The 57,671-nt window shown below is 68.2% G+C and carries 44 protein-coding genes and 2 tRNA genes (2 of these 46 running past the window's edge); 11 read left to right on the top strand and 35 right to left on the bottom strand.

Annotated features, from left to right (window positions below; all coding sequences use genetic code 11):
• Nucleotides 1-1,967, bottom strand: the 5' portion of a protein-coding gene (locus FG99_RS07810) for a YgiQ family radical SAM protein (RefSeq protein WP_043268610.1). 289 nt of this gene lie to the left of the window's left edge; the window shows 1,967 of its 2,256 coding nt (coding positions 1-1,967); the start codon lies at nt 1,965-1,967; its stop codon lies beyond the left edge, outside the window.
• A 223-nt stretch (nt 1,968-2,190) separates the two neighbouring features.
• Here FG99_RS07810 and FG99_RS07805 point away from each other — a divergent pair, with 223 nt between their 5' ends.
• Nucleotides 2,191-4,071, top strand: a complete 1,881-nt coding sequence (locus tag FG99_RS07805; protein ID WP_043268608.1) for a diguanylate cyclase — start codon at nt 2,191-2,193, stop codon at nt 4,069-4,071.
• Here the strand turns inward: FG99_RS07805 and alr are convergent.
• From alr to rnr, 8 genes are all read right to left on the bottom strand, one after another.
• The gene (gene alr, locus FG99_RS07800; RefSeq protein WP_043268606.1) at nt 4,068-5,144 is read right to left on the bottom strand and encodes an alanine racemase; all 1,077 of its coding nucleotides are present in this window, start codon (nt 5,142-5,144) and stop codon (nt 4,068-4,070) included. The genes FG99_RS07805 and alr overlap by 4 nt on opposite strands.
• A 126-nt stretch (nt 5,145-5,270) precedes the next feature.
• Complete coding sequence (gene dnaB, locus FG99_RS07795) at nt 5,271-6,665, bottom strand: replicative DNA helicase (RefSeq protein ID WP_009613453.1); 1,395 nt, start codon at nt 6,663-6,665, stop codon at nt 5,271-5,273.
• Between the two features lie 130 nt (nt 6,666-6,795).
• A complete protein-coding gene (gene rplI / locus FG99_RS07790) occupies nt 6,796-7,242 on the bottom strand; it encodes a 50S ribosomal protein L9 (protein WP_009613455.1) in 447 nt (148 codons plus the stop codon).
• Nucleotides 7,243-7,263: 21 nt separating this feature from the next.
• Nucleotides 7,264-8,133 carry a hypothetical protein gene (locus tag FG99_RS07785; RefSeq protein WP_043268604.1) on the bottom strand — a complete coding sequence of 290 codons (870 nt, stop codon included), beginning with the start codon at nt 8,131-8,133 and terminating at the stop codon, nt 7,264-7,266.
• Nucleotides 8,134-8,168: 35 nt separating this feature from the next.
• Nucleotides 8,169-8,399 (bottom strand): 30S ribosomal protein S18, encoded by a 231-nt coding sequence (gene rpsR / locus FG99_RS07780; protein WP_009613459.1) that lies wholly within the window; start codon nt 8,397-8,399, stop codon nt 8,169-8,171.
• 28 nt (nt 8,400-8,427) lie between these two features.
• A complete protein-coding gene (gene rpsF / locus FG99_RS07775) occupies nt 8,428-8,844 on the bottom strand; it encodes a 30S ribosomal protein S6 (protein WP_009613460.1) in 417 nt (138 codons plus the stop codon).
• Between the two features lie 402 nt (nt 8,845-9,246).
• Nucleotides 9,247-9,996, bottom strand: coding sequence for a 23S rRNA (guanosine(2251)-2'-O)-methyltransferase RlmB (rlmB, locus tag FG99_RS07770; RefSeq protein ID WP_043268602.1), 750 nt, complete (start codon nt 9,994-9,996; stop codon nt 9,247-9,249).
• Entirely contained in the window at nt 9,993-12,713 is a 2,721-nt protein-coding gene (gene rnr / locus FG99_RS07765) for a ribonuclease R (protein WP_043268601.1), read from the bottom strand. The genes rlmB and rnr overlap by 4 nt, the downstream gene beginning before the upstream one ends.
• Before the next feature lie 207 nt (nt 12,714-12,920).
• Here rnr and FG99_RS07760 point away from each other — a divergent pair.
• A tRNA-Leu gene (locus FG99_RS07760) sits at nt 12,921-13,007 on the top strand.
• 138 nt (nt 13,008-13,145) lie between these two features.
• Nucleotides 13,146-13,232, top strand: a tRNA-Leu gene (locus FG99_RS07755).
• A 90-nt stretch (nt 13,233-13,322) separates the two neighbouring features.
• On the opposite strand, the gene FG99_RS07750 is transcribed toward FG99_RS07755, so the two are convergent.
• From FG99_RS07750 to FG99_RS07685, 14 genes are all read right to left on the bottom strand, one after another.
• Nucleotides 13,323-15,257: a methyl-accepting chemotaxis protein gene (locus tag FG99_RS07750; protein ID WP_043268599.1), complete on the bottom strand. Its 1,935-nt coding sequence runs from the start codon at nt 15,255-15,257 to the stop codon at nt 13,323-13,325.
• Between the two features lie 463 nt (nt 15,258-15,720).
• Nucleotides 15,721-16,806, bottom strand: a complete 1,086-nt coding sequence (locus FG99_RS07745) for an IS110 family RNA-guided transposase (protein WP_081884568.1) — start codon at nt 16,804-16,806, stop codon at nt 15,721-15,723.
• 383 nt (nt 16,807-17,189) lie between these two features.
• Complete coding sequence (locus tag FG99_RS07740) at nt 17,190-18,485, bottom strand: adenylosuccinate synthase (RefSeq protein WP_009613464.1); 1,296 nt, start codon at nt 18,483-18,485, stop codon at nt 17,190-17,192.
• A 74-nt stretch (nt 18,486-18,559) separates the two neighbouring features.
• Nucleotides 18,560-19,738: an ATP phosphoribosyltransferase regulatory subunit gene (locus FG99_RS07735; protein WP_043268598.1), complete on the bottom strand. Its 1,179-nt coding sequence runs from the start codon at nt 19,736-19,738 to the stop codon at nt 18,560-18,562.
• A gap of 35 nt (nt 19,739-19,773) precedes the next feature.
• The gene (locus FG99_RS07730) at nt 19,774-19,959 is read right to left on the bottom strand and encodes a DUF2065 domain-containing protein (protein ID WP_009613466.1); all 186 of its coding nucleotides are present in this window, start codon (nt 19,957-19,959) and stop codon (nt 19,774-19,776) included.
• A gap of 107 nt (nt 19,960-20,066) precedes the next feature.
• The gene (gene hflC, locus FG99_RS07725) at nt 20,067-20,936 is read right to left on the bottom strand and encodes a protease modulator HflC (protein ID WP_009613467.1); all 870 of its coding nucleotides are present in this window, start codon (nt 20,934-20,936) and stop codon (nt 20,067-20,069) included.
• A complete protein-coding gene (gene hflK, locus FG99_RS07720) occupies nt 20,936-22,105 on the bottom strand; it encodes an FtsH protease activity modulator HflK (RefSeq protein WP_009613468.1) in 1,170 nt (389 codons plus the stop codon). The genes hflC and hflK overlap by 1 nt, the downstream gene beginning before the upstream one ends.
• Nucleotides 22,106-22,199: 94 nt before the next feature.
• Nucleotides 22,200-23,501, bottom strand: coding sequence for a ribosome rescue GTPase HflX (gene hflX / locus FG99_RS07715; RefSeq protein ID WP_043268596.1), 1,302 nt, complete (start codon nt 23,499-23,501; stop codon nt 22,200-22,202).
• 12 nt (nt 23,502-23,513) lie between these two features.
• Nucleotides 23,514-23,762, bottom strand: a complete 249-nt coding sequence (hfq, locus tag FG99_RS07710; RefSeq protein ID WP_003095657.1) for an RNA chaperone Hfq — start codon at nt 23,760-23,762, stop codon at nt 23,514-23,516.
• A 100-nt stretch (nt 23,763-23,862) separates the two neighbouring features.
• Complete coding sequence (miaA, locus tag FG99_RS07705) at nt 23,863-24,828, bottom strand: tRNA (adenosine(37)-N6)-dimethylallyltransferase MiaA (protein WP_009613482.1); 966 nt, start codon at nt 24,826-24,828, stop codon at nt 23,863-23,865.
• A gap of 92 nt (nt 24,829-24,920) precedes the next feature.
• Nucleotides 24,921-26,822 (bottom strand): DNA mismatch repair endonuclease MutL, encoded by a 1,902-nt coding sequence (gene mutL / locus FG99_RS07700; protein ID WP_043268594.1) that lies wholly within the window; start codon nt 26,820-26,822, stop codon nt 24,921-24,923.
• A complete protein-coding gene (amiB, locus tag FG99_RS07695) occupies nt 26,819-28,255 on the bottom strand; it encodes an N-acetylmuramoyl-L-alanine amidase AmiB (RefSeq protein ID WP_043268592.1) in 1,437 nt (478 codons plus the stop codon). Before amiB ends, mutL begins: the two co-directional genes overlap by 4 nt.
• Before the next feature lie 8 nt (nt 28,256-28,263).
• Nucleotides 28,264-28,731 (bottom strand): tRNA (adenosine(37)-N6)-threonylcarbamoyltransferase complex ATPase subunit type 1 TsaE, encoded by a 468-nt coding sequence (gene tsaE / locus FG99_RS07690; RefSeq protein ID WP_043268590.1) that lies wholly within the window; start codon nt 28,729-28,731, stop codon nt 28,264-28,266.
• The gene (locus FG99_RS07685) at nt 28,719-30,221 is read right to left on the bottom strand and encodes a bifunctional ADP-dependent NAD(P)H-hydrate dehydratase/NAD(P)H-hydrate epimerase (protein ID WP_043268588.1); all 1,503 of its coding nucleotides are present in this window, start codon (nt 30,219-30,221) and stop codon (nt 28,719-28,721) included. The genes tsaE and FG99_RS07685 overlap by 13 nt, the downstream gene beginning before the upstream one ends.
• Nucleotides 30,222-30,303: 82 nt before the next feature.
• On the opposite strand from FG99_RS07685, the gene queG reads away from it, so the two are divergent.
• Nucleotides 30,304-31,371, top strand: a complete 1,068-nt coding sequence (gene queG / locus FG99_RS07680; RefSeq protein ID WP_043268586.1) for a tRNA epoxyqueuosine(34) reductase QueG — start codon at nt 30,304-30,306, stop codon at nt 31,369-31,371.
• A gap of 292 nt (nt 31,372-31,663) precedes the next feature.
• Here queG and orn read toward each other — a convergent pair whose 3' ends face one another.
• Nucleotides 31,664-32,206 carry an oligoribonuclease gene (gene orn / locus FG99_RS07675; RefSeq protein WP_043268584.1) on the bottom strand — a complete coding sequence of 181 codons (543 nt, stop codon included), beginning with the start codon at nt 32,204-32,206 and terminating at the stop codon, nt 31,664-31,666.
• An 89-nt stretch (nt 32,207-32,295) separates the two neighbouring features.
• Here orn and rsgA point away from each other — a divergent pair, with 89 nt between their 5' ends.
• Complete coding sequence (gene rsgA, locus FG99_RS07670; protein ID WP_043268582.1) at nt 32,296-33,327, top strand: small ribosomal subunit biogenesis GTPase RsgA; 1,032 nt, start codon at nt 32,296-32,298, stop codon at nt 33,325-33,327.
• A gap of 753 nt (nt 33,328-34,080) precedes the next feature.
• Here rsgA and motB read toward each other — a convergent pair.
• Both motB and motA read right to left on the bottom strand, forming a co-directional pair.
• Complete coding sequence (gene motB / locus FG99_RS07660; protein WP_043268578.1) at nt 34,081-35,142, bottom strand: flagellar motor protein MotB; 1,062 nt, start codon at nt 35,140-35,142, stop codon at nt 34,081-34,083.
• Nucleotides 35,143-35,412: 270 nt separating this feature from the next.
• Nucleotides 35,413-36,264 carry a flagellar motor stator protein MotA gene (gene motA, locus FG99_RS07655; protein ID WP_043268576.1) on the bottom strand — a complete coding sequence of 284 codons (852 nt, stop codon included), beginning with the start codon at nt 36,262-36,264 and terminating at the stop codon, nt 35,413-35,415.
• A 122-nt stretch (nt 36,265-36,386) separates the two neighbouring features.
• Here motA and FG99_RS07650 point away from each other — a divergent pair, with 122 nt between their 5' ends.
• The 5 genes from FG99_RS07650 to FG99_RS07630 all read left to right on the top strand — a co-directional run bounded on the left by FG99_RS07650 (nt 36,387) and on the right by FG99_RS07630 (nt 43,881).
• Entirely contained in the window at nt 36,387-37,937 is a 1,551-nt protein-coding gene (locus FG99_RS07650) for an HDOD domain-containing protein (protein WP_043268574.1), read from the top strand.
• Between the two features lie 127 nt (nt 37,938-38,064).
• On the top strand, nt 38,065-38,880 hold the full coding sequence (rhdA, locus tag FG99_RS07645) for a thiosulfate sulfurtransferase (RefSeq protein WP_043268572.1): 816 nt from the start codon (nt 38,065-38,067) through the stop codon (nt 38,878-38,880).
• A gap of 3 nt (nt 38,881-38,883) precedes the next feature.
• Nucleotides 38,884-39,753 (top strand): archaetidylserine decarboxylase, encoded by an 870-nt coding sequence (gene asd, locus FG99_RS07640; RefSeq protein WP_043268570.1) that lies wholly within the window; start codon nt 38,884-38,886, stop codon nt 39,751-39,753.
• A gap of 184 nt (nt 39,754-39,937) precedes the next feature.
• A complete protein-coding gene (locus FG99_RS07635; RefSeq protein ID WP_043268568.1) occupies nt 39,938-41,746 on the top strand; it encodes a hypothetical protein in 1,809 nt (602 codons plus the stop codon).
• Nucleotides 41,747-41,808: 62 nt separating this feature from the next.
• On the top strand, nt 41,809-43,881 hold the full coding sequence (locus FG99_RS07630; RefSeq protein ID WP_043268566.1) for an EAL domain-containing response regulator: 2,073 nt from the start codon (nt 41,809-41,811) through the stop codon (nt 43,879-43,881).
• 1,039 nt (nt 43,882-44,920) lie between these two features.
• Here FG99_RS07630 and serB read toward each other — a convergent pair.
• Nucleotides 44,921-46,141: a phosphoserine phosphatase SerB gene (gene serB, locus FG99_RS07625; RefSeq protein WP_009613510.1), complete on the bottom strand. Its 1,221-nt coding sequence runs from the start codon at nt 46,139-46,141 to the stop codon at nt 44,921-44,923.
• A 188-nt stretch (nt 46,142-46,329) separates the two neighbouring features.
• Here serB and FG99_RS07620 point away from each other — a divergent pair, with 188 nt between their 5' ends.
• On the top strand, nt 46,330-47,904 hold the full coding sequence (locus FG99_RS07620) for an AhpA/YtjB family protein (protein WP_043268564.1): 1,575 nt from the start codon (nt 46,330-46,332) through the stop codon (nt 47,902-47,904).
• A gap of 61 nt (nt 47,905-47,965) precedes the next feature.
• Here the strand turns inward: FG99_RS07620 and FG99_RS07615 are convergent, their stop codons facing one another.
• The 8 genes from FG99_RS07615 to cpdA all read right to left on the bottom strand — a co-directional run.
• Nucleotides 47,966-49,600, bottom strand: coding sequence for a glycosyltransferase family 39 protein (locus FG99_RS07615; RefSeq protein WP_081884589.1), 1,635 nt, complete (start codon nt 49,598-49,600; stop codon nt 47,966-47,968).
• Between the two features lie 142 nt (nt 49,601-49,742).
• The gene (locus FG99_RS07610) at nt 49,743-50,456 is read right to left on the bottom strand and encodes a PqiC family protein (protein WP_009613516.1); all 714 of its coding nucleotides are present in this window, start codon (nt 50,454-50,456) and stop codon (nt 49,743-49,745) included.
• A 155-nt stretch (nt 50,457-50,611) separates the two neighbouring features.
• The gene (gene parC, locus FG99_RS07605; RefSeq protein WP_009613518.1) at nt 50,612-52,876 is read right to left on the bottom strand and encodes a DNA topoisomerase IV subunit A; all 2,265 of its coding nucleotides are present in this window, start codon (nt 52,874-52,876) and stop codon (nt 50,612-50,614) included.
• Between the two features lie 7 nt (nt 52,877-52,883).
• Complete coding sequence (locus FG99_RS07600; protein ID WP_009613520.1) at nt 52,884-53,408, bottom strand: retropepsin-like aspartic protease family protein; 525 nt, start codon at nt 53,406-53,408, stop codon at nt 52,884-52,886.
• Nucleotides 53,405-54,415 (bottom strand): esterase-like activity of phytase family protein, encoded by a 1,011-nt coding sequence (locus tag FG99_RS07595; RefSeq protein ID WP_043268562.1) that lies wholly within the window; start codon nt 54,413-54,415, stop codon nt 53,405-53,407. Before FG99_RS07595 ends, FG99_RS07600 begins: the two co-directional genes overlap by 4 nt.
• Nucleotides 54,415-56,313 (bottom strand): DNA topoisomerase IV subunit B, encoded by a 1,899-nt coding sequence (gene parE, locus FG99_RS07590; protein ID WP_043268560.1) that lies wholly within the window; start codon nt 56,311-56,313, stop codon nt 54,415-54,417. The genes FG99_RS07595 and parE overlap by 1 nt, the downstream gene beginning before the upstream one ends.
• Nucleotides 56,314-56,324: 11 nt before the next feature.
• Nucleotides 56,325-56,930 (bottom strand): YqiA/YcfP family alpha/beta fold hydrolase, encoded by a 606-nt coding sequence (locus FG99_RS07585; protein ID WP_009613526.1) that lies wholly within the window; start codon nt 56,928-56,930, stop codon nt 56,325-56,327.
• 48 nt (nt 56,931-56,978) lie between these two features.
• Nucleotides 56,979-57,671: the 3' portion of a 3',5'-cyclic-AMP phosphodiesterase gene (gene cpdA, locus FG99_RS07580; RefSeq protein ID WP_043268558.1), read on the bottom strand. It continues 120 nt past the right edge of the window; the window shows 693 of its 813 coding nt (coding positions 121-813); its start codon lies beyond the right edge, outside the window — the gene reads right to left on this strand; it ends in the stop codon at nt 56,979-56,981.

Raw genomic sequence — 57,671 nt, 5'->3', positions numbered from 1 at the left:
TCGCGCAGCATCGGCCAGTTGTTCGGATCGTGCCAGCGCAGGAAGGCCTTGTGCAGGCGGCGATGGCGCTCGCCCTTGACGATGGTCACCGCGTCGCTCTTGTAGGTGACCTTGCGCAGCGGGTTCTTGCCCGAGTGGTACATGGCCGTGGCGGTGGCCATCGGCGAAGGATAGAAGGCCTGCACCTGGTCGGCGCGGAAGCCGTTGCGCTTGAGCCACAGGGCGAGGTTCATCATGTCCTCGTCGGTAGTGCCCGGGTGCGCGGCGATGAAGTACGGGATCAGGTACTGCTCCTTGCCCGCCTCCTTGGAGAACTTCTCGAACATCTGCTTGAAGCGGTCGTAGCTGCCGATGCCCGGCTTCATCATCTTCGACAGCGGGCCCTGCTCGGTGTGCTCCGGGGCGATCTTCAGGTAGCCGCCGACGTGGTGCGTCACCAGCTCGCGCACGTACTCCGGCGACTCCACCGCCAGGTCGTAGCGCAGGCCCGAGGCGATGAGGATCTTCTTCACCCCCGGCAGGTCGCGGGCGCGGCGGTACAGCTGGATCAGCGAGGAATGGTCGGTGTTGAGGTTCTCGCAGATACCGGGGAACACGCACGACGGCTTGCGGCAGTGCTTCTCGATCTCCGGGTCCTTGCAGGCGATGCGGTACATGTTGGCGGTCGGCCCGCCGAGGTCGGAGATCACCCCGGTGAAGCCCGGCACCTTGTCGCGGATCTCCTCGATCTCGCGGATGATCGAGTCTTCCGAGCGGTTCTGGATGATCCGCCCTTCGTGCTCGGTGATCGAGCAGAAGGTGCAGCCGCCGAAGCAGCCACGCATGATGTTCACCGAGAAACGGATCATCTCGTAGGCCGGGATCTTCTCGCCGCCGTAGGCCGGGTGCGGCACGCGGGCGTAGGGCAGGCCGAAGACGTAGTCCATCTCCTCGGTGCTCAGCGGGATGGGCGGCGGGTTGAACCACACGTCGGTCTCGCCGTGGCGCTGGACCATGGCCCGGGCGTTGCCGGGGTTGGTCTCCAGGTGCAGCACGCGATTGGCGTGGGCGTAGAGCACCGGGTCGTTCTTCACCTTCTCGAAGGACGGCAGGCGGATGACGGTGCGCTCGCGGGTCAGCTTCGGGTTGGGCAGCAGTTGCACCACCTTGGCTTCGTTGGGGTCTTCCTGCGGGCCCTTGTCCTGCTCGATGGCGCAGGCGGCGGTGTCCTGGGTGTTGACGTAGGGGTTGATGATCTTGTCGATCCTGCCCGGGCGGTCGATGCGCGTAGAGTCCAGCTCGAACCAGCCCTCGGGGGTGTCGCGGCGGACGAAGGCGGTGCCGCGCACGTCGGTGATCGACTCGATCGGTTCGCCGGCGGACAGGCGCTGGGCCACCTCGACCACGGCGCGCTCGGCGTTGCCGAACAGCAGGAGGTCGGCCTTGGCGTCCATCAGGATCGAGTGGCGGACCTTGTCCTGCCAGTAGTCGTAGTGGGCGATGCGGCGCAGCGAGGCCTCGATGCCGCCGAGCACGATCGGCACGCCCTTGTAGGCCTCGCGGCAGCGCTGGCTGTAGACCATGCTGGCGCGGTCCGGACGCTTGCCGGCGTTGCCGCCGGGGGTGTAGGCGTCGTCGGAGCGGATCTTCCGGTCGGCGGTGTAGCGGTTGATCATCGAATCCATGTTGCCGGCGGCCACGCCGAAGAACAGGTTCGGCTTGCCCAGCTTCATGAAGTCGTCCTTCGACTGCCAGTCCGGCTGGGCGATGATGCCCACGCGGAAGCCCTGGGCTTCCAGCAGGCGGCCGATGATGGCCATGCCGAAGGACGGATGGTCGACGTAGGCATCGCCGGTGACGATGATGATGTCGCAGGAATCCCAGCCCAGTCGGTCCATCTCTTCCCGGCTCATCGGCAGGAACGGCGCCGGGCCGAAACACTCGGCCCAGAACTTGGGATAGTCGAACAACGGCTTGGCGGCTTGCATCACGGGCACCGGGGGTATCTCTAGGAATAGGGGCGCGAAATCGCGGGCGCGGAATATAGCACAAAAAGTGAACAATTCCGACCGGGACGCTGGGGTTTTTCCCGGCGCCGGGCGACCGCCGGACGGGGACGATTGGCGGAGCCGGCGCAGTGGCAACTGGCTATACTCGCTCCACCGTCTCAACAGGCTTGGCCGCAGCGGCCGGGAACAGGGAGTGTCAACCGTGCGTCATCTGTGGTGTCTGTTGTTTCTCCTGCTCGGTTGCGCCAGCGCCGCGGCCCAGCCCCTGGTGCTCGACGAACGGGCCAGCGGGCGCTGGCTGAACGACGGCCTGATGCTGCTGGAAGACCCGGGCGCACGCCTGGACCTGCAACAGGCACGCGAGCGGGACGCCGCCTTCGTGCCCGCCAAGGGCCGCACCAGCGTCGGCCAGAGTCCCAACCCCTGGTGGCTGCGCCTGGACCTGGAACGCCGGACTACCCCGCCCGGCGGCTGGTGGCTGGAGGTGGACGCGGTGAACCTGCTCGACCTGCGCCTGTACCTGCCCGACGGCCAGGGCGGCTACCGCGAGCTGCGTTCGGGCGAGGCGGTGCCCTTCGCCGAAGGCCGCGACCGCAGCTACCGCCGCCCGGTGTTCCACCTGCCCGCCGGCGAAGGCCCGCTGCGCCTGTACCTGCGCAGCCTGGACCCGGCCGGCAACTCCTTCCCGCTGCGCATCTGGTCGCAGGACGACCTGCAGGACCACCGCGCCGAGACCAACCTGTTCCTCGGCGGCGTCTACGGGCTGATCGCCGCGCTGCTGCTGTACAACCTGTTCATCCTGGTCAGCCTGCGCGACCGCGCCTACTTCTGGTACGTGCTCACCACCGGCTTCGCCCTGCTGTTCAGCATGGGCATGACCGGCCATGCCTTCGAGCTGCTCTGGCCCGGCGACGCGGTGCCCTGGTGGCTGAACCGCATCACCCTGCCCTCGCTGTGGGGCCTGTGCGTCACCCGCTTCACCCAGACGCTGCTGCAGACCCGCCGCAACGTGCCCTGGGCGCACCACATGCTGACGCTGAACTGCCTGCTGTACGTCGCCTCGGTGCTGCTCAACGTCTTCGTCGGCCGCTCCGAGGCCGGCTGGGTGCTGGCCACCACCACCTTCGTCGGCATCCCGGCGGCGCTCGGCGCAGCCATCACCCGCTCGCTGCAGGGCTCGCTGCCGGCGCGCCTGTACCTGGTGGGCTTCGGCCTGGTGCTGTCCAGCGTGAGCATTTCGGTGATGCGCGCCCTGGGCGTGGTGCAGCCCTCGCCGACCACCGCCTACCTGTTCCCGGTGTCGGTGGCCCTGGAGTCCATCCTGTTCTCCTTCGCCCTGACCTCGCGCATCCAGGAACTCAAGCGCGAGAAGGCCCAGGCCCTGGAGCAGGCCAACCGCGAGAAGAGCGCGCGCATGACCCTGTTGCAGAGCGCGCAGAACGACCTGGCGCAGGCCGTGGCGGCGCGCACCGCCGAGCTGACGCAGAGCAACCGCCTGCTGCTAGAACGCGAGGCCCAGCTGCGCCATGCCGCGCACAACGACCCGCTCACCGGGCTGCCCAACCGCCGCTACCTGGTGGAGCACGCCGAGCAGGCGTTGCAGCAGGCCCAGCAGAATGGCGAGAGCCTGGCGCTGATGCTGATCGACCTCGACCACTTCAAGCCGATCAACGACACCCACGGCCACGACGCCGGCGACTTCATGCTCCAGCACGTCGGCCACCGCCTGCGCCAGTGCGTGCGTTCCAGCGACTGCGTGGCGCGCCTGGGCGGCGACGAGTTCGCCGCGCTGGTGTCCGGCCCCGACGCCGAAGGCCACGCCCGGGAGATAGCGGTGCGCCTGCTCAGCGAGCTGTCGCGGCCGGTGCAGTTCGACCGCCTGGAACTGAGCATCACCCCGAGCATCGGCGTGGCCATCTACCCGCGCCACGCACTGCAGTTCGCCAAGCTGTACAAGGCCGCCGACCAGGCGCTGTACCAGGTCAAGGGCAGCGGCCGGGCCAGCTACGCGCTGGCCGGGGAGGACGCTGGCAATGGCGACTTCTGGCTGGAGACGCTGAAGACTTCGGACCGGCTGGTCTAGGCGCTGTACTTGCGCGGCACCCGCGCGGTGACCTTGGTCAGCAGCTCGTAGCCGATGGTGCCGGCGTGGGCGGCCACTTCGTCCACCGGCAGCTGCGTGCCCCAGAGTTCCACCGGGGCGCCGACGGTGGCTTCGGGCAGGTCGGTGAGGTCCACCGCCAGCATGTCCATGGACACCCGGCCGGCCAGCGGCGCGCGCTGGCCGGCGACCAACACTGGCGTGCCGCTGGGCGCGTGGCGTGGGTAGCCGTCGGCGTAGCCACAACTGACGGTGCCGATGCGCGACGGCCGTTCGGCCACCCAGGTGGCGCCGTAGCCGACGTTCTCGCCCACCGCCACTTCGCGAATGGACATCACCTGCGCATGCAGGCTCATGGCCGGGCGCAGGCCCATCTCGGCCGCGCCCAGGTCGGCGAAGGGCGAGGCGCCGTAGAGCATGATGCCGGGGCGGATCCAGTCCATGTGCGCCGCCGGGATGCTCAGTACGGCGGCGGAGTTGGCCAGCGAGCGCTGGTCGAAGTCCAGGTCGAGCAGGCCGAGGAAGCATTCCAGCTGGTCCTCGGTGAGCGTGTGGCCGCGCTCGTCGGCGCAGGCGAAGTGGCTCATCAGGTTCAGCTCGGCGACCTGCGGGGCGCCGCGCAGGCTCGGGAAGACCGCGCGCAGGGCCTCGGCGGAGAAGCCCAGGCGGTGCATGCCCGAATCCAGCTTGAGCCAGACATTGAGCGGCTGCGGCAGGTTGCTGGCCAGCAGCGTCGCCAGTTGCTCCGGGCCTTGCACGGCGATGTCCAGGCGTAGTTGCGAGGCCACCAGGAACTCGCTCGGCTCGAAGCAGCCCTCCAGCAGCAGGATGCGCGCAGTGCCGTGCAGCGCGCGGACCTCGGCGGCCTCCTCCAGGCAAGCCACGGCGAAGCCATCGGCCTCGTCACGCAGCGCGGTCACTACCTCGCGCACGCCATGCCCGTAGGCATTGGCCTTGACCACGGCGAACGCCTCACGGCCCGGCGCGCAGCGCTTGGCCAGGGCGTAGTTGTGCTGGATGGCGGAGAGGTCGATATGGGCGATAAGGGGGCGCATGGGGGTCCAGGCTGAAGGCTGAAGGCTGAAGGCTGAAGGCTGAAGGCTGAAGGCTGAAGGCAAACAGCATAACCCCCGGCCACTGCGCATCAAGCTCTTACGTACAGCCTCCAGCCTTACTCGTCTTTATTCGTCTTCGAAGTTGTACATGCCCGGAGCGAGGTTCTCGAAGCGGGTGAAGCGGCCGAGGAAGGCCAGGCGCACGGTGCCGATGGGGCCGTTACGCTGCTTGCCGATGATGATTTCGGCCACGCCCTTGAACTCGGTTTCCGGGTGGTACACCTCGTCGCGGTAGACGAACATGATCACGTCGGCGTCCTGCTCGATCGCCCCGGATTCGCGAAGGTCGGAGTTCACCGGGCGCTTGTTCGGGCGCTGTTCCAGGGAGCGGTTGAGCTGCGACAGCGCCACCACCGGGCAGTTGAATTCCTTGGCCAGGGCCTTGAGCGAGCGGGAGATCTCGGAGATCTCGTTGGTGCGGTTGTCGCCGGAGGAACCGGGGATCTGCATCAGCTGCAGGTAGTCCACCATGATCAGGGCGATCTCGCCGTGCTCGCGGGCCAGGCGCCGGGTGCGCGCGCGCATTTCCGAGGGCGAGATGCCGGCGGTGTCGTCGATGAACAGCTTGCGCTCGTTGAGCAGGTTGACCGCCGAGGTCAGGCGCGGCCAGTCGTCGTCCTCCAGCTTGCCCGAACGCACCTTGGTCTGGTCGATGCGGCCCAGGGACGAAAGCATACGCATCACGATCGAGTCCGAGGGCATCTCCAGGGAGTACACCAGCACCACCTTGTCGGTGCGCAGCACGGCGTTCTCCACCAGGTTCATGGCGAAGGTGGTCTTGCCCATGGACGGACGGCCGGCGACGATGATCAGGTCGGCCGGCTGCAGGCCACTGGTCTTCTCGTCGAGGTCGGTGAAGCCGGTGGAGATGCCGGTGAAGGCGTCGTTGGTGTTGAACAGGTGGTCGATCCGGTCGATCGTCTTCACCAGGATGTCGCCGATGCCCACCGGGCCGCCGGTCTTCGGCCGCGCCTCGGCGATCTCGAAGATGCGCCGCTCGGCCTCGTCGAGCACCTCGTTGGCGCTGCGGCCCTCGGGGTTGAAGGCGCTGTCGGCGATGTCGCTGCTGATGCCGATCAGCTGGCGCAGGGTGGCGCGCTCGCGGATGATCTGCGCGTAGGCCTTGATGTTCGCCACCGAGGGGGTGTTCTTCGCCAGCTCGGCCAGGTAGGCCAGGCCGCCGACCTGCGACAGCTGGCCTTCGCGCTCCAGCAGCTCGGAGAGGGTCACCACGTCGATCGGCTGGTTGCCTTCGGCGAGCTTGTACACCGCGCGGAAGATCAGGCGGTGGTCATGGCGGTAGAAGTCGCCGTCGGACACCGCGTCCGACACGCGCTCCCAGGCGTTGTTGTCGAGCATCAGACCACCCAGCACCGCCTGTTCGGCTTCGATCGAATGCGGCGGCACCTTGAGGGTGGCCGTTTGCAGGTCGTATTGCTCGGGGACGGTGATGTCGTTCATGGGCTCGGCGCAGGAAACTCGGATGGATGCAGAAAAACAAAGGGCACGGACCGCTAGGCGGTACCGTGCCCGATGTTAGCGAACTGCCGCGTCCACGCAAGGTGTCCACGGCGTCGCAGCGACGGATCGCTTACTCGGCGACGACGACCACGTGCAGGGTCGCTTCGACGTCGGTGTGCAGCTGCACTTCGATGTCGTATTCGCCGACGGTGCGCAGGGCACCGTTGGGCAGGCGCACTTCGGCCTTTTCCAGCGGGTAGCCGGCAGCGGAGACCGCTTCGGCGATGTCGCGGGTGCCGATCGAACCGAACAGCTTGCCTTCGTCGCCGGCGTGGGCGCCGATGGTGACGATCAGTTCGGCCAGCTGGGCGGCGCGAGCTTCGGCATCAGCCTTCTTCGCGGCGGCAGCCTTTTCCAGCTCGGCGCGGCGCTCTTCGAAAGCAGCGACGTTGGCCGGGGTGGCAGCGGTGGCCTTGCCCTGCGGCAGCAGGTAGTTACGGGCGTAGCCGCCCTTGACGTTCAGTTTGTCGCCCAGGTTGCCCAGTTTGGCGATCTTTTCCAGCAGGATGACTTCCATTTGAGTCTTACCTCTTAACTTTTAACCTTCACCGTTCGTGGAGCCCTGGCGACGTACCAGGCGACCACGAAAATCAAACAGACTATCGACGACAGCAACCAGACAGATCACATTCCCCAGCATCAGCGCCAGGCCGTACAACAGCACCAGCCAGAACCCCGGCAGGCGTTTCAGCGCGACCAGCCCATGGCCGAGCGCGAGCCCGGCGAACAGCAGCGGCACGGCGCACAACGGCGCCACCACGGCGAACTGCGGGCCCAGCAGCGGCACCACCAGCACGCCCAGCAGCAGCGCGATGGCCACCGCCGGCGCCAGGCGCAGCGCGCGGAACTCGCGGCCGAACCCTTGCGGGTTGTACAGCGCCGCTTGCCAGTAGCGCGCCAGCATCAGGCACAGCAGGCTGATGACCTGCAGCGAGGCGGCCAGCAGGCCGGTAACGGCCGGCACCAGCCCCGCTTGCAGCTCGGCCTGCTGGTCCGCCGAAAGCTTCGCTTCCGACAGCACCTGCGGCAGCACCTTGCCAAACGCCTCCGCCAGACCTTGAACCAGCCCGGCGGATACCGTGCTCAACAGCAGCACGTAGAACACGCCCAACACCACGCTGGCCAGCATGACCCGATTCCAGGACATGCTGGTGCGCAACACCTGCGCCAGGACCGCCGAACCCAGCATCACCAGGGTGACCGTGGGGTCGCCCAGGTACCACCAGGCCAGGGCCGGGAGCAGCGCCCAGGCCAGGATGCCAATGGCATCTCCGGTTCCCCGGCGCAGCAGCACCAGGCTGCCGGCGGCGGCACCGAGCCAGAAGAACGGCTGCAGTACCGCGGCTGCGACGACCACCAGGGTCGCCTGCATGCGGCCTCGCATGACGAATTCAGCCAATGCGCGCATGCGATCTATCCATCAAGGCTACGTCGACTGCCCGATCAACGGCCGTGGCTGTCGGTGTAGGGAAGCAGGGCCAGGTAGCGAGCGCGCTTGATGGCGGTCGACAGCTGACGCTGGTACTTGGCCTTGGTGCCGGTGATGCGGCTCGGAACGATCTTGCCGGTTTCGGAAACGTAGGCCTTCAGGGTGTTGAGATCTTTGTAATCGATCTCCTTGACGCCTTCAGCGGTGAAACGGCAGAACTTACGACGACGGAAGAAACGTGCCATGTTATCGGCTCCTCAATACTGTCCGGGATTACTCGTCGGCGCTGTCGCGGCTGTCTTCGCCGTCAGCGGACTCGTTTTCGTTGGAGTCAGGACGCTCACGGCGCTCGCGGCGCTCGTTGCGGCTCTCTTCGGCCTTCAGCATTTCGGACTGGCCGGTAACGGCTTCGTCGCGACGGATCACCAGGTTACGGATGACGGCGTCGTTGTAGCGGAAGTTGTCTTCCAGTTCGGCCAGGGCCTTGGCGCTGCACTCGACGTTCAGCAGAACGTAGTGAGCCTTGTGCACGTTGTTGATGGCGTAAGCCAGCTGACGACGGCCCCAGTCTTCCAGGCGGTGAACCTTGCCGCCGTCTTCTTCGATGACCTTGGTGTAACGCTCGACCATGCCACCGACTTGTTCGCTCTGGTCCGGGTGAACCAGGAACACGATTTCGTAATGACGCATAAATGCTCCTTACGGGTTGCAGCCTGCCGACGATGCGGTCAGGCAAGGAGTGAATGTCTTTTTGACTTGCCGGCGGGTGGACGCGTGAGCGCCTGCCCGGACGGCAAGGGGCGACATTCTAGAGAAGGGGGGAAGGCGGCGCAAGGCAATTGATGAATATTTGAGCAATTGCAGGCGAGGGGCGGCAGAGGCTCTTCGCAGGATGGGTCGGGCTTGCGAAACCCATGCGGCCATGGCGATGGGTATCGCTTCGCTCAACCCATCCTACGACGGCATTTCTCCTATGGCTCCAGCTGTCCTGCAGGCCGCGCTGGGGACTCTTCGCAGGAGCGAGCCTGCTCGCGAACCGGGCGGGCACGGTGCCGGGTTTGGTTCGCGAGCAAGCTCGCTCCTACGTGGTTCTTAGGCCTGTTTCGCCCGGCGCTGGCGGACGATCTCGAACAGGCACACGCCGGTGGCCACCGACACGTTCAGGCTGCTGACGCTGCCGCCCATGGGCAGCTTGGCCAGGTAGTCGCAGTGTTCGCGGGTCAGGCGGCGCATACCCTTGCCTTCGGCGCCCATGACCAGCACGGTGGGCCCGGTGAGGTCCAGCTCGTAGAGGGTCTGGGTCGCCTCGCCAGCCGTGCCGACCACCCACAGGCCGCGCTGCTGGAGCTTTTCCAGGGTGCGCGCGAGGTTGGTCACGGCCACCAGCGGGATCACTTCGGCGGCGCCGCAGGCGACCTTGCGCACGGTGGCGTTGAGGGTCGCCGACTTGTCCTTCGGCACTATCACCGCCAGCGCGCCGGCGGCATCGGCGGTGCGCAGGCAGGCGCCGAGGTTGTGCGGGTCGGTGACGCCGTCCAGGGCCAGCAGCAAGGCCGGCCCGGGGGTGCGCTCGAGCAGTTCCTCGAGCATGTTCTCGCCCCACACCTGGCTCGGGCTGACCTCGGCGACCACGCCCTGGTGCACGCCCTCGGCCCACTCGTCGAGTTCCTTGCGCTCACGGGTGCCCACCGGCACCCGCGTCTGCCCGGCCAGCTCCACCAGCGCCTGGACCCGCGGGTCGTGCCGCCCCTCGGCCAGCCACAGCTGCTTGACGCGCTTGGGGTGATGGCGCAGCAGCGCCTCTACGGCGTGCACGCCGTAGACCCTTTCCCACTGGCTCATGGCTTGGCCTTAGGCTTGCCTGCCGCGGCGCCCTCCGCCTTGGGCTTGGACGGGCCCTTGCGGTGCTTGCTCGGCTTGGCGGCCTTGGCTTTCTGCTTCGACGGCTTGCGCGGTTTCTCCGCGGCGGCCTTGGCGTTCTTCGCCGGCTTGCCCTGGGCCTTGGCCGGCGGCCGCTTGCCGCCCACCTTGGCTTCGTCGAGCAGCGCCTGCTTCAGCGCGCGGCTTCTGTTCACATCGGTGTTGCCGAGCATCTCGTCGGCCTTGGCGAGCATCTCCGGCGCCACCGAGGGCAACGCCTGGACCACACCAACCTTGCGCTTGCGCGGCGGCGCCACGGGCAGCGGCGGCTCCGGCACTTCCAGCTCCAACTCGCGCGGCTGGCCCTTGGCCCTGGCCGGCTTGGCGGCCGCCTTGGCAGGCTTGCCGGGCTTGGCCGTCTCGGCCTTGTCGCCGCGCTTCTTGCGGCCGATGGGCGCGCTGAGCGCGTTTTCGGCCAGCTCGAAGTCGATCTTGCGCTCGTCCAGGTCGACCCGCGCCACCACCACCTGGGTGATGTCGCCGAGGCGGAAGCTGCGCCCGGTGCGCTCGCCGGCCAGGCGGTGGTGCACGGCGTCGAAGTGGTAGTAGTCGCCGGGCAGCGCGGTGACGTGCACCAGGCCCTCGACATAGATGTCGGTCAGCTCGACGAAGATGCCGAAGCCGGTGACCGCGGTGATCACGCCGTCGAAGGTCTCGCCGACGCGGTCGCGCATGTATTCGCACTTCAGCCAGTTGGTGACGTCGCGGGTGGCCTCGTCGGCGCGCCGCTCGGTCATCGAGCATTGCTCGCCGAGCTGCTCCAGGCGCGGCTCGTCATAGGGGTAGATGCGCGCCTTGGCCATCGCGGCGGCGCCGGCGCGCTGCACCAGGTCGGTTTCGCGCTTGGAGCGGATCACGCTGCGGATGGCGCGGTGCACCAGCAGGTCCGGGTAGCGGCGGATCGGCGAGGTGAAGTGGGTGTAGGCCTCGTAGTTCAGGCCGAAGTGGCCGTGGTTCTCCGGGCTGTACACCGCCTGGCTCAGCGAGCGCAGCATCACCGTCTGGATCAGCTGGAAGTCCGGGCGGCCCTGGATGGATTCGAGCAGCGCCTGGTAGTCGCCGGGGGTCGGCTCGCCCTTGCCGCGGTAGAGGGCCAGGCCCAGTTCGCCGAGGAACTGCCGCAGGTTGTTCAGCTTCTCCTGCGGCGGGCCGTCGTGGACGCGGTACAGCGCGGGGATTTCCAGCTTCTCGAGGAACCTGGCGGTGGCCACGTTGGCCGCCAGCATGCATTCCTCGATCAGCTTGTGCGCGTCGTTGCGCTGGGTCGGGCGGATCTCCGAGATCTTGCGGTCGGCGCCGAAGACGATGCGCGTCTCCTGGGTCTCGAAGTCGATGGCGCCACGCACGTGGCGCGCCGCCAGCAGCACCTTGTACAGGTCATACAGGGTGTTCAGGTGCGGCACCACGCCCGGCAGTTGCTCGGCCAGGCGCTTGGCTTCGGGGCTGTCGGGGGTCTCCAGGTACTGGCTGACCTTGGTGTAGGTGAGCCGCGCGTGGGAGTGGATGACCGCCTCGTAGAACTGGTAGCCGGTCATCTTGCCGGCCCTGGACAGGTTCATCTCGCAGACCATGGCCAGGCGGTCGACCAGCGGGTTCAACGAGCACAGGCCGTTGGAGAGGATTTCCGGCAGCATGGGGATGACGCGCTCGGGGAAGTACACCGAGTTGCCGCGCTTGGCCGCCTCCTCGTCCAGCGCCGAGCCCACCTTCACGTAGTGGGAGACGTCGGCGATGGCGACGTACAGCTTCCAGCCGCCGCCCTTGCGCTTCTCGGCGTAGACGGCGTCGTCGAAGTCACGGGCGTCCTCGCCGTCGATGGTCACGAACGGCAGGGCGCGCAGGTCGACGCGCTTCTCCTTGTCCTTGTCCGCCACCTCGGGCTTGAGCTTGGCCGCTTCCTTCTCCACGCCTTCGGGCCAGACGTGGGGGATGTCGTAGCTGCGCAGGGCGACTTCGATCTCCATGCCCGGCGCCATGTAGTCGCCGAGCACTTCCACCACTTCGCCCTGGGCCTGGCGGTGCACGCTGGGCCACTGGTCGATGCGCACCTGGACGAACTGGTTGTGCCTGGCCGCGCCGTGCTTGCCCGGCGGGATCAGCACTTCCTGCTGGATCTTCGGGTTGTCGGCGACCACGGTGCCGATGCCGCTCTCTTCGAAGTAGCGGCCGACCAGGGTCTCATGGGCGCGTTCGATGACTTCGACGATGGCGCCTTCGCGGCGGCCGCGGCGGTCGAAGCCGGAGACGCGCGCCAGGGCGCGGTCGCCGTCGAACACCAGGCGCATCTGCGTCGGGCTGAGGAACAGGTCGTCGCTGCCGTCGTCGGGGATCAGGAAGCCGAAGCCGTCGCGGTGGCCGGCGATGCGGCCGCGGATCAGGTCCAGCTTGTCCACCGGGGCGTAGGCGCCGCGGCGGGTATAGATGAGCTGGCCGTCACGCTCCATGGCGCGCAGGCGACGGCGCAGGGCTTCTTCCTGCTCCTCGCCGGACAGGCCGAGCTCTTCCAGTAGTTGCGCGCGGGTCGCCGGCGCGCCGCGTTCGGCGAGGTGCGCCAGGATCAGTTCGCGGCTGGGGATGGGGTTTTCGTATTTTTCCGCTTCGCGGGCGGCCTCGGGATCGAGGTTTTGCCAATCGGCCATCAGGGTGAGATCACCTTATCGTCTATATAAATGTAAGCGTCATGTGCTTATTGAAGCGCGAAATCCGCTCGTCGGTCAGCTTCGACCAAGAATAAATTTTTTATCGCATCAGGGGTTTACAAGCCAAAGCCTGCTCCGTATAGTTCGCGCCCACAGCGTCACTGCGACGTTGTAACACGGAAACGATGAGCAATCATCGCATCCAGTGCCCAGGTGGCGGAATTGGTAGACGCACTAGGTTCAGGTCCTAGCGGTGGCAACACCGTGGAAGTTCGAGTCTTCTCCTGGGCACCACTTATTTCACGATAGAGCCCCTGGCTGTATCGCGGCGGTTCGGAACCCTGATAACCGGACATTGAGACGCCGAAGCGACCGAAAGGTTGCATTACCGCAAGACGATGAGCGATCATCGCACCCCATGCTGAAAAGCATGCCCAGGTGGCGGAATTGGTAGACGCACTAGGTTCAGGTCCTAGCGGTGGCAACACCGTGGAAGTTCGAGTCTTCTCCTGGGCACCATCTTCAAGCGAAAAAGCCGAGCACTGCTCGGCTTTTTCGTTTCCGTCCTTCGCAGGAGCGGGCCGGACGAAACGCCCGGCCCTTCTCCCCTCATGCCTTGAACTGCCCCAGGCTGGCGCGCAGCTGCGCCGCCAGGCCGTCCAGCACGCGCCCGCTGCTGGCGGTGGCGGCGACGGCTTCCGCGGCGCGTCCCGCCTCGGCATGGATCACCTCGACGCGCCCGCGCACCGCGACCGCACCGGCGGCCTGCTGCTCGGCGGCATGGGCCGCCGACTCGATGGCGCCATGCACTTCCTCCACGGCCCGCTGCACTTCACGCTGCAGGCGCTCGCTGTCGTGTAGCGCGGCCAACCCCTGCACCGCCTGCTCGCGGGCCTGGCCGATGGCTTCCACCGCCTCGCGCGCACCGCGCTGCAGGGCGTCGATATGCGTTTGTATGTCGCCAGTGGACTGCTGCGTCTTGCTCGCCAGCGCCCGCACCTCGTCGGCCACCACGGCGAAACCGCGGCCGCTCTCGCCGGCGCGGGCCGCCTCGATGGCGGCATTGAGCGCCAGCAGGTTGGTCTGTTCGGCGATGCCGTGGATCACCGAGAGCACCACTTCGATCTGTTCGCTCTGCTGCGCCAGCTTCTCGATCACCCCGGCGCCGCTCTGCACGCGGGACTCCAGGGTTTCGATGAGGCCACCGACGCGCCGGGCGATGGCCGCGTTGTCGTCGGCCGCCTTGCGGATGGACGCCACGCGCTCCAGCGCCTCCTGCATGGCCTGGCTTTCCAGCTGGGCTTCGGCGGCCATGCCGGCGAGCGCCTCCAGGCTGCCGGCCACTTCGTTGCGCTGACGGTCGGCGGCCGCCTCGGCGCTGGCGCTGCGCGAGGCCAGGGCGGCGATCTCGCTGCCGGTGCGCTGCGCCACCTGCCCCGCCTCGCGGACGATGGGCTGCAGCTTGTCGACGAAGCGGTTCACCGCGGTCGCCATCTCGCCCACTTCATCATTGCTGTCCAGGCGCACGCGGCGGGTCAGGTCGCCCTCCCCGGCCGCCAGGTCGTCGAGCGCATCGATCAACAGGCGCAGGCGGTTCACCACTCGCCGCCCAAGCACCAGGGCCAGCACCAGCAGTACGCCCAGACCAACCAGCACCAACCCCAGGCCAATATGCCAACGCAGGCTACCGGCGGAAGCCTCCACCGCGCCCTGCGCGCCCTGGCTCATCTCGGCGGCCGCCTGCTGCGCCGCCTGCAGACGGGCGCTCAGCGCCTTGTTGCTGTCGGCGGCGGCGCCGGCCAGGCTGTCGGCCACCAGTTGGTCGCCACTGGCGATCAGGGCGGAGAAGCGCTTGTCCAGGGCCTGCACCTGCTTCTCCACTTCGGCCGTGGAAATACCCAGGCGCACGGTACCGATCACCACGCCATTGGGGCTGATGGGCACACTGGAGAGGATCACCGAGTCGTCGTGGGCGGCCGCTTCCAGCACCTTGTCCAGGGCGCGCTCAGCCTGGCCCTTGGCGAGCAGCGCCTGGATGCGCGGGTCCTCGCGGTTGAGGTAGCGCGTCAGGTGCTGCCCCTGGGCATCGTCGTAGACCACGAAGAGCACGTTGGGGTTGGCCTGGGCGCGCCGGGCGTACTCGGAGAGCGTCGGTACGTCGTTGTCCCACATGGCCTTGGGCGCCACCGCAGCAAGCAGCTGGGCAAGCTGGTCGGCGGACTGCCGCAGGCTCTGTTCGAGGCTCTGGCGGGTTTCGCCGCGCTCCTCCTCCAGCCGCGCCGACAAGGCGGCGCCGAGGCGTTCGCGGGTCCGCGCGGACAGCTCGGTGAGCCCTGAACTGAGCTCGCCACCGGCGCGCTCCAACTCGCCGGCCAGGCGCTGCGACTGGCCGCCCAGGCGTTCGCCCAGGTCGGCCACCAGTTGGTCCACGGTACTGCGGGTGAGCCACAGGGCGATCAGCAACTGCACCAGCAACGCCAGGCCCAGGGCGATGAACACGGGGCGCAGCAGGCGGCTGCGCAACAGCGAAAGGACGGCGGACACGGAGTGCCTCCTCGGGTAACGGAATACTGGCGCGGGATGCGCCGATGCCATTTGCCAGCAAGGGGCGTGCCGTTGAGGGTGGCCATTGGCCGGCTGATTGGGAGAGATTACTTTTTGTAGGAGCGAGGGGGACGCCTGGTTCTTGCTCGCGAACGGAATTTCCCGGCAGTTGCAGTGCGGCTGGCACGGTTCGCGAGCAAGCTCGCTCCTATGTATGGACTCACCCCCACCGTCAACCCGCTTTTGAACATGAAAACCCGACTGCATCTATGTATTAGGCCTGTTCGAGGAAGCCACGTCGGGCTTCTGGCCAACATTGGGTAAGCCCGCGGAATGCCGATTACAAAGAGGCCTCGAAGGCCGGTAGGAGCGTAGGCATCGATCCGCGACGGTCTGACCAGGGGTCAATGTTCTTCAGCAAGGGTTGGAGCGACTTGGCGCCCCGTTGGCGGGAACTCGTTGATCAGTGGCTCATTTCCATCTCCCGGCAAGCATTCGGCTTGCGCTGGTAGGTTTGTTCGCTGCACAGCAGCACCCAGGCGATACGCAGGTTGCGGTTGGCCAGTCGCACTGCCGCGCCCTTGCGCCCCAGACGTTGTAGCCAGCGCTGCAGGCGCCGATCATCCGGGTGTTCGGAATCGGGCCGCAGTTGCTTCAACACCGCATGCGAGCCTACGACCATCAGGCTGCGCACATAGGCGTCGCCACGTTTGGTCATCTTGCCCAGCCGCACCTTCTGCCCGCTGCTGTGCTGGTCGGGCACGATGCCGAAGTAGGCAGCGAACTGACGCGCATTGGCGAAACGTTCCGGCTCGACCTGTTTGGCCAGCAAGGCCGTAGCCGTGATCGGACCGATACCACGTACCGTCATCAGCCGTTTGGCTGTCGGGTCGGCGGCGGCACAGGCTTCCAGACGCCCGGTCAGCGCGGCGATACGCTCGCCCAGCCGTTTCCATTCGTTCAGCATCTCGTCGATCAGCTCGCGCAGCAGCGCCGGCAACGGCTGTCTAGCGTCTTCCAGCACCCGGGTGACACCTTGCTTCAAGCCCACATCCCCCTGCGCCAGGGCGATACCCTGCTCCAGCAGCAGCCCGCGGATCTGATTACCCATGGCGGTGCGCCGCCGCACATAGCCCCGCCGGACACGGTGCCAGGCCTGCATCGCCAGTGCCGCGACGCTCTTCACCGGCACCGACGCAATACTGCTATCCCGGCCCGCCCGCAGAATGGCGTGGGCATCATTGCGATCATTCTTCGCTCCGCTCCGGTGCTCGGCCACCCGCTGGGCCGGCAGGATACGCACCAGGTTGCCCTGCGCCTGCAGCAGCCGGGCCCAGGCTTGTGCTCCAGGACCGGTCTCCATCAGCACCGTCACGCCCTCCGGCAGCTTCTGCAGAAACACCTGAAACGCTTCACGCGACTTGATTCGCTGTTCGTATGCCAGTTGACCCTGGGCGTCTTCCCCCGCCACCTGGAAGACCTTTTTCGCCAGATCCACGGCGACTGTCGTGCACACCGATACATCGGTTGCAGACACCGGCTTATTCATCGTCGTATGCTTTTTCATGGATTCACCCTCACTGTCGGTGGCTTCTTAGACCGCCACCGTGGCGCCTCGACGCCTCGGTGAGGGTGAGTCCATCCAATTACAATTTCAGGCCCTCCGGAGGGTATAACGCCAACGGTTCCCGGGAAGCACGGCCGTAGGAGCGGACTCCGTCCGCGATAACCGGACATACCGGCGCGAATCGCGGATAAGATCCGCTCCTACGCAACCCCACCCACGCCATTCCCCTGTAGGAGCGCGCCCTGCGCGCGAATCGCGGGCAGGGCCCGCTCCTACGAAGAGCCTCGACCCTAAACGAAAAAGCCGCTTCCCCATCAGGAGAAGCGGCTTTTCACACCCTTCGCAGCAGCTAGCGCCGCGACGGATCAGCCGAACGGATGGCGCAGGACGATGGTCTCGTTGCGGTCCGGGCCGGTGGAGATGATGTCGATGGGCGCACCGACCAGCTCCTCGATGCGCTTGATGTAGGCGCGGGCGTTGGCCGGCAGGGCTTCCAGGGTCTTGGCGCCGACGGTGGATTCGCTCCAGCCCGGCAGGTCTTCGTACACCGGCTGCAGGCCGATGTAGCTATCGGCGTCGGTCGGCGCGTCGGTCAGCAGTTCGCCGGCGGCGTTCTTGTAGCCGGTGCAGATGCGCACGGTCTGCAGGCCGTCGAGGACGTCCAGCTTGGTCAGGCACAGGCCGGACAGGCTGTTGATCTCGATGGCGCGGCGCAGGATCACGGCGTCGAACCAGCCGCAACGGCGGGCACGGCCGGTGGTGGCGCCGAACTCGTGGCCTTTCTTCGCCAGGTAGGCGCCCACTTCGTCGAACAGCTCGGTCGGGAACGGGCCGGAACCGACGCGGGTGGTGTAGGCCTTGGTGATGCCGAGGATGTAGTCCAGGAACAGCGGGCCGAAACCGGAGCCGGTGGCGGTGCCGCCGGCAGTGGTGTTGGAGCTGGTGACGAACGGGTAGGTGCCATGGTCGATGTCCAGCAGCGAGCCCTGGGCGCCTTCGAACATGATGTTCTGGCTGGCGCGACGCAGGTCGTGCAGGGTGCTGGTGACGTCGGCCAGCAGCGGCTTGAGCTGCTCGGCGTAGCCCATGCACTCGTCGAGGGTCTTCTGGAAGTCGACCGCCGGCTCCTTGTAGTAGTTCTGCAGGACGAAGTTGTGGTAATCCAGCAGTTCGCCCAGCTTGGCGGCGAAGCGCTCGCGGTGGAACAGGTCGGCCACGCGCAGGCCGCGACGGGCGACCTTGTCTTCGTAGGCCGGGCCGATGCCGCGGCCGGTGGTGCCGATCTTGGCGTCGCCGCGGGCCTTCTCGCGCGCCTGGTCGAGGGCGACGTGGAAGGACAGGATCAGCGGGCAGGACGGGCTGATGCGCAGACGCTCGCGCACCGGTACGCCCTTCTCCTCCAGCTTGGCGATCTCGCGCATCAGCGCGTCGGGCGCCAGCACCACGCCGTTGCCGATCAGGCACTGCACGCCTTCGCGCAGGATGCCCGACGGAATCAGGTGCAGCACGGTCTTCTCGCCGTCGATCACCAGGGTGTGGCCGGCGTTGTGGCCGCCCTGGTAACGAACCACGGCAGCAGCCTGGTCGGTGAGCAAGTCGACGATCTTGCCTTTGCCCTCATCACCCCATTGGGTGCCCAGGACTACGACATTCTTACCCATAACACTTGTCCCCATCGTGGATATTCGGTGCCGGCCTCGGCCGGCGGAAACTCGCGGTGCCCGTCGATCACGGGTCAGAAGGGCACCACCTGCCAATTGCCTTCGCGCAGCTGCAGTTGCGCAACGCAACCCGCCTCGCGCGCCGAAGCCGCATCCTGCCCGGGCAGCGCCTGAACCACGCGCCGCCCGTCGCGGCGCAGCTGCTGCACCGCCTGCCAGAGGCCGGCCCCTTCGGCCGGCGCCCAGATGCCTTGCACCGGCGCGTCCAGCCGCACCTGGCCCAGGGTCACCAGGGTCTTCAGGTCGGTGGAGAAGCCGGTGGCCGGCCGCGCACGGCCGAAGTCGGCGCCGATGTGGTCGTAGCGACCACCCTGGGCGATGGACTCGCCGACGCCGGGCACGAAGGCGGCGAACACCACCCCCGTGTGATAGTGGTAGCCGCGCAGCTCGCCGAGGTCGAAATACAACGGCAGCTGCGGGAAGCGTTGCGCCAGGGCGTCGGCGATGACGACCAGATCCGCCAGGGCGGCCTTCACCACCGCCGGCGCATCGGCCAGCACTGCGGCGGCCTGCTCCAGCACCTCGCGGCTGCCGCACAGCTCGGCCAGGGCGCGAAGCATGCCGGCGAGCTCGGCCGGCAGGCCGTCGGTGAGCGCGGCGACTTCATCCACCGCCTTGCGCTGCAGGGCGTCGAACAGGGCCTGCTCGGCCTCGCCGGACAGGCCGGCGGCGCGGGCCAGGCCACGGTAGATGCCGACGTGGCCGAGGTCCATGTGCACGTCCGGCACCTCGGCCATGGCCAGCATGTCGAGCATCAGGCTGATGACTTCGACGTCGCTCGCCGGGCTGGCGTCGCCGTAGAGCTCGGCACCCAGCTGGATCGGGCTGCGCGAGGTGGCCAGGGCGCGCGGGCGGGCATGCAGCACGCTGCCGGCGTAGCACAGGCGGTTAGGGCCCTCGCGGCGCAGGCTGTGGGCGTCCATGCGCGCCACTTGCGGCGTGATGTCCGCGCGGAAGCCCATGAGCCGGCCCGAGGCCGGGTCGGTGACCTTGAAGGTGCGCAGGTCCAGGTCCTGGCCGGCACCGGTCAGCAGGGACTCCAGGTATTCGATGTGCGGGGTGACGACGAACTCGTAACCCCAGCGCTGGAACAGGTCCAGCACCTGACGGCGGGCTGCTTCGACGCGCGCCGCCTCAGGTGGCAGCACTTCTTCGATCCCATCTGGCAGCAGCCAGCGGTCTACCGTTGCCATGTCGCCTCTCCCCTTTCAGCCGGGCGGCAATTCATCTAGTGAATCCAGTAAAGAAGGCCGGTGCCGAGCAGCATGCTGCCCAGCCCGATGAGCCGCAGGCGCCGGTCGTCGAGGCGACCGAGCCCGCTGACGGCCTCACGCCAGCCACGCGGATACAGGAAAGGGAGGATGCCCTCCAGCACCAGCAACAGACAGAACGCTTTGCCGAATTCCTGCCACATGGCTCTCTGTACATAAATCTCGCGGACGCAAAAAAGCCGGGATTTCCCGGCTGACCCATGATAACACGTTTTCTCCGGCGGGCGCTGCCGCCCGCCGGAGAACCCACTCAGGGCTTGGACTTCTCCAGGTAACGGAAGAACTCGTTGTCCGGACTCAGCACCAGGACGTCCTTCTTGTCGGCGAAGCTGTCGCGGTAGGCCTTGAGGCTGCGGGTGAAGGCATAGAACTCCGGGTCCTGGTTGTAGGCCTTGGCGTAGATCGCCGCCGCCTTGGCGTCGCCCTCACCGCGGGTTTCCTCGGACTGCCGATAGGCCTCGGCCAACAGCACGCGGCGCTGGCGGTCGGCGTCGGCGCGGATACCCTCGGCCAGTTCGCGGCCCTTGGCACGGTGCTCGCGGGCCTCGCGCTCGCGCTCGGTGCTCATGCGCTCGAACACGCTGCGGTTGACTTCCTTCGGCAGGTCGATGGCCTTGACGCGCACGTCGATGACCTCGATGCCCAACTCCTTCTGCGCCATGCGGTTGAGCGACGCGGTGATGTCGCCCATCAATGCGTCGCGCTCGCCGGACACCACCTCGTGCAGGGTGCGCTTGCCGAACTGGTCGCGCAGGCCGGCTTCCAGGCGCCGCGACAGGCGCTCGTCGGCGATCTGCTTGAGGCCCGAGGTCGCGGTATAGAAGCGCTCGGCGTCGGCCACACGCCACTTGGCGTAGGCGTCGACCATCACCGCCTTCTTCTCCAGGGTGAGGAAGCGCTGGGTCGGCGAGTCCAGGGTCAGCAGGCGGCCGTCGAACTTGCGCACCTGGTTGACGTAGGGAATCTTGAAGTGCAGGCCAGGCTGCACGTCCGACTCGACCACGCGGCCGAAGCGCAGCAGCACCGCGCGCTCGGTCTGCTGCACCACGTAGATGCTGCTCCACAGCGCCACGGCAGCCACCACGGCGGCGATCAGGGCGATCAGGGACTTGTTACTCATCAGCGGCTCTCCCTGGTGCGCAGGTCACGTTGCTGCAGGTCGCTGGCGACCCGCGAGCCGATGTCCGGCGTGCTGCTCGTCGTACCCGCCGCGCCGCTGCCCGGCGTCGCCGAGCCACGGCCGTCGATCATCTTGTCCAGCGGCAGGTAGATCAGGTTGTTCTGCCCCTGCTGCCCGGTGACCAGCACCTTGCTGCTCTGCGACAGGACCTCCTGCATGGTGTCCAGGTACAGGCGCTCGCGGGTGACCTCCGGCGCCTTGCGGTATTCGCCGGCCAGCTTGCTGAAACGGTCGGCCTCACCCTCGGCGCGGGCAACCACCTCGTCGCGGTAGCCGTTGGCTTCCTCGATGATGCGCTGGGCCTGGCCGCGGGCTTCGGGCACCACGCCGTTGGCGTAGGCTTCGGCCTGGTTCTTCTCGCGCTGCTCGTCTTCGCGGGCACGGATCACGTCGTCGAAGGCTTCCTGCACCTCGCGCGGGGCGGCGGCGCTCTGGATGTTCACCTGGGTCACGGTGATACCGGTCTTGTAGGTGTCCAGGAAGCGCTGCAGGCGATCGCGCACCTCGGTGGCCATCTGTTCGCGGCCCTCGGTGAGGATCTGGTCCATGGTGGTGGAGCCGGCCACGTGGCGCAGGGCGCTCTCGGTAGCGTGCTGCAGGCTGACCTCGGGCTGGTCGACGTTGAGCACGAAGTCCTTCAGGTTGCTGACCTTGTACTGCACGGTCAGCGGGACCTCGACGATGTTCTCGTCCTCGGTGAGCATCTGCCCCTGCTTGCTGTAGGCACGCTCGCGGGTGACGTTCTCCTGGAACTTCCTGTCGATCGGCGGGAAGTAGAAGTTCAGGCCCGGGCCCACGGTGTCGTAGTACTTGCCCATGCGCAGGATCACCGCCTGCTCCTGCTCGTCCACCACGTAGATGGCGTTGTACAGCCAGAGCACGGCGAGCACGGCCAGGCCGATGCCGAACAGGCCCAGGCCACCGCCCTTGCCGCCGACGGGGCTGCCGCCGCGCGGTTTCTTGCCGCCGAAGATGCGATTGAGGCTGTCCTGCAGCTTGCGGAAGGCCTCATCGAGATCCGGAGGGCCCTGGCGGCCGCCGCCACGGCGCCCACCCCAGGGGTCCTGATCGTTCTTGTTCGAGTTGTCACCCGGCTCATTCCAAGCCATAGCGCTCTCCATCTAGTAACGCGAAACGCGCCAGCGGCGCGACCACCCATGCTACCGAATGCCCCGCCCGGTGCCAAAAGCACCGTTCCGGGCTTTATTGCAAAGTGTGTTGCGCAATGAACTCCGCCGGCTGCCATCCCTCGCGGCTGACCAGGCGGTTCAACTCGACACGCGGCAGGCGAACCTGCAAAACGGCGCGTCCCTGCTCGTCGTGGTCCTCGGACTGCACCGCGCCCAGCTCGAAGAACTGCGCGCGCAGGCGCCCCAGGCGCTGCGGCAGGCAGAGCGTGCCGACGAACAGGTCGTCGCCCAGCAGCTCGGCCACCGCCTTTTCCAGCAGTTCCAGCCCGCGCCCGTCTCGGGCGGAGAGCCAGACCCGCACCGGCTTGCCGGTCTCGTCGCGCTGGATTCGCGCGTCCATGTCCGGCAGCAGGTCGATCTTGTTGTACACCTCGAGCATCGGCAGCTCGTTGGCGCCGATCTCGGACAGCACCGCGTGCACCTGCTCCACCTGCGCGTCGCGTTCCGGCTCGTGGGCATCGATCACGTGCAGCAGCAGGTCGGCGTTGCTCGACTCTTCCAGCGTAGCGCGGAAGGCCTCGACCAGCTTGTGCGGCAGGTGGCGGATGAAACCCACGGTATCGGCCAGCACGACCGGACCGACGTCCTCCAGCTCGAGCCGGCGCAGGGTCGGATCGAGGGTGGCGAACAGCTGGTTGGCCGCGTAGACCTCGGAAGTGGTCAGGGCGTTGAACAGCGTGGACTTGCCGGCGTTGGTGTAGCCGACCAGGGAAACCGAGGGGATTTCCGCCCGGCGCCGGCCACGGCGGGCCTGTTCGCGCTGGCTGCGGACCTTCTCCAGGCGCTGCTTGATCTGGCGGATGCGTGCGCGCAGCAGGCGGCGGTCGGTTTCCAGCTGGGTTTCACCGGGACCGCGCAGGCCGATACCGCCCTTCTGCCTTTCCAGGTGGGTCCAGCCGCGCACCAGGCGCGTGCTCATGTGTTCGAGCTGCGCCAGCTCCACCTGCAGTTTGCCCTCATGGGTGCGGGCGCGCTGGGCGAAGATGTCGAGAATCAGACCGGTACGGTCGAGCACCCGGCATTCGAGGACGCGTTCGAGGTTGCGTTCCTGGCTGGGCGTGAGGGTGTGGTTGAAGATGATCAGCTCGACGTCCTGGACTTGCACCAGGTCGCGCAGCTCATCGACCTTGCCACTGCCGATCAGGAACTTGGCCGACGGCTGATGGCGCGAAACGTTGACGAATGCCACCGACTCCGCGCCCGCCGAACGGGCCAGCTCCTGGAATTCCTGCGGGTCTTCGCGCGCCTCGGGGTCCTGACCTTCCAGATGGACCAGAATGGCCCGTTCCCCACCACCCGGGCGCTCAAAGAACAAGGCGGGCTACCGTCAAGCGTTGCCCGGCTCGGCCGGTTGATCGCCGCTGGGCAGACGCACCGGACGGCTGGGCACGACGGTGGAAATGGCGTGCTTGTAGACCATCTGGCTGACAGTGTTCTTCAGCAAAATCACGAACTGGTCGAAGGATTCGATCTGACCTTGCAGCTTGATACCGTTCACCAGGTAGATGGAGACCGGTACGCGTTCTTTTCGCAGGGTATTCAGGTAAGGGTCTTGTAGCGAATGCCCTTTTGACATATGCCGCACTCCTTTAGGGAATCAATAGATTTAGTAGTAGTCGAATGGCTTGTTGCCGTCGGTAACCCCAAGGATAGACGGCTGAATTATGGTCTCGAACCTATATGGAGACCGCCTCAAGATATTTCAAGGCACGCGGCAGATTGTCGCCTGCCAGACTGTCCAACCAGTGTAGATGGCCCCAGCTGCGCAGCCAGGTGAACTGGCGCTTGGCTAGTTGCCGGGTGGCAATCACGCCGCGCTCCTCCATCTCAGCGTAGGACAGTTTGCCCTCGAGGTATTCCCATACCTGTCGGTAGCCCACGGCACGAATGGATGGCAGAGCGGCGTGCAAGTCGTCTCTCGCGCGAAGTGCTTCGACCTCGGCGATGAAGCCCTGTTCCAGCATCTGACGAAAACGTTGCGCGATTCGCGCGTGCAGTACCTGGCGCTGCTGAGGTGCAATCGCCAGTTGCGCCACAGTATACGGTAATTGCGCCGCGCCTGGCGCGCTGGCACCGGCATTTTCAGCCGCCTGGCGGCGGCGGTGGTCGCTCATCGACAAGCCGCTGACGCGTTGCACTTCCAGCGCCCTGACCAGGCGTTGCGGATCGTTGGGGTGGATGCGCGCCGCCGACTCAGGGTCGACCCGCTGCAATTCGGCATGCAGCGCCGCCCAGCCCTCGGCCGCGGCCCAGGCTTCCAGCTCGGCGCGCACCGCCGGATCGGCGCTGGGCATGTCCGCCATACCTTCCAGCAATGCCTTGAAATACAACATGGTGCCGCCGACCAGCAGGGGGATGCGCCCCGCCGCGGTGATCTCGGCCATGGCCGCCAGGGCGTCGGCGCGGAATTCCGCCGCCGAATAGCTTTCGGCCGGATCGCGGATGTCGATCAGGCGGTGCGGGAATTCGGCCAGGATGTCCTTCGAGGGCTTGGCCGTGCCGATGTCCATGCCGCGGTAGACCAGCGCCGAGTCGACGCTGACCAGCTCGATGGGCAGCAGCCGCGCCAGCTCCAGCGCCAGGTCGGTCTTGCCGGCGGCGGTCGGGCCCATGAGGAAGATGGCGGGAGGCAGGGAGGACATCGGCAACTCTTCGGCAGAACGGGCGCGCGCAAACCGCGCGCTGAATCGATTGGCGCGCAGTTTACTGCACTTGGCTTAACGCTGGCTTTATTTCAGCGCCCGCGCAGGAAGAGTTTGTCCAGCTCGTCCAGGCCCAGCTGCGTCCAGGTGGGCCGGCCGTGGTTGCACTGGCCGCTGCGCTCGGTGATTTCCATGTCGCGCAGCAGGGCGTTCATCTCCGGCAGCGTCAGGCGCCGGTTGGCGCGCACCGCGCCGTGGCAGGCCATGGTCCCGAGCAGTTCGTTGAGGTGCGCCTGGATGCGGTCGCTGGTGCCGTATTCCAGCAGGTCGGCGAGCACGTCGCGCACCAGCTGGGTCGCCTCGGCCTGCTTGAGCAGCGCGGGAATCTGGCGGATCGCCAGGCTTTCCGGGCCCAGGCGCTGCAGTTCGAAGCCGAGCCGGCTGAACCAGCCGCCGTGCTCCTCGGCGCAGTCGGCCTCGCGCTCGCTCACCGCGAGGGATTCAGGCACCAGCAGCGGCTGGCCGCGCAGGCCTTCGCTGTCCATGGCGACCTTCAGGCGCTCGTAGGTGATGCGCTCATGGGCCGCATGCATGTCCACCAGCACCAGGCCGTGGGCGTTCTCGGCGAGGATATAGATGCCCTTGAGCTGGGCCAGGGCGTAGCCCAGCGGCGGGACATCCTGGGCGCTCTCGGGGAGTGGCTGGGGCGTGGACTGCTCCGGCAGCGGCGCGAAATAGGTGCGGTAGGCGCCCTGGGCCTCGGCGGCGGGCGGCATGTCCTGGCGCGGCGGCTGGTAGGAATAGCCGCCGCCGGAACCGGAGGAACCGCCCGAGCCGCTCCAGGTACGCGCTGCGGCCGGGGCCTCGAGGACCTTGTCGGACAGGCTCATCTCGCCCTGCGGGCCGAATTCCCCGGCGGCCTGCCCGGTGGGGCGCGGCACGGTCAGGGAGGTGGCCCCCGGCGGCGCCAACTGGTCGTCCGGGCGTACCTCGGCGAGCGCCCGGTGCAGGGTGCCGTAGAGGAAGTCGTGGACCATGCGGCTGTCGCGGAAGCGCACTTCGTGCTTGGTCGGGTGTACGTTGACGTCCACCGTCGCCGGGTCGACCTCCAGGAACAGCACGAAGGTCGGGTGGCGGCCGTTGTAGAGCACGTCGCGGTAGGCCTGGCGCACCGCGTGGGCGACCAGCTTGTCGCGCACCATGCGGCCGTTGACGTAGAAGTACTGCAGGTCCGGCTGGCTGCGCGAGAAGGTCGGCAGGCCGACCCAGCCCCACAGGTGCAGGCCGTTGCGCTCGATCTCGATGGGCAGCGCCTGCTCGAGGAAGGCCGGGCCGCACACGGCGCCGACGCGGCGCGCGCGGGCGGTCTCGTCCGCGGCCTCGTGCAGGCTGAAGATGGTCTTGCCGTTGTGACGCAGGTGGAAGGCCACGTCGAAGCGGGCCAGGGCCAGGCGCTTGATGACTTCCTGCAGGTGGTCGAACTCGGTCTTCTCGGCGCGCAGGAACTTGCGCCGCGCCGGGGTGTTGAAGAACAGGTCGCGGACCTCGACGCTAGTGCCCACCGGATGCGCCGCCGGCTGTACCCGCGGCTGCATGTCGCGGCCCTCGGTCTCCACCTGCCAGGCCTGCTCGGCGTCGGCGGTGCGCGAGGTCATGGTCAGCCGCGACACCGAGCTGATCGAGGCCAGGGCCTCGCCGCGGAAGCCCAGGCTCATCACGCTCTCCAGGTCTTCCAGCTCGCGGATCTTGCTGGTGGCGTGGCGCGCCAGGGCCAACGGCAGGTCGTCGGCGGGGATGCCGCCGCCGTCGTCGCGCACCCGCAGCAGCTTGATGCCGCCCTGTTCCACCTCGACGTCGATGCGCCGGGCGCCGGCGTCCAGGCAGTTCTCCAGCAGTTCCTTGATCACCGAGGCCGGGCGCTCGACCACCTCGCCGGCGGCGATCTGGTTGGCCAGCCGCGGGCTGAGCAGCTGGATGCGGCGTGAATCATTCATTGCTGCGCCGCCAGGGAGGTCGCGGGGATGTTCAGCACCTGGCCGATGCGCACGCTATCGGTCTTCAGGTTGTTGGTGCTGCGCAGGGTAGCCATGCTCACGTCGTAGCGCGCGGCGATCATCGACAGGCTCTCGCCGGCGCGCACCACATGCTGGCGCGGCCCGCTGGAAATCTGCCCGCCGTCGCGCAGCGAGGCGATGTAGGTGCCCGGCGGCGGCGTCTGCACGAAGTACTGGCGCACGCCGGCGGCGATGGAGCGGGCCAGGGCCTGCTGGTGCGAGGCGCTGTTGAGCTTCCGCGACTCGCCGGGGTTGGAGATGAAGCCGGTCTCCACCAGGATCGACGGGATGTCCGGCGACTTCAGCACCATGAAGCCGGCCTGCTCGACGCGGTTCTTGTGCAGCGAGGTGACGCGGCCGACGTTGGTCAGCACCTTGTGCCCGACGTCCAGGCTGGAGGACATGGTGGCGGTCATCGACAGGTCGAGCAGCACGCCGGCGAGCATGTGGTCCTTGTCGTCGAGGCTGACGCTGCCGTCGCCGCCGATCAGGTCGGAACGGTTTTCGCTGTCGGCCAGCCAGCGCGCGGTCTCGGAGGTGGCGCCGCGGTCGGAGAGGGCGAACACCGAGGCGCCGAAGGCACTGCGGCTGGGCGCGGCGTCGGCGTGGATGGAGACGAACAGGTCGGCGCCCTTCTTGCGCGCGATGGCGGTGCGCCCGCGCAGCGGGATGAAGTAGTCGCCGGTACGCGTCAGCTCGGCGCGGAAGCCCTTCATCTGGTTGATCTGCCGCTGCAACTCGCGGGCGATCGACAGGGTGATGTTCTTCTCGTGCAGGCCGTTCGGGCCGGAGGCGCCCGGGTCCTCGCCGCCGTGGCCGGCGTCGATGGCGATGATGATGTCGCGCTTGCCGCCGGCCGGCACCGGCACCTTGGCCACCGGCTGCGTCGGCGTCACCGGGGTGGCCGGCTGGTTAGGCGTGGGCGTGGCGGGCACGTCGGGGGTGATGTCCGCGCCCTGGTCGTAGAGGTCCACCACCAGGCGGTTGCCGTACTGCTGGTTGGGCGGCAGGACGAAACTCTTGGGCGTCACCTGGGCCGAGAGGTCCAGCACCAGGCGCAGGTCGGTGGGCGAACGCTGCGCCGAGCGCACCGAGGTGATCGGGGTGTTCTTCAGCTTGAGCTGGTTCAGCGCGGTGCTCAGTTGCGCGCCATTGAGGTCGATGACGATGCGGTTCGGCGCGCTGAGGGTGAACAGGCTGTGCTGCACCGGGCCGGACAGGTCGAACACCAGGCGCGTGTTGTCCGGTGCGCGCCACAGGCGCACGCTCTTGATCTGCGTGATTTGCGCGGCGGCAAGAACCTCGCCGGCGCCCAGCGCCAGCAGGATGAACAACCCGGCCAACAGCGCCCGAAGGCGCAACCCCCAACCCATGTTTTTTCTCATGCTCCCGTAGCCAGGACGGCGCACCAGGCTTCGCCCCGCACTCCGTGCGGTTCCAGGCGCAGCATGCGGCCGCCCGCTTGCGGGGTAATGGTAATGTCCAGGTCGGCCTTTGGCAAAATGCCCGCGCCCCTTTCGGCCCACTCGATCAGGCACAGGGCGTCGCCTTCGAAGTAATCGCGGATGCCCAGATATTCCAGTTCCTCGGGGTCGGCCAGGCGGTACAGATCGAAATGGAAGGCGCGCACCTCGCCCAGCTCGTAGGGCTCGACCAGGGTGAAGGTCGGGCTCTTCACCGCCCCGGCATGGCCCAGGCCGCGCAGAATGCCGCGCGAGAGCGTGGTCTTGCCGGCGCCGAGGTCGCCGTGCAGGTAGATCACCCCGCGCCCGCCGGTGGCCCGGGCGATCCTCGCGCCCAGCGCGTACATGGCTTCCTCGCCGTCGGCGAACAGCTTCAGTTCAGGCATGGGGCGAACTCCTCGAGCAACTGACGAACGGCAGGGATCAGGTCGCTGGCCGCGAGCCCCCGCCCCTGCGCGCCGAGCATTTCGCCGGCGCGGGCGTGCAGCCAGACGGCCAGGCAGGCGGCATCGAAGGGTTCCAGTTTCTGCGCCAGCAACGCACCGACTATCCCGGACAGCACGTCCCCCAGGCCGGCGGTGGCCATGGCCGGATGACCATGGGAGCACAGCGCCAGGCGGCCGTCCGGCGCAGCGACCAGGCTGCCGACGCCCTTGAGCACGGCCACCGCCTGGTAGCGGCTGGCCAGTTCGCGCGCGGCGGCGGCCCGGTCGGCCTGCACCTCGGCGGTGGAGCGGCCCAGCAGGCGCGCCGCCTCGGCGGGATGCGGGGTGATCACCAGGCTGCCCGACGGGCGCTGCACCTGGCCCTCGGCCAGCAGGTTGAGCGCATCGGCGTCCCACACCTGGGGCAGGCCCAGGCTCGCCGCGGCGCTGGTCAGGCAGCGGCCCCAGGCGTTGCGGCCGATGCCGGGGCCGACCACCAGCACGCTGGCGCGCTCGGCGGCGCGCAGCACCTCGGCGGACGAGGACACGCCGCGGGCCATCAGCTCCGGGCAGCGCGCCAGCGCCGCCGGCACGTGGGCGGCGCGGGTGGCGACCGAGACCAGCCCGGCGCCGCTGCGCAGGGCCGCTTCGCCGGCCAGCAGGGTGGCGCCGCCCATGCCGTGGTCGCCGCCGATCAGCAGCAGGTGGCCGAACAGGCCCTTGTGCGCCGCCTTCGGCCGCGGCGCCAGCTGCGCCAGGCTGCTGGGCGCCAGGCGCGTGGCCTGGGCCTCCTCGGGCAGTTGCGCGGGGTCGGCGGCCAGGTCGTCGAAGACCAGCTCGCCGCACTGGTCCGGGCCTTCGCCGGTGAACAGGCCGAACTTGAGGCCGATGAAGGTCACCGTCAGGTCGGCGCGCACCGCGCAGCCCAGCACCTGGCCGGTGTCGGCGCTGAGGCCGGAGGGGATGTCGAGGGCCAGGACCGGCAGGCCGCTGGCGTTGATGCGCGCGATGGCCGCCGCGTACGGGTCGCGTACCGCGCCACCGAGGCCGGTGCCGAGCAGCGCATCCACCAGCACGCCATGCAGTTCGGCGTGTTCGTGCCAGGGCAGGAGGGTCACGCCGGCGGCCAGGGCCTCGGCGTGGGCGGATGCGGCGTCGCCGGCCAGCCGCGCGGTGTCGCCCACCGCCAGCACGCGCACGTTCCAGCCGGCGCGCCGGGCCAGGGCGGCGACCAGGTAGCCGTCGCCGGCGTTGTTGCCGTGCCCGGCCAGCACCGTCAGGCGCCCGGCGTCCGGCCAGCGCCGGCGCAGGGCGCGCCAGGCGGCGTGGGCGGCGCGCTGCATGAGTTCGAAGCCGGGAGTGCCGGCGGCGATCAGGCGCGCGTCGAGGTCGCGCACCTGCCGGGCGCTGTACAGCGCGGTCGGCAGACTGTCGTGAGGGTGCGAATTCATCGGGTTTCCGCGGGGAATCGGGCGCCGGTCGGCGCGGTCTGGCAGAATTATACCTACCCCGGTCCCGCTTTCCCGCCCCCGCATGCACGATTCCACATCCGATTACAGCGCCATCGCCGAGCGCATCAAGGCCTGGGGCCGCGAGCTGGGCTTCCAGCAGGTCGGCATCGGCGGCCTGGACCTGGCCAGCCACGGCGAGCACCTGCAACGCTGGCTGGCCGCCGGCTACCACGGCGAGATGGACTACATGGGCGCCCACGGCAGCAAGCGCTGGCGCCCGGACGAGCTGGTGCCCGGCACCCTGCGGGTGGTCTCGCTGCGCATGGACTACCTGCCCGGCGACACGCGCATGGCCCAGCGCCTGGCCGAGCCGGAGAAGGCCTACGTATCGCGCTACGCCCTGGGCCGCGACTACCACAAGCTGGTGCGCAAGCGCCTGCAGCAGTTGGCCGAGCGCATCCAGCAGGAGGTCGGCCCGTTCGGCTACCGCGCCTTCGTCGACAGCGCGCCGGTGCTGGAGAAGGCCATCGGCGAGCAGGCCGGGCTCGGCTGGATCGGCAAGAACACCCTGCTGCTCAACCGCAAGGCCGGCAGCTACTTCTTCCTCGGCGAACTCTTCACCGACCTGCCGCTGCCCCTGGACGAACCCCACGGCAGCGAGCACTGCGGGCGCTGCAGCGCCTGCCTGGACATCTGCCCGACCAACGCCTTCGTCGGCCCCTACGTGCTGGACGCGCGGCGCTGCATCTCCTACCTGACCATCGAGCTGAAGGGCCCGATCCCCGAGGAACTGCGCGCGCCCATGGGCAACCGGGTGTTCGGCTGCGACGACTGCCAGATCGTCTGCCCCTGGAACCGCTTCGCCCGGACCAGCGAGCAGGGCGACTTCCAGCCGCGCCACGGGCTGGACAATGCCGAGCTGGCCGAGCTGTTCCTGTGGAGCGAGGAAGAGTTCCTCAGCCGCACCGAGGGCTCGCCGCTACGCCGTGCGGGCTATGAAAGGTGGCTGCGCAACCTGGCGGTGGGGCTGGGGAATGCGCCGTCGAGCATTCCGGTGATAGAGGCGCTGAAGGCGCGGCGGGAGTTTCCGTCGGAGCTGGTGCGCGAGCATGTCGAGTGGGCGCTGCGGCGGCATGGGGTGGGACGGTAGGGGTTCTGCTGGCCGGGTTGGGAGCGCGTCCTGAAGAGCCCCTCTCCCCAGCCCTCTCCCTGAAGGGAGAGGGAGCTAGTCCGTGCCGGCTGAAAGCAAGGTTTCAGCCGGACACCACAGCGGAATATCCGGCTGACTGCAAAACATCCAACCCTGCCCAACGGTCCCCTCTCCCTTCAGGGCGGGGCGCGCAGCCGAGGGTTAGGGAGAGGGAGCGGAGCCAAACCGACACACCTCAGCCACCTGGAAACCCCGTTCGCGAGCAAGCTCGCTCCTACGAAAAACCAGCGACTCAGACCTTGATGAAGGTCTCGCGGTAATAGCGCAGCTCGGCGATGGATTCGCGGATGTCGTCCAGCGCCAGGTGGGTATTGCCCTTCTTGAAGCCATCCCGCACCTGCGGAGCCCAGCGCGCCGCCAGTTCCTTGAGGGTGGAGACATCCAGGTTGCGGTAGTGGAAGTAGGCCTCCAGCTTCGGCATGTACCTATAGAGGAAGCGGCGGTCCTGGCAGATGCTGTTGCCGCAGATCGGCGAGGCGCGCTTGGGCACCCACTTTTCCAGGAAGGCCAGGGTCATGGCCTCGGCCTGGGCGGCGTCGATGGTGCTTTCGCGCACGCGCTGGGTCAGGCCCGACTGGCCGTGCTGGCGGGTGTTCCACTCATCCATGCCGGCGAGGGTCTCCTCGCTCTGGTGTACGGCGATCACCGGGCCTTCCGCGAGAATGTTCAGCTCGCTGTCGGTGACGATGGTGGCCATTTCGATGATCACGTCCCGGTCCGGGTCCAGGCCGGTCATCTCCAGGTCGATCCAGATCAGGTTCTGTGGGTTCTGCATGCTGCGCTCCTCGGCTCAAGCCCCCTAGTTTAGCGGGAAGCACGCCGGGGCATGCTAAACTCGCCGGCGATTTTTCACTCGGGTTCCCTATGGCCAAGCGTCATCTCACCCGCCGGCAGAGCTGGCGCATCGAAAAGATCCAGGAAGAGCGCGCCGCGCGCGCCGCCAAACGCGAGTCGCGGGCCCTGGAAGAGCTGGAAGGCGGCGACCTGGGGCCGGAGCAGAACGGCCTGGTGATCGCCCACTTCGGCGTCCAGGTGGAAGTCGAGGCGCTGGAGGGCGAGCACGCCGGCGAGGTGCTGCGCTGCCACCTGCGCGCCAACCTGCCGCCACTGGTGACCGGCGACCGCGTGGTCTGGCGCCCGGGCAACCAGGGCATCGGCGTGATAGTCGCGCAGCTGCCGCGCACCTCCGAGCTGTGCCGCCCGGACATGCGCGGCCTGCTCAAGCCGGTGGCGGCCAACGTCGACCGCATCGTCATCGTCTTCGCCCCGCGCCCGGAACCCCACGCCAACCTGATCGACCGCTACCTGATCGCCGCCGAGCACGCCGGCATCCAGCCGCTGCTGCTGCTGAACAAGGCCGACCTGATCGACGAGCAGAACGCCGGGCAGATCGATGCCCTGCTGGGCACCTACCGCGACCTGGGCTACCCGCTGCTGGAGGTCTCGGCCTTCAACGGCCTGGCCATGGACGCCCTGCGCGCGGCGCTGAACGATCACGTCAGCGTGTTCGTCGGCCAGTCCGGGGTGGGCAAGTCGTCACTGGTCAACGCCCTGCTGCCGGGGGTGGACACCCGCGTCGGCGACCTCTCGGAGATCACCGGCAAGGGCACCCACACCACCACCACGGCGCGACTGTTCCACTTCCCTGCCGGCGGCGACCTGATCGACTCCCCCGGCATCCGCGAGTTCGGCCTGGGGCACGTCACCCGCGACGACGTCGAGGCCGGCTTCATCGAGTTCCGCGACCTGCTCGGGCACTGCCGCTTCCGCGACTGCAAGCACGACCGCGAGCCCGGCTGCGCGCTGCTCAAGGCTCTGGAGGAAGGCCGCATCAGCCCACAGCGCATGGCCAGTTATCGGCACATTCTCGCCAGCCTGCCGGAAACGGATTACTGATCGACACCCGCACTCCGACAGCCTTGTCGGAGCGACAGGCCCGCCTTCACTGTAATGCTGTTCACTTAAGCGATATGTGGTAGTTCAGCGAAGGTGTGCCAGCCTGGCTTCGCTCCCTCACCCCAGCCCCCTCTCCCAAAGGGAGAGGGGGCTGTTCGGAGCGTGCGGGGAGTTCGGAGTCATCCCGGAACGCCTGCCTCCTCTCGTCATTCCCGAGAACGCGAACCCCGGGTTCGCGAGCAAGCTCGCTCCTACGAAAAGCCAAAGCGCATTGGCTCTGGCTTTTGCTCTTGAGACTTCCAGAGAAACATCCGCGCACTCCGAAACGCCCCTTCAGCAGGCCGAGCGAAACCGGCGCTCAGGAGGTCATGCGACATGGATGTCGCGAGAGCCCCGATGGGCTACAGGGACGTACCCTCGGGGCGGGCCTCCGTGGCGGGGGAATTCGCGAGGGTAGCCCGGCTCCATCGGGCCCGTATGTCGGGGCAAGCCTTTTTGGTTCCTTTTGTGGCGATTGACAAAAGGGACTCGCCCGAGGGGGCGAAACGAGAAATGTCCGCAGACTCGGAGCGGCGCGTTACACCGAGCAAGAAGGCAACTGGGTTATTCCCCTTCGGGCCAGCGCAAGTATTGTTCGCGGCAATGACGAGGTTAAGGCCGGAGTAAGGCAAGCCTCGCGAGCCAAGCCATAACCCCAAATAAAAAATACCGTTTCCCCCAGGTATCCTTTCTTAAGTGAACAGCATTACGCCTTCACTGCTTCTTCAGCTCGTCCAGCTTCAGCTTGCCGTCATCGAACAGGTTGAGCTTCTCGCGCACCTGTTCGGCGGGCAGCGACTGGGACGCGGGCGCGGCGCCCTGGGGCGGCGTCGGCGCGGCCCCGGCTGGCGTTGCCGCCCCGGCAGGAGAAGTGGCCGGCTGGCTGGCCGCCGGCTCCTCGGCGGTGCCGTCCTGGCCCTCAATGGCGCGTTGCGCGCGCTTGGTCAGGACGATGATGTCGATGCGCCGGTTCACCGGGTTCAGCGGGTTCTTGCGGTCGAACAGCTGCGACGAGGCGTAGCCCACCACCCGGGCGATCTGCCCTTCCGGATAGCCGCCGGCCACCAGGGCGCGGCGCGCGGCGTTGGCGCGGTTGGCCGACAGCTCCCAGTTGCCGAACTCGTCGCCGGCGTAGGGCTTGGCGTCGGTGTGGCCGCTGATGCTGATCTTGTTCGGCACCTGCTTGATGGTCTCGGCCATGGCCAGCAGGATGTCCTCGAAGTACGGCTGCAGGCGCGCGCTGCCCAGGTCGAACATCGGCCGGTTCTCGGCGTCGACGATCTGGATGCGCAGGCCGTCGCGGGTGATCTCGAACAGGATCTGCTCCTTGAAGCGGCGCAGCGTGGGGTTCTCGTCGACCTTGTTCTGCAGTTCCTGGAGCAGCAGTTCCAGGCGCTCGTGCTCGATCTGCTCGGCCTGGCGCTCGGCTTCGGCGGGGTTGACCTCCTTCTCCGACTCCGGGCTGATGCGCGTCTCGTCCGCCTCCGGCTGCGCCTGGATCTGCGGGTTGAGGGTCTTGTCCGGGGCCGGCGTCGGCGTGCCGCCGAGGTCGATCACGTAGGGGCTGGCGCTCTCGGTGAAGCCGATGGGGTCCTGGAAGTAGCCGGAAATCGCCTTCTTCTGCTCGGGGGTGGCCGAGGACAGCAGCCACAGCACCAGGAAGAACGCCATCATCGCCGTGGCGAAGTCGGCGAAGGCGATCTTCCAGGAGCCGCCGTGGTGGCCGGCGGCGTAGCGCTTGACGCGCTTGACGATGATCGGCTGGTTGTTGTCCATGCGATTAGTGTCTGATGGTGTTTCGACGCGAGCCGCGTTGCCGCGTCAAATCACGCCAGGCTAGGCGCGGGACGCAGGCAATGGTCGCCCCCTTGGCAAGTCCCGCAACGACGCATGGCGTGATTTGCCGCACAACCCGAAGGGACGGGCCGCATTTTGCGCAGTGCCGCGTTACTCGTCGTTCATTTGGAATCACCAAATCTCTCTCCTCGCGCCTTGCCCTGCGCAAAATGCGGCTCCGTCGCGGCCGTGTCGAAACGCCATCAGACACTACCTCCCGCGTACCGCCTGCTCGAGCTCACTGAAGCTCGGACGGTGCGCCGGCAGCAGCACCTTGCGACCGAACTCCACCGCCAGCGACGGCGGCATGCCCGAGGCCGAGGCCACCAGGCAGGCCTTGATCGCCTCGTAGAGGTTCAGCTCTTCCTTGGCGTCGTGCTCCAGGGCGTTGGACAGCGGGCCGACGAAGCCGTAGGCGGCGAGGATACCGAGGAAGGTGCCGACCAGCGCCGCGGCGACGTGGTGGCCGATCTCCGCCTGGCTGCCCTGGCCGAGCAGGGCCATGGTGATCACGATGCCGAGCACCGCGGCGACGATACCGAAGCCGGGCAGCGCGTCGGCGACGCGGGTCACGGCGTGGGACGGGTGCTCGAAGTCTTCCTTGAGGCTGCCCAGTTCCATGTCGAACAGGCCTTCCAGCTCGTGGGGGGCCATGTTGCCGGAGGACATGATGCGCAGGTAGTCGCAGATGTAGGCGGTCATGCGCTCGTCCTTCAGCACCGCCGGGTACTTGCTGAAGATGGGGCTGGAAGCGGGTTCCTCGAGATCGGCCTCGATGGCCATCATGCCTTCGCGGCGGCTCTTGTTGAGGATTTCGTAGAGCATCCCCAGCACTTCCAGGTAGAAGACGTGGGTGAAGCGGTTGCTGAACATCTTCGGCGCCTTCTTCAGCACCGTCATGAAGGTGCTGCCGGGGTTCGCCTGGAGGAAGGCGCCCAGCGCGGCACCACCGATGATCAGCACTTCGAAGGGCTGCACGATGGCCATGATCTTGCCGCCGGAGAGCAGGTAGCCGCCGAGGACGCTGCCCAGCAGGACAATGATGCCGATGATTTTTGCCATTGAAGAGTCGACTGGAACGGTGGACGGGACGGGAGCGCCAATATGCGCCACCCTCTTGTTATCGGAGAAACCGCGCAAGACTATAGGCTGCAAATTGTAAAAACCAGTTCGGCGGCCCCAGCATGCCCATCCAGACACCCGACCCGCAGCGCCTCGCCTCCTGGCTCCAGTTGCTGGAGGAGTTGCCGCTGCCGGTACCCGCCGAACAGCACGAACGCGTGCGCCGCGCCCTGGCGGACAACCGCCGGTCCCTGCGCGACATCGTCGACCTGCTGCAGGACAGCCCGACCCTGGCCCTGGCCATCCTGCGCGAGGCCAACCGCGCGCGCATGGCCCGGGACAACCCGGCGGAAAGCCTGGAAGTGGCCCTCAGCCGCCTCGGCCTGGCGCGCGCCGCGGCCCTGCTGGAAGGCCTGCCCAGCGTGCCCGCCGCGCAGATGCCGCCGGCCCTGGGGCAGATGCTGCTGATCAGCCGCCACGCCATGCAGCAGGCCAGCGGCCTGTTCGCCAGTCGCCTGGCGCGCCTGTGGCAGGAAATCCACTGGGGCAGCCTGTTCATCCTGGCGCCGGTCTGGGCCCTGGCCACGGCGCGCCCGGACCTGCTCGAAGAATGGCAACAGCAGGTGCTCGGCGAAGGCCGCGCCAGCGCCGAGGTGGAGCAGGAGCTGCTGGGCATGCGCCTGCTGCCGCTGTGCGCGGCCCTGGCCGAGCGCTGGCGCCTGCCGGAGTGGATCGGCCAAGGCCTGCGCCTGCTCGGCGAGGACCACGAACTGCTGGTCCGCGCCCTGCACCTGGCCCATGCCGAAAGCGAGCCGCTGGCCCAGCAGCAGCGCCTGGACGCCGACCCCGAGCTGGCGCGCTGGCTGACGCGCCCGGCCAACACCATCCTCCTGGCCAACAGCCTGGCGATGGCCGCGCATCAGTCCTGGGGCGGGCCGCACATGCTGCGCTGGCAGCGGCTCACCGCGCTCTATCTGCAGGAACCGCTGGAGGCGCTGCAGCAACAGGTCCACGCCCTGGCCGTGGAAAGCGCCCGCAAGGACGCCGACGCCCGCTACTGGCATCCGGCCCAGGCGCTGCTCTGGCCCTGGGACAGCCAACGCTGGCTGCCGCGCCACGCGCCCACGTCCGAGCCCACGGCGACGAACGCGCCCGCCCCTGCCGCCGGCAACCCCGAGCAATGGCGCCGGCTGTGCGCCGAGCTGCTGCGCACGCCCAGCCCGTTCGGCAACCTGGTGCCGCTGCTGGAATGCGCCAGCGAAGCCCTGCACGCCTGCGGCCTGGCCCGCGCCGTGCTGCTGTTCGCCGACCGCCAGCAAAACCTGCTGCAGGCCCGCCGCAGCTTCGGCCTGGCCCCCGCGGAGCAGAACCTGCAACTGCCGGTGGCCGGCAGCCAGTTGCTGCGCCGCCTGCTGGAACGCCCGGCGCGCCTGCACCTCACCCCGGCCAACATGGCCGAGTACTCCGCGCTGCTGCCCGGCCGCCTGAAGGCGGCGTTGCCCGGCAACCACCTGCTGCTGCGCTCCCTGGCCCGCGGCCCGCGCGTGGTGATGCTGGTGGTCGCCGACCGCAACGGCCACCCCATCGGCGAGGTCCAGGGCCAGGCCTTCGACAAGACCTGCCAGTGCATCGAGCGCGCCCTGCAGCAATTCGGCGCACCTGCGGCCCAGTGACACGCCCTGAAGCGATTGCCCGCCAGCGCCCCGCGCTTTTTCGTTAAACTGCGGGGTTTCGCGGGTAGCCCAGGGCGCCAGCTCACGCCATCCCGTCCCCCGCACCCGCCCTGAGGGAGATGCCGACATGTCCGCCTTTTCCGACCTGCCCCTGGTGATAGAACCGGCCGAGCTGGCCGCCCGCCTAGACGCTCCCGAGCTGATCCTGGTCGACCTGACCAGCCCGGCGCGCTACGCCGAGGGCCACCTGCCCGGCGCCCGCTTCGTCGCCCCCGCGCGCACCCAGTGGGGCCAGCCGCCAGCGCCCGGCCTGCTGCCGGCCAAGGCCGACCTGGAAGCGCTGTTCGGCGAACTGGGGCACAACCCGGACGCCGTGTACGTGGTCTACGACGACGAAGGCGGCGGCTGGGCCGGGCGCTTCATCTGGCTGCTGGACGTCATCGGCCACCAGCGTTACCACTACCTGGACGGCGGCCTGCACGCCTGGCTGGCCGAGGGCCGCGAGCTGAGCCAGGCGGTTCCGGCGCCGGCCGGCGGCCCGCTGCCGCTGACGCTGCACGACGAACCCACCGCCACCTGCGAATACCTGCAGAGCCGCCTGGGCGCCGCCGACCTGGCCGTCTGGGACGCGCGCAACCCCAGCGAATACAGCGGCCAGAAGGTGCTGGCGGCCAAGGCCGGACACATCCCCGGCGCGGTCAACTTCGAGTGGACCGCCGGCATGGACGCGGCCCGCGCCCTGCGCATCCGCACCGACATGGCGCAAATCCTTCGCGACCTGGGCATCACCCCGGACAAGGAAGTGATCACCCACTGCCAGACCCACCACCGTTCCGGCTTCACCTACCTGGTGGCCAAGGCCCTCGGCTACCCGCGGGTCAAGGGCTACGCCGGCTCCTGGTCGGAATGGGGCAACCACCCCGACACCCCCGTAGAGGTTTAAGGAATGTCGTTCAAAGATCGTCTGTTCATCCTCGGCCAGTACCTGCTGCCGCATCACCTGCTGTCGCGCCTGATCGGCTGCGCGGCCGAATGCCGCGCCGCCTGGTTCAAGAACCGCCTGATCGGCTGGTTCGCCCGCCGCTACCAGGTCGACATGCGCGAGGCGCTGGTGGAAGACCTGCAGGCCTACGAGCACTTCAACGCCTTCTTCACCCGCGCCCTGAAGGACGGCGCGCGGCCGCTGGACGAGACGCCCGGCGGCGTGCTCTGCCCGGCCGACGGTGCCATCAGCCAGCTCGGCTCGATCGAGCACGGGCGCATCTTCCAGGCCAAGGGCCACAGCTTCAGCCTGACCGCGCTGCTGGGCGGCGACGCCGAGCGCGCCGCGCCCTTCATGGGCGGCAGCTTCGCCACCGTCTACCTCTCGCCGAAGGACTACCACCGCGTGCACATGCCGCTGGCCGGCACCCTGCGCGAGATGGTCTACGTGCCCGGCCGGCTGTTCTCGGTGAACCAGCTCACCGCCGAGCAGGTGCCGGAACTCTTCGCCCGCAACGAACGGGTGGTCTGCCTGTTCGACACCGAACGCGGGCCCATGGCCGTGGTGCTGGTGGGCGCGATGATCGTCGCCTCGGTGGAAACCGTGTGGGCCGGCCTGGTCACGCCGCCGAAGCGCGAGCTGAAGGCCTTCGCCTACGACGAAGCGGCCCGCCAGCCCATCCACCTGGAAAAAGGCGCGGAACTGGGGCGCTTCAAGCTGGGCTCCACCGCCATCGTGCTGTTCGGCCCCGAGCAGGTCGCCTGGGCCGAACAACTGGCCGCCGGCAGCCCGGTGCGCATGGGCCAGCTGCTGGGCAACGCCAGCCAGGCGTGAGCCGGCGCAGGCCGGGCAGCCTGTATCCGGCCTGTTACCCGAAAGCCAACGGCAGGCCCGCTCCCCAACCAGGGAACGGGCTGTCTTCTCAGGTGGATACTGCTAGAGTTTGGAAAAAACCGGCGCCCAAGACCGGCACAACGGTCCAGCGAACGGCCCAGATCGTGGAGCACCTCATCCGACCATGGACAATACGAGTCCCCAGCAATTGCTGCGCGTTCCCACCCCGACGCAGGAAAGCCTGAGCTTCTGCAACGTCACTGCGCGCGACATCAAATACTGGCTGGACCACCTGCCCAAGGCCAACCTCGGCGAGACCGCGCGCCAGCTCTACCAGGGCCTGATCGAGCTGAACCAGCTGAAGCTCCCGGTGGAGGCCCGCCTGCAGTTGCTGGAGCTGTTCCGCCCGGAAGTCCAGTCGGTCTGCCACAACCTCGAACGCCACTTCCTCAACCACTCCATCGTTCTCGACGAGCGCCCGCGCAAGGTCGCCAACCTCTGCCAGGCCCTGCAGAACCACCTGGCCGTCGGCTACAAGCTGGTGGTGGTGCGCGAGGCGCCGCGCTTCACCCGCGAACGCGCGCAAATCCTCACCCTCGCCCTGCAACGGGCGATCCGCAGCCTGTGCGGCCCGCTGATCCGCGCCCAGCAGCTCTACTGCCCGGTGCCGGAAAGCCTGTGGCTGGAGCTGCACCAGCTCTACCAACTGGCGCGCAGCAAGGGCGTGCAGGCCCTGGCGGTCCGCGACGACCTGGCCAAGCACGGCAACACCCTGACCGTGGAGCAGGCCTACCTGGTGGCCCTGCTGCTGGGCTGCGCCCGCTGCAACCAGATGCGCCAGGCCGGCATCGCCCAATTGGCCGATGCCCTGGAGGCCTGGGGTTCATTGGTGCGCCTGCAGGAAGCCGACCTGCCGTCCAGCCTGTTCGTGGTCGCCCCGCAGGTGGACGGCCCGCCGCGCTACCGCTCGCTATACAAGGCCGGCGACCTGCACAACGGCCTGGGCATGGACCCGCAGCGCCTGGTGGCGGCGATCAAGGAGTACATGAACGCCCCCGCCGAGCAACGCGACAAGCTGCCGCTCAAGGGGGGCGAGCGCATCAGCGTCGACCTGCTGCAGCACCTGGCCAGCGCCTGGGGCGACATCGCCGAGCGCAGCTTCCAGCGCACCTCCGGCCAGGGCCAGCTGACCCTCTGCATCGGCATGAGCGCGCTGCACTACTACCTGTCCGGCCGGCGCCCGTTCGCCGACCTGCTCAAGCTGCCCGAACCGGTGCAGGCGACCTTCCAGGCGGAAGTGAACGACGCCTGGGCCAATGCCTTCGACGCGCAGAAGGTCACCGACTGGCAACCGGGCATGCCGCTGGAGGAAATCGAATACCAGCCGCTGCGGCCGGCGGAACAGGGCTCGGCCGACGCCGCCGAATCGGCGACCTGCGACGAGTACCCGGTCTTCGCCCTGCCCATCGTCAACCACAGCCCCGGCGGCTACTGCCTGACCTGGCCGAAGGAAATCCCCAGCCAGTTGCAGGCCGGCGAACTGCTCGGCATCCAGGACGTTCCCGGCCAGGGCTGGAGCATCGCAGTGGTGCGCTGGATCCGCCAGGTCCGCGGCGGCGGCACGCAGATGGGCATCGAGCTGATCGCCCCCATCGCCCAGCCCTGCGGCCTGCAACTGCTGCGCAAGTCGGAGCAGAGCAGCCACTACCTGCGCGCCCTGCTGCTACCGGAAATCGCCGCCATCTCGCGGCCGGCGACGCTGATCTCGCCGCGGCTGCCGTTCCAGGAAGGCAGCCGCGTGCAGATCAACCTGCATGGCGAGGAACGCCGCGCCACCCTGACACGCAAGCTCACCGCCACCGGCAGTTTCAGCCAGTTCGAGTACAGTACCCAGGAACGTCCGAAGGGCGCCGACGATAAGCCCGTCACAGGAGCGAACGGCCACACGGGGCACGGGGAGGAAGACTTTGACTCACTCTGGAAGTCGCTGTAGATTCGGCCGCACTCCATTCGTCGCCTCCTGGCTGCCGTCCGGCGCGCCATAAGCAGCTCTTCATGGCCAATGAAAAGAAAACCGTCCGCCTGCTGATCCTGGAAGACTCGCAGAACGAGGCCGAACGTCTGGTCAGCCTGTTCCGCAACGCCGGGCGTGCGACCCGCGTCCACCGCGTGACCTCCAGCGAAGACCTCGGCGAGGCCCTGCAACAGACCTGGGACCTGCTGATCGCCGCCCCGCAAAGCAGTGCGCTGGCGCCGGAGGAGGCTCTGGCCAGCCTGCGCCGCCAGGCCAAGGACATCCCCTTCATCCAACTGGTCGAAGGCAACGATTCCGACAGCATCACCGAGGCCCTGGCCCTGGGCGCCCAGGACGCCCTGCCCCAGGGCGAGGACGAGCGCCTGGTGCTGGTGGCCAACCGCGAACTCGCCGCCCTGGAGGAACGCCGCGCCCGGCGCACCGCCGAGGTCGCCCTGCGCGAGGCGGAAAAGCGCTGCCAGCTGCTGCTGGACAGCTCGGTGGACGCCATCACCTACGTCCACGACGGCATGCACATCTACGCCAACCGCGCCTACGTCGCGATGTTCGGCTACGAGGACGCCGAGGAACTGGAAGGCCTGCCGATGATCGACCTGATCGCCGCCGCCGACCAGGCCACCTTCAAGGACTTCCTCAAGGGCTACCAGCACGGCGAGGGCGACAACGAACTGCTGTGCGACGGCGTGCGCGTCGACGGCCAGAGGTTCCGCGCGCGCATGGGCTTCTCGCCGGCCACCTACGACGGCGAGCCGTGCATCCAGGTGGTGATCCGCGCCGAGCAGGACAACAGCGAGCTGCAGGAGAAGCTGCGCGAGGTCAGCAGCCAGGACCTGGTCACCGGCCTGTTCAACCGCGCCCACTTCCTCGACCTGATGGATGCCGCCGTGGAGCGCGCCGTCACCGCCGGCCAGCCGGCCACCCTCGCCTACCTGCTGCTCGACCGCGCGCAGCACCTGCAGCTGAGCCTGGGCATCGCCAGCATCGACCTGCTGCTGGCCGACCTCGCCCACCTGCTGCGCGAGCACTTCCCCGAGAGCGTGCAGTTGGCCCGCTTCAGCGACGACGCCTTCAGCGTGCTGCTCGACAGCCAGACGCCGGAACAGAGCAAGGCCCTGTTCGCCAGCCTGCTGAAGAAGGTCGAGGGCCACCTGTTCGACATCCACGGGCGCACCGCCCAGGTCACCCTGTCGATCGGCTGCGCCGGGCTCGACGAAAAGACCAGCCGCGCCCAGGACGTCATCGACCGCGCCCATCGCTGCGCCGACGAAATCGCCCAGGCCGAGGGCAACGGCATCAAGCTCTACGACCCGGCCGACGAACTGGCCGCCGCCGCCAGCCGCGGCGACCTGCTGGCGATCATCCAGCAGGCGCTGGAGAAAAATGCCTTCCGCCTGCTGTTCCAGCCGATCATCAGCCTGCGCGGCGACAGCCACGAGCTGTACGAAGTACTGCTGCGCCTGCTCAACCCGCAGGGCGAGGAAGTGCCCGCCGCCGACTTCTTCGGCGCGGCCAAGGCCGGCGGCCTGGCCGAGCGCATCGACCGCTGGGTGCTGCTCAACTCCATCAAGCTGCTCGCCGAACACCGCGCCAAGGGCCACAACACCAAGCTCTTCGTGCACCTGTCCGGCCCCAGCCTGCAGGACGCCGGGCTGCTGCCCTGGCTGGCGGTGGCGCTGAAAGCCGCGCGCCTGCCGGCCGACTCGCTGATCCTGCAGGTCAGCGAAACCGACGCCGTGGCCCACCTCAAGCAGGCCAAGGCCCTGAGCCAGGGCCTCGCCGAGCTGCACTGCCAGGTCGCCCTCGGCCAGTTCGGCTGCGCGCTGAACCCGTTCAACACGCTCAAGCACATGAACGTCGACTTCGTGAAGATCGACGGCTCCTACGTGCAGGACCTCAGCCGTCCGGAGAACCAGGAAAACCTGCGCACCCTGATGGCCAGCCTGCACGCCCAGGCCAAGCTGACCATAGTGCCCATGGTGGAGAGCGCCACGGCCCTGGCCACCCTCTGGCAGGCCGGCGCCAACTACATCCAGGGCCGCTACCTGCAGGGCCCGAGCCAGGCGATGGATTACGACTTCTCTTCGGAGGAGTGATCCGCTCCCGCGCCTTCCGGCAAACGCAGGATGGGTTGAGCGAAGCGAACCCATCACCACGGCCGCATGGGTTTCGTAAACTCAACCCATCCTACGAAAGACACGTCGGCGCACGGATTCACTTGTAGGAGCGGGCCCTGCCCGCGAATCGCGCGCAGGGCGCGCTCCTACAGGTCGACACCAAGCTCCGTAGCGGGTGATCGGTAGGGCGCAAACCGTTCGCGGTTATCCGCCGATACTCCCGCGCCTTCCGACAAACGTAGGATGGGTTGAGCGAAGCGATACCCATCACCACGGCCGCATGGGTTTCGTAAACTCAACCCATCCTACGAAAGACACATCGGCGCACGGATTCACTTGTAGGAGCGGGCCCTGCCCGCGAATCGCGCGCAGGGCGCGCTCCTACAGGTCGACACCAAGCTCCGTGGCGGGGCTCGGTGGGCGCATAACCGTTCGCGGTTATCCGCCGATACTCCTGTGCCTTCCGGCAAACGCAGGATGGGTTGAGCGAAGCGATACCCATCACCACGGCCGCATGGGTTTCGTAAACTCAACCCATCCTACGAAAGACACATCGGCGCACGGATTCACTTGTAGGAGCGGGCCCTGCCCGCGAATCGCGCGCAGGGCGCGCTCCTACAGGTCGACACCAAGCTCCGTGGCGGGGCTCGGTGGGCGCATAACCGTTCGCGGTTATCCGCCGATACTCCTGTGCCTTCCGGCAAACGCAGGATGGGTTGAGCGAAGCGATACCCATCACCACGGCCGCATGGGTTTCGTAAACTCAACCCATTCTACGAAAGGCACCTCGGCGCACGGATTCATTTGTAGCGGGCCCTGCCCGCGAATCGCGCGCAGGGCGCGCTCCTACAGGTCGACACCAAGCTCCGTGGCGGGGCTCGGTGGGCGCATAACCGTTCGCGGTTATCCGCCGATACACCAACAGCCGGAAGCGGCGGACACCGCCATGGGCACGGCATTTCCCGTAGGAGCGGATTCATCCGCGATCCGGCCGGCAGGCCGGTATTCCCACAGCGCCTCAGCGCCCGTCCACGCCCTCGCGGTCGCGGAAGCCCAGCAGGTAGAGGATGCCGTCCAGGCCCAGGGTGGAGATGGCCTGCTTGGCCGACTGCTTGACCAGCGGCTTGGCGCGGAAGGCCACGCCCAGGCCGGCCAGGCCGAGCATCGGCAGGTCGTTGGCGCCGTCGCCCACGGCGATGGTCTGCTCCAGTTGCAGGCCTTCCTTCGCCGCCAGTTCGCGCAGCAGGTCGGCCTTGCGCTGGGCGTCGACGATCGGCTCGATGGCCACACCGGTGACCTTGCCGTCGACGATCTCCAGCTCGTTGGCGAAAACGTAGTCGATGCCCAGCTTCGCCTGCAGCTGGCGGGCGAAATAGGTGAAGCCGCCGGAGAGGATCGCGGTCTTGTAGCCCAGGCGCTTGAGCTCGGCGAACAGCGTCTCGGCGCCCTCGGTCAGGCGCAGAGAGGCGCCGATTTCCTCGAGCACGTCCTCGGACAGGCCCTTGAGCAGCGCCAGGCGCTCCTTGAAGCTGGCGCGGAAGTCCAGCTCGCCGCGCATCGCCCGCTCGGTGATTTCCGACACCTGCTCGCCGACGCCGGCGGCCTTGGCCAGCTCGTCGATGACCTCGGCCTCGATCAGCGTCGAGTCCATGTCGAACACCGCCAAGCGGCGGTTGCGGCGGTACAGCGAGTCGCGCTGGAAGGCGATGTCGACGTTCAGCTCCTGGGCCACGCTGAGGAATTCGGCGCGCAGGGCCACCGGGTCGGCTGGCTCGCCGCGCACGGAGAACTCGATGCAGCCCTTGCCGCGCTCGGCCGGCATGTCCAGCGGCATGCGCCCGGACAGGCGGTCGATGTGGTCGATGTTCAGCCCGTATTTGGCGGTGATCGAGCTGACCCGCTGCAACTGCTCGGCGGTCACCCGGCGCGTCAGCAGGGTGACGATCTGGCGCGGCTTGCCCTGGCCGCCGACCCATTGCTGGTAGTCGGCCTCGGAAACGGGGGTGAAGCGCACCTGCTGGTCGAGCTCGTAGGCGGTGAAGAGCACGTCCTTGAGGACTGCGGAGGCCCGCTCGGTGTCGGGAATCTCCACCAGGATGCCGAAGGACAGGGTGTCGTGGATCACCGCCTGGCCGATGTCGAGGATGTTCACCCCGCCCTGGGCCAGCACGCCGGTGATGGCAGCGGTGAGACCGGGGCGGTCTTCCCCGGTGATGTTGATCAGGACGATTTCGCGCAAGGCGCAGTCTCCGCCATGGAAAAAGCGCACATTCTAGCGCCTTTCTCGGCCGCCGCCTCGCCCGCCGGCGGCACAACCGCCGATCGGATCGTCCGTGCCGTCCGGATCACGGACGGACCGGCGCTTTGCCCGCTTCCGGGGCGCCGTTATACTGCCGGGACTGTCCTTCATAGAAGACCGAGCCCGCTGTGACCCGGCCCACGTCCGTCAAGCCCGATAATTTCTTCCTGTTGCTGTATCACGCCCTGCGCCAGCGCCGGGTGCCCATCGCCCTGCGCATCGCCATCCACAGCCTGGTGCTGGTGGCGGCGGCGCTGCTGATCTACGCCTGGGTGATGGGCATGCAGTTCAAGCAGGCCATGCACCAGCAGGCCGACGCCGTGGGCCAGAGCCTGACCACCCAGACCGCGGCCTCGGCCACCGAGCTGCTGGTGTCCAACGACATCCTCAGCCTCAACGTGCTGCTGGGCAACCTGACCAAGAACCCGCTGGTGGCCCACGCCGCCATCTACAGCGCCGACGGCCGCACCCTGGCCGAGGCCGGCTCGCGGCCCAAGCAGGGCCTGCTGGGCGACAGCGAGGGCGTCTACTCGACGCAGATCACCTTCCAGGAGGTCATGGCCGGCCAGTTGCGCATCAGCCTGGACATGGAACAGTTCCAGCAGCCGATGATGGTCAGCCTGCAGAGCATGGGCCTGATCAGCCTGATCCTGCTGCTGCTCACCCTGACCCTCAGCCTGCGCCTGGGCCGCCACATCTCCACCCCGCTGCTGCAGCTGCGCGTGTGGCTGCGCGACCCGGACGACCCCGCCCCCGGCGCCGGCCTGCAGAACGAGATCGGCGACCTGGCCCGCCAGCTCCAGGCACGCCTGGTGCCGGAGAAGCCGCCAGCCCCCGAGCCCGCTCCCGCGCCGCGCAAGCCCGCGCCCAAGGCGGCCGCGCCGACCCTGGCGAAAGCCGCGGAGAAGCCGGCCAGGCCCGTCGCCGACGACATCGCCAGCGAGCCGGACGACGAACGCGAACCCCGCCTCGACCTGCCGCGCGACGAGCACGAGTTCGACGAGAACATCTTCGCCGAGGACGAGCTGCACGACGAAACGCCCATGGCCACTGAGGCGTTCGCCGAGGACTTCTCCGAAGAAGCCGCCGAAATCGCCGAAGAGCCCGAGGAAGAACCCGAGCCACAGCTGCCTAACCCCTGCGCCGTGCTGGCCGTGCAACTGGGCAACCAGGAACAGCTGCGGCGCCTGCCGCGCAGCCGCCTGGTGGACCTGCTGGAGCGCTACCGCGACTGCCTGGAACAGGCCGCACGGCTGTACAAGGGCCAGCTGTTCACCCTCAGCGACGGCGGCAGCCTGATCCTCTTCCACGCCCGCGACGACGACGACTACCTCACCCATGCCCTGTGCTGCGGCGAGCTGATGCGCGCCCTCGGCCACGCCCTGCAGATCGAGGTGGTGGACAGCGGCATTACCCTGCAGCTGCAACTGGGCCTGACCCAGGGCGACGAGCTGGCGGAACTGGCCCAGGCCGAGCTGCTGCAGGAAGGCGCCGTGCAGAACGCCCTGAACCTCAGCCAGCACAGCCGCAACCTGCTGCTGATCGAGCGCGCCATCGCCGAGGACGAGCAGGTGCGCCAGCGCGCCCGCGTCCGCGCCATCGCCAACCCGGCCGAGGCCAGTTGCGTGGAATGGCTGAAGGAACCCTACCCGTCGATGCTGGAACGCCAGCTCACCCGCATGCGCGCCCTGCGCACTTCCTGACCGCGCTGCCGGCCGCTCATCGGGCGGCCGGCCTCCTTCTGCAACCTGCTATCGAGCGGTCTCAGGGCAGGTACAGCAGCACATGGGGCTCGTGGTCGAAGTCGGCGGCCACCAGCGGCTTCAGGCCGGCCAGGGCCGCCGGCTGCACGGCCCGCAGGCGCGCCGCCGACATCACCAGGTAGAGCGGACCACGCAGGCCCTGCAGTTGGCTGTCCTGATCGATGAAGCGCGGCGCCAGGTCGTGGTCGAGGTTGACCAGGTACTTGATCGCCTTGGCGTCCTTGCCCAGGCCGACGAAAGCCACCGGCGCCGGGTTGGCGGCCACGGCCGCGTCGGCAGCCAGGGTGAAGGCGCGGGTGCCGTACAGCCCGCGCTCCATGGGTTCGAAGGCGAGGATATAGGCCGCCCACAACGCCAGCACGGCGCAGCCGGCCAGTCCCAAAGCCCGCAGCCGCCGGTGGCGCAACAGCCACAGGGCCGAGCCCTGCAGGAGCAGCAACAGCGCCAGGGTGACGTACAGGGCGAGCTGGTAAGCCTGCAAGGCTCCGCCCAGACGCCGCCAGGCGAGCACCAGTGCCAACGCCAGCAACCCGGGCAGAACCAACCAGACGCACTGCATCACCCAGCGCAACGCCGAAGCCAGGCGGCTGCCGGTCACGTGAAAGGGATAGGCGGCGATTATCGCCATGTAGGGCGCCGCCGCCAGGATGTAGCGGGCCTTCTTCGCCTGCGGTACGGAAAGCCCGAGCATCACCAGCAACGCCGCCAGAACGCAGGCCCAGAGCAGTATCCGCGTGCCCTCCGCCTCTCCCCTTCCGCGCGCACCGGGCAGCAGCAACAGCGCCGGCAGCGCCAGGGGGAACACCAGGGCGTAATTGCCGGGCGCACTGAGGAAGTAATAGAAGGGCGAACTGGCCCCGGCGCTACCGTCGATGCGACCGATGACCTGCATCTGCAACACCTCCCGGACGAAACCGGGGCCGCCGCTCAGCTCGGCGGCGCCCAGCAGGGCCAGGCAGCAGAACACCAGCAGGGCCGCGGCGAACGGCCCGAAGACCAGCAGCCGGCGCCAGTCCCGCGCCGCCAGCCAGCAGGCGCAGACCGTTGCGGCGGGAATCACCAGGCCCAGGGGGCCACGGACCAGGAAACCGCCCAGCAGCAGCGCCCCCAGCTTTGCCAGCAGGGCCGGTAGCGGACGTTCACGATCGCGATAGGCGAGGTAGAAGGCGCCCAGGGCCAGCGCCGCGACCATCTGGTCCAGCGAGACCGCGCGGGTCTCGCTGACGAAGGTCGCGGTGAGCAGCAACAGCGCCACGGCGAGCAGCGCCCAACGCGGCGAGATCGGCTCCAACAGGCGGTACACCAGGGCCACCAGCGCCGCCGCGGCCAGCGCCGAGGGCAGCCAGGCGGCCAGGCTGTCGACGCGGCCAAACGGCAGCGACAGCAGGTAGATGAACAGCGTCGAGGTGCCCGGATAGTCCGGGTAGGGTTCGCCATAGGTGGTGGGGAACAGGCTCGGCCCGTGGCGCAGCATTTCCTGGGCGAACAGCACGAAACGCGAGTCGAAGCCGATGATAGCCCGCCCCTTGGCCTGGGCGCAGAACAGCAACAGGGCGAGCGCGCCCAGCAGCCAGGCGCGGGCGGCCGGGCCCAGGCTGGCCAGCCTGGAGGGCGACAGGGAGAGGGAGGCTGGCAAGGGCTTACCCCCCGCCGGGGGCCGATCGAAGGGATTCCGATCAACGGTGCCGGCAGAACCGCTGCCTTGTTAGCACCGTCGCGGTCAAGAAATCGTCAATGAAGACGGCCCGCGGAGGAGAATGCTCGCGGGCCACGGCCGATCAGAAGCGGAAGACTTCGACGTTGTTGTGGATGGGCACCACCAGCGGCATCTTCGGCCCTTCTTCCTTGGGCTTGGCGGCCTGCTCGGTGTTCGCCGCCGGCTTGCGCGGAGCGGCCGGCTGCTCGGCGGCCACCGCCACCGGGCGCACATCCTGGGCCAGTTGCCCGGCGAGGCGGCGCAGCAGTTCGCTCTGCGCACGGACCTGGTCCTGCAGGCTGCCGTCGTGCTTTTCCTCTTCGTGGAACACGCGGCTGTCGCGCAGCGTGCCCTTCTGGTCGAGCAGGCGCCAGCGCGCATCCAGCACCGCCGGCTCCTTCGGGCCGGAATCCAGGCGGGTGATGGTCAGCATCACCTGCACCTGTGGGGTGAACCCCGGCTGTTCCGGGAACAGCGCCAGGCGGGTGGTGTCCAGGCTACTGGACAGCTGGCGCACCAGCAGCTGGCTGACGTTGGTTTCCAGGCTGCCGGCCCAGCGCGCCTCGGTGGACAGGTTGAGGATGCCATCGGCCTGGCGCTGGACCATGGACTCACGTTGCAGGTAGTCGGCCAGCTGCACCGGACCGAGCAGTACGGCGATACCGTTGTCGCGGGTCGGCAGCGGGGTCGCACCGGCATCCAGTTGGTACAGTTGCGTCGGCCGATTCACCGTACAGCCCGCCAGCCCGAGGAGGCCGACGAGGGAAAGACATGCGAGGACGCGCAGGGCGCTCATCGTGCAATCACCGTTAATTCGCCGAAGATCGGCGTCACTTGCTACAAAAAACCACAAACCAAAACGACAATGGAGCCATGGCGCCAGCGTCAAAGGGACCTATCATCCCTTAACCGGCGCCATAGCTCCAGAGGCAGAGTGTATCGCAGAGCGTTTCAGTCCTGAGACAGTGACTCGACCAGCAGCGCATCGACCCTCTGGAAGCCACGCGGCAGCTTGTTGCCGCGCCGTCCGCGCTCGCCCTTGTAGTGCTCCAGGTCGTCGCCGCGTAGCGACAGGGTGCGCTTGCCGGCCTGCAGCACCAGGGTCGCCCCCGGCGGCAGAACTGCCAGGTCGGTCAGGTATTCCTCGCGACTGGCCACGCGCTCGCCCGGCACGCTGATGATCTTGTTGCCCTTGCCCTTGGCCAGCTGCGGCAGGTCGGAAACCTTGAACAGCAGCAGGCGGCCCTCGGTGGTCACCGCCGCCAGCCAATCCTGCTCGACGTCGGCCACCGGCCGCGGGGCCATGACCTGGGCGCCATTGGGCAGGCTGAGCAGGGCCTTGCCGGCCTTGTTCTTGGCCTGCATGTCCTCGCCCTTGACCACGAAGCCGTAGCCGGCGTCCGAGGCCAGCACGTACAGGGCGTTGTCCTCGGGCAGCAGCACGCGCTCGAAGCTGGCGCCCGGCGGCGGCGTCAGGCGGCCGGTCAGCGGCTCGCCCTGGCCGCGCGCCGACGGCAGGCTGTGGGCCGCCAGCGAGTAGCTGCGCCCGGTGGAGTCGATGAACACCGCGTACTGGTTCGAGCGCCCCGGCGCCGCGGCCTTGAAGGTGTCGCCGGCCTTGTACGAGAGCCCTTCGGCGTCGATGTCGTGGCCCTTGGCGCAACGCACCCAGCCCTTGTCGGAAAGCACCACGGTGACCGGCTCGGTGGGCATCAGCTCGGTTTCCGAGAGGGCCTTGGCCTCGGCGCGCTCGACGATCGGCGAGCGGCGGTCGTCGCCATAGGTCTCGGCGTCGGCGATCAGCTCGTCGCGCACCAGCTTGCGCAGCTTGGCGTTGGAACCGAGGATCGCCAGCAGCTTGGCGCGCTCCTTGGCCAGCTCGTCCTGCTCGCCGCGGATCTTCATCTCTTCCAGGCGCGCCAGCTGGCGCAGGCGGGTGTCGAGGATGTAGTCGGCCTGCACGTCGGTGAGGGCGAAGCGCTCCATCAGCACCGGCTTGGGCTGGTCCTCGGTGCGGATGATGTGGATCACCTCGTCGAGGTTGAGGAAGGCGATCAGCAGGCCTTCCAACAGGTGCAGGCGCTTCTCCACCTTGTCCAGGCGGAACTGCAGGCGGCGGCGCACGGTGTCGGTGCGGTAGGTCAGCCATTCGCTGAGCAGCTGGCGCAGGTCCTTGACCTGCGGCTTGCCGTCCAGGCCGATGACATTGAGGTTCACCCGGTACGAGCTTTCCAGGTCGGTGGTGGCGAACAGGTGGGTCATCAGCTCGTCGGCGTCCACGCGGTTGGAGCGCGGGATGATGACGATGCGGGTGGGGTGCTCGTGGTCCGACTCGTCGCGCAGGTCGGCGACCATCGGCAGCTTCTTGGCCTGCATCTGCGCGGCGATCTGCTCCAGCACCTTGGCCCCGGAGACCTGGTGCGGCAGCGCGGTGACCACGATATCGCCGTCTTCGACGCGGTACACGGCGCGCATGCGCACCGAGCCGCGGCCGGTCTCGTAGATCTTCTGCAGGTCGGCGCGCGGGGTGATGATTTCCGCCTCGGTGGGGAAGTCCGGGCCCTGCACGTGTTCGAGCAGCTCGCCGACGCCGGCGTCCGGCTGGTCGAGCAGGCGCACGCAGGCCGCGGCCACTTCGCGCAGGTTGTGCGGCGGCACGTCGGTGGCCATGCCCACGGCGATGCCGGTAGTGCCGTTGAGCAGCAGGTTGGGCAGCCGCGCCGGCAGCACTGCCGGCTCCTGCATGGTGCCGTCGAAGTTCGGCACCCAGTCGGCAGTGCCCTGGCCCAGCTCGGAGAGCAGGGTTTCGGCGTAGCGCGACAGGCGCGCCTCGGTGTAGCGCATGGCGGCGAAGGACTTGGGATCGTCCGGCGCACCCCAGTTGCCCTGGCCGTCCACCAGCGGGTAGCGGTAGGAGAACGGCTGGGCCATCAGCACCATGGCTTCGTAGCAGGCCGAGTCGCCGTGGGGGTGGTACTTGCCAAGTACGTCGCCGACGGTGCGCGCCGACTTCTTGTGCTTGGAGTCGGCGTCCAGGCCCAGTTCGCTCATGGCGTAGACGATGCGCCGCTGCACGGGCTTCAGGCCGTCGCCGATGTGCGGCAGGGCGCGGTCCATGATCACGTACATGGAGTAGTTCAGGTAGGCCTGTTCGGTGAACTCGGCGAGGGAGCGACGCTCCACGCCTTCCAGGCTCAGATCGAGGGTTTCGCTCATGCGTGCCTCACGGGGAAGTGTTCTGGCGCAGCACCAGGGTGCCGTCGCGCTGGGAGAATTCGAGTTGTCTGAGGGCGCTCATGCCGAGCAGCACCTCGTTGCCGCCCATGCCCGGGGCGATGATCGCCGGCACGTCCTTCAAGAGGATGTCGCCCAGCTCCAGGCGCTGCAGGCGCGTGCGCCAGCCCCGGGTGCGGCCGTTGGCGGTGTCCAGGTCGATGGGCGCGCCACGCTGCAGTTGCAGGCGCAGGGCCAGGGCTTCCGGCACGGCCACGGCGCTGGCGCCGGTGTCCAGCAGGAAGGTCGCCGGCGCACCGTCGATCAGGCCGTCGAACACGTAGTGGCCCTGGCGGTTGCCCAGCAGGCGCAGCTCCACGTAGCCATCGCCGTGCAGCGACTGCGGCTGCACGTTGGGGTTGTGCTGGCGCTTTTCCCACAGGCCGAAGAAGTGCGTGGCCAGGCCGATGCCGGCCAGCCAGGCGAGCAGCATCATGGCCTTGCCGAGGCGGCGTCCGGGTTGCGCGTCGTTCATTTGCCACCCAGCCAGCCCTCCGCCGGGGCGGCGAAGCGCAGCACGTAGGGGCGCGCATCGCCATCGGCGCGGGCCGCATCGCCGTTGTCCAGGCCGATCCAGGCGCCCTTGTCGTCGATCACCAGGGCCTCGGCTACGCCGTAGGGCAAGGCGTAGCGGCGCTGCGGGGCCAGGGCGCCGTCGGCGAACGACCAGCAGCGCTCGGCGGCGCCGCTCTCGGCGTTGCGCCGGCAGACCTGGTGCACCAGGCGCTCCAGGGTGAACAGCTTGCCCTGGTACAGCGCCAGGTCGGAGAAGTCCAGGGCCAGCGGCTTGTCGCTTTCCAGTTGCGGCGGCGGCAGCGCCGTCCCGGCCTCGCTGAGCAGCACGCAGGCGCCGTCGCATTTCCAGCTGCCGTTGTCGTTGCGCAGGCGCAGCAGGCCGCGGCGCTGACGCTCGGCGGCGAGCCACAGGCGCTTGCCGTCGGCGTCGATGGCCAGGCCTTCGTAGTAGGCGTTGTTGACCATCAGCAGGCCGCTGGCGCGCGCCTGGCGCAGCAGCGTCGGCGGCAGCTCCAGCCATTGCGCGGCGCCGGCCTCCGGCACCCGCAGCACGCCGGCATAGGCCTCGCTGACCAGGTAGCGGTTGCCCTTGCCGTCGCAGCTGACGCCTTCGAAGTCCATGGCCCCGCCGCGCACCAGGCCATACAGCCAGGTGCGCGCGCGGGCGCCCCAGGACAGGCCGCTGTCGGGCAGCCCAGGCGCGCTGAAGGTCTCGGCGCGGGCCTGCCAGACGCTGCCCGGGGTTTCGTCCGGGCGCAGCCCGTAGAGGCGGTCGTCGTCGCGGTCGGACACCGTCCACAGCTCGCCGCCGCACAGCGCCAGCCCCGACAGGTTGCCCGCGGGCATGCCTTCCACGGCGTGCTCGGAGAGGAATTGCAGGGTCGCCCCCTGCCCTGCCGCGGGTGCGTCCGCCAGGGCCTGGGCGCAGCCGAGCACGGCCGCCAGGGCGGCCAGCACGCGGCGCATCAGGCCAGGACCTCGGCCAGGTTGCCCTTGGTCTCCAGCCAGGACTTGCGGTCGCTGGCGCGTTTCTTGGCCAGCAGCATGTCCATGATCTCGACGGTGCTCTCGGCGTCTTCCAGGGTCAGTTGCACCAGGCGCCGGGTGTTCGGGTCCATGGTGGTTTCGCGCAGCTGCGGCGGGTTCATCTCGCCCAGGCCCTTGAAGCGGGTGACCTGCGGCTTGCCGCGGCGCTTCTCGGCCAGCAGCCGGTCGAGGATGCCGTCGCGCTCGGCGTCGTCCAGGGCATAGAAGACTTCCTTGCCCAGGTCGATGCGGTACAGCGGCGGCATGGCCACGTAGACGTGCCCGGCTTCCACCAGCGGGCGGAAGTGGCGGACGAACAGAGCGCACAGCAGGGTGGCGATGTGCAGGCCGTCGGAGTCGGCGTCGGCGAGGATGCAGATCTTGCCGTAGCGCAGCTGGCTCAGGTCGGCGGCGCCCGGGTCGACGCCGATGGCCACGGCGATGTCGTGCACTTCCTGGCTGGCCAGGACTTCGCCGCCGTCCACTTCCCAGGTGTTCAGGATCTTCCCGCGCAGCGGCATGATCGCCTGGAATTCCTTGTCCCGCGCCTGCTTGGCCGAGCCGCCGGCGGAGTCGCCCTCCACCAGGAACAGCTCGGCGCGCATCGGGTCCTGGCCGGCGCAGTCGGCCAGCTTGCCGGGCAGTGCCGGGCCCTGGGTGATCTTCTTGCGCTCGACCTTCTTGCCCGCCTTGAGGCGGCGGCCGGCGTTGCTGATGGCCAGCTCGGCCAGTTGCAGGCCCAGCTCGGGGTTGGCGTTGAGCCAGAGGCTGAAGGCGTCCTTCACGACGCCGGAGACGAAGGCCGCCGCCTCGCGAGACGACAGGCGCTCCTTGGTCTGCCCGGAGAACTGTGGCTCCTGCAGCTTCATCGAGAGGACGAAGGCGATGCGCTCCCAGACGTCTTCCGGGGCCAGCTTGACGCCGCGCGGCAGCAGGTTGCGGAACTCGCAGAACTCGCGCATGGCATCCAGCAGGCCCTGGCGCAGGCCGTTGACGTGGGTGCCGCCCTGGGCCGTGGGGATCAGGTTGACGTAGCTTTCCTGCAGCGACTCGCCACCCTCGGGCAGCCACAGCAAGGCCCAGTCCACCGCCTCCTTGCTGCCGGCCAGGGTGCCGCAGAAGGGCTCTTCCGGCAGGCGCGGCAGCTCGGACACCGAGTCGGCCAGGTAGGAACGCAAGCCGTCCTCGTAGTGCCATTCGACGCGCTCGCCGCTGCTCTTGTCCTCGAAAGTGACCAACAGCCCCGGGCAGAGCACGGCCTTGGCCTTGAGCACGTGCTTGAGGCGGCTGACGGAGAACTTCGGCGAATCGAAATACTTCGGGTCGGGCCAGAAGCGCACGGTGGTGCCGGTGTTGCGCCGGCCGACGCTGCCGATGACTTCCAGGTCGCTGGCCTTGAAGCCGTCGGCGAAGGTCATGCGGTATTCGTTGGCGTCGCGCTTGACGCGCACTTCCACCTGGGTGGAAAGCGCGTTCACCACCGAGATGCCCACGCCGTGCAGGCCGCCGGAGAACTGGTAGTTCTTGTTGGAGAACTTGCCGCCGGCGTGCAGCTTGGTGAGGATCAGCTCGACCCCCGGCACGCCCTCTTCGGGGTGGATGTCCACCGGCATGCCGCGGCCGTCGTCGATCACTTCCAGCGAGTTGTCCTCGTGGAGGATCACCTGCACGCTCCTGGCGTGGCCGGCCAGGGCCTCGTCCACGGAGTTGTCGATGACTTCCTGGGCCAGGTGGTTGGGCCGCGTGGTGTCGGTGTACATGCCCGGGCGCTTGCGCACCGGATCGAGGCCGGAGAGGACTTCGATGGCTTCTGCGGTATAGGCGTTCTGCTGGGCCATGGGGTCCCTTTTCAAAGAGTTGTGAAATCGAGGTCGCGCCACAGGCCCGCCGGCACCCCGGCGAAGGCCAGCAGCGCCGGCAGCCAGCGGGCGAAGCCCTGGAAGCCGTGGTCGCCGCCGGCCTCGATGCGCAAGGCGCAGGCCCGGTAGAAGACCGCGGCGACCTTGTAGTCGAGGGTTTCATCGCCGGTCTGCAGCCACACCTGGTAGCGCGCCGCATCGACCGGCGGCGGCACTTCGAGTTCCGCCAGGGCGTCGACGTGGTCCTGGGTCAGCACCCATTCCTCGCCGCTGTAATGGTTCTTCTGCGGCCCCAGGTAGCCGTCGAAACGGCCGTGGGGCAGCACCGCCGGGTTGATCAGCAGGGCCTTGAGCCCGTGCCGCTCGGCGAGATGGGTCGCATAGTAGCCGCCCAGGGAACTGCCGACCAGCAAGGGCCGGTCGAGTTCGCCGATGGCCGCCTGCAGCTGGGCCATGGCCTGCCGCGGGTGGTGGTGCAGTTCGGGCACCCGCAGGTGCGCCTGCAAGCCCAGGCGCTCCATGACAGCCGCGAGCTGGCGCGCCTTCTGCGAGGCGGGGGAGCTGTTGAAGCCGTGGATATAGAGGATATCGGTCATGGTGCGGGAGGCTACAAGCAGCGAGCCGCTGCCTGCAAGCCGCACGCGTCAGTAGCCCTGGACGCTGTAGTCCACCTGGAAATCGATGCCGGTGACCCGCGACACGCCGGTCTGCACGCCGCCATCGGGCAGCAGGCGCAGCCAGCGGTAGCCCGGCGCCAGGGTGTCCACGCCGAAGTCCTCGCTGCCCGGGGCGAACTGCACGCAGGTGGAAGGGGACGCCAACAGGCGCACGTCGCCGCGCAGGCGGTCTATTTCCTGGTGCACGTGGCCCCAGAGCAGGCAGCGCACGTGCCGGTGGCGGTCGAGCACGGCGAACAGGTCGTCCGGGTTGCGGATGCCGATGCGGTCCATCCACTGGCTGCCGATGCTCACCGGGTGGTGGTGGAAGGCCACCAGCACGTGGCGATCGCGCGCGTCGTGCAGGGCTTGGTCCAGCAGCGCCAGTTGCTCGGCGGACACCTGCCCGGGCACCGCGCCGGGGATGGTGGAATCGAGCAGGACGATGCGCCAGGCGCCCAGGTCGAGCACCGGGTCGAGGAGGTCGCTGCCGGCGCAGACTTCGCGCATGGGCGCCAGCTCGTCGTGGTTGCCGGGGAACCAGCGGGCCGGTGCCTGAATGCTGGAACAGATATCCAGGAAACGTCTGTACGACTCTGGGGAACCGTCCTGCGAGATATCACCCGTCGCCAGGACCAGGTCGATCTGCGGCTGCTCCTCGAGGACGCGCTTCACCACTTG

The organism is Pseudomonas sp. AAC (assembly GCF_000725445.1).
Classification (GTDB): Bacteria; Pseudomonadota; Gammaproteobacteria; order Pseudomonadales; family Pseudomonadaceae; genus Pseudomonas; species Pseudomonas citronellolis.
This window is presented reverse-complemented; position numbering and strand designations above follow the sequence as displayed.

Coding starts and splice junctions, on each gene's coding strand:
- FG99_RS07740 (WP_009613464.1), bottom strand. CDS start 18,485: ATGGGTAAGAATGTCGTAGTCCTGGGCACCCAATGGGGTGATGAGGGC.
- rpsF (WP_009613460.1), bottom strand. CDS start 8,844: ATGCGTCATTACGAAATCGTGTTCCTGGTTCACCCGGACCAGAGCGAA.
- alr (WP_043268606.1), bottom strand. CDS start 5,144: ATGCGCCCCCTTATCGCCCATATCGACCTCTCCGCCATCCAGCACAAC.
- hfq (WP_003095657.1), bottom strand. CDS start 23,762: ATGTCAAAAGGGCATTCGCTACAAGACCCTTACCTGAATACCCTGCGA.
- FG99_RS07730 (WP_009613466.1), bottom strand. CDS start 19,959: ATGTGGCAGGAATTCGGCAAAGCGTTCTGTCTGTTGCTGGTGCTGGAG.
- amiB (WP_043268592.1), bottom strand. CDS start 28,255: ATGGGTTGGGGGTTGCGCCTTCGGGCGCTGTTGGCCGGGTTGTTCATC.
- dnaB (WP_009613453.1), bottom strand. CDS start 6,665: ATGAACGACATCACCGTCCCCGAGCAATACGACCTGCAAACGGCCACC.
- FG99_RS07650 (WP_043268574.1), top strand. CDS start 36,387: ATGCCCATCCAGACACCCGACCCGCAGCGCCTCGCCTCCTGGCTCCAG.
- parE (WP_043268560.1), bottom strand. CDS start 56,313: ATGGCCCAGCAGAACGCCTATACCGCAGAAGCCATCGAAGTCCTCTCC.
- tsaE (WP_043268590.1), bottom strand. CDS start 28,731: ATGCCTGAACTGAAGCTGTTCGCCGACGGCGAGGAAGCCATGTACGCG.
- motB (WP_043268578.1), bottom strand. CDS start 35,142: ATGGACAACAACCAGCCGATCATCGTCAAGCGCGTCAAGCGCTACGCC.
- FG99_RS07600 (WP_009613520.1), bottom strand. CDS start 53,408: ATGAACGACGCGCAACCCGGACGCCGCCTCGGCAAGGCCATGATGCTG.
- FG99_RS07610 (WP_009613516.1), bottom strand. CDS start 50,456: ATGAGCGCCCTGCGCGTCCTCGCATGTCTTTCCCTCGTCGGCCTCCTC.
- rlmB (WP_043268602.1), bottom strand. CDS start 9,996: ATGAGCCAGTGGGAAAGGGTCTACGGCGTGCACGCCGTAGAGGCGCTG.
- FG99_RS07635 (WP_043268568.1), top strand. CDS start 39,938: ATGGACAATACGAGTCCCCAGCAATTGCTGCGCGTTCCCACCCCGACG.
- FG99_RS07745 (WP_081884568.1), bottom strand. CDS start 16,806: ATGAATAAGCCGGTGTCTGCAACCGATGTATCGGTGTGCACGACAGTC.
- asd (WP_043268570.1), top strand. CDS start 38,884: ATGTCGTTCAAAGATCGTCTGTTCATCCTCGGCCAGTACCTGCTGCCG.
- hflK (WP_009613468.1), bottom strand. CDS start 22,105: ATGGCTTGGAATGAGCCGGGTGACAACTCGAACAAGAACGATCAGGAC.
- rpsR (WP_009613459.1), bottom strand. CDS start 8,399: ATGGCACGTTTCTTCCGTCGTCGTAAGTTCTGCCGTTTCACCGCTGAA.
- FG99_RS07685 (WP_043268588.1), bottom strand. CDS start 30,221: ATGAATTCGCACCCTCACGACAGTCTGCCGACCGCGCTGTACAGCGCC.
- rnr (WP_043268601.1), bottom strand. CDS start 12,713: ATGGCCGATTGGCAAAACCTCGATCCCGAGGCCGCCCGCGAAGCGGAA.
- rhdA (WP_043268572.1), top strand. CDS start 38,065: ATGTCCGCCTTTTCCGACCTGCCCCTGGTGATAGAACCGGCCGAGCTG.
- miaA (WP_009613482.1), bottom strand. CDS start 24,828: ATGTCCTCCCTGCCTCCCGCCATCTTCCTCATGGGCCCGACCGCCGCC.
- rplI (WP_009613455.1), bottom strand. CDS start 7,242: ATGGAAGTCATCCTGCTGGAAAAGATCGCCAAACTGGGCAACCTGGGC.
- parC (WP_009613518.1), bottom strand. CDS start 52,876: ATGAGCGAAACCCTCGATCTGAGCCTGGAAGGCGTGGAGCGTCGCTCC.
- motA (WP_043268576.1), bottom strand. CDS start 36,264: ATGGCAAAAATCATCGGCATCATTGTCCTGCTGGGCAGCGTCCTCGGC.
- orn (WP_043268584.1), bottom strand. CDS start 32,206: ATGCAGAACCCACAGAACCTGATCTGGATCGACCTGGAGATGACCGGC.
- FG99_RS07630 (WP_043268566.1), top strand. CDS start 41,809: ATGGCCAATGAAAAGAAAACCGTCCGCCTGCTGATCCTGGAAGACTCG.
- queG (WP_043268586.1), top strand. CDS start 30,304: ATGCACGATTCCACATCCGATTACAGCGCCATCGCCGAGCGCATCAAG.
- FG99_RS07595 (WP_043268562.1), bottom strand. CDS start 54,415: ATGCGCCGCGTGCTGGCCGCCCTGGCGGCCGTGCTCGGCTGCGCCCAG.
- hflC (WP_009613467.1), bottom strand. CDS start 20,936: ATGAGTAACAAGTCCCTGATCGCCCTGATCGCCGCCGTGGTGGCTGCC.
- FG99_RS07585 (WP_009613526.1), bottom strand. CDS start 56,930: ATGACCGATATCCTCTATATCCACGGCTTCAACAGCTCCCCCGCCTCG.
- FG99_RS07735 (WP_043268598.1), bottom strand. CDS start 19,738: ATGGCAACGGTAGACCGCTGGCTGCTGCCAGATGGGATCGAAGAAGTG.
- FG99_RS07785 (WP_043268604.1), bottom strand. CDS start 8,133: ATGCGCGCATTGGCTGAATTCGTCATGCGAGGCCGCATGCAGGCGACC.
- rsgA (WP_043268582.1), top strand. CDS start 32,296: ATGGCCAAGCGTCATCTCACCCGCCGGCAGAGCTGGCGCATCGAAAAG.
- mutL (WP_043268594.1), bottom strand. CDS start 26,822: ATGAATGATTCACGCCGCATCCAGCTGCTCAGCCCGCGGCTGGCCAAC.